Consider the following 57513-nt stretch of genomic DNA (forward strand, 5'->3'; position numbering starts at 1 on the left):
GCTGCGGGATCCACGGCAAGGCCTCGGTGGGCACCTCGCCCGACAGCACCGCGGGCCCCTGGAACGCCGTGAAGACGAAGGCGGCGAAGGGCACGACGGACGCCCAGAGGAAGAGCGAGCGGCCGAGTCGCCCGCCGACGCAGGCCACGACGACGGCCGCCACGGCGAACGTTGTCAGGACTACGATCACGGGGACCTCCGTCGGCTGGCGACCTCGTCGAACCGGCTCGGCTGAGCGGCGGCGGGGAGTCGCGGCGGGGGGTCCAGACTACCTTGCAGTCGGCTGGGAATGCTCAGACCCGGGCATCACACCCGTGCAAGTCATGCGGCGTCAAGCATGCCCCAGGTGCTCGCGCAGACCGGCCAGTTCGACGAGCAGGTCGGCCATCGCGGCGGGATCGGCGACACGGTGCATCGCCCCGGTCTCGCCCGGGCCGACCTTGACCGACAGGTCGCCCTCGCCGAGCGCCCGGAAGCCGTCCTCGTCCGTCACGTCGTCCCCCGCGTAGAGGACGCCCGTGGCCTCGACGGCTTCACGGAGTCGGTCGATGCCGTCGTTCTTGCCCGTCGCCCGGACGGCGAACTCGAGGACGTTCTTGCCGACCCGCTCGTGCATGCCGCCGAGGGCGCCGACGGCCTCGCGGGCCGCCGTGTGGACGGCCTCGGTCGTTGCGACGTCCGCGAGCCGTGTGTGCAGGGCGAGGCCTGCGGGCTTCTCTTCCACGAAGACGCCCTCACGCCCCTCGGCCGCACCGTGGACGGCGTCGGACAGGCGCGCGCGGGCAGCCTGCTCGTCGTCGGTCAGCGAGGTCTCGTGGCCGTCGACCCGCACCTCGATGCCGTGCGAGCCGACCAGCAGCACCTCGTCGGGGGTCTGGCTGACCTCGACCAACGACGCGAGGTCGCGTCCGGACACCAGGGCCACCGTGGTCTGGTCGAGGGCCGAGAGGCGCCTGATCGCGTCCAGGGCCGCCGGCAGCGCCCGGGCCTGCAGGGGCGCGTCGACCTCGGGGGCCAGGGTGCCGTCGAAGTCGAGGGCCACGAGGAGGCGCGGGGTCGTCGCGAGGCGACCGAGCGCGTCGCTGAGCGCGAGGGAGTCGGAACCGATCACGAGGCGTCGCCGCCCTTCGCGCCCGAGGCCGGTGCCGGCGTGATCTGCTGCCCCGGTCGCACGTTCTCGAGGGCCTGGAGGAAGGACGCCGACCACTTGGCCACGTCGTTCTCGAGCACGCGACGGCGGAGGGCGCGCATGCGCGTGGTGCGGTCCCGCTTGGGCATCTCGATGGCGCGCATGATCGTGTTCTTGAGGCCGCCGATGTCGTGCGGGTTGATCAGCAGGGCGCTCTTCAGCTCGTCGGCCGCACCGGCGAACTCGCTGAGCACGAGCACGCCGTCGTTGTCGCGACGCACCGCCACGTACTCTTTCGCGACCAGGTTCATGCCGTCGCGCAGTGCCGTGACCAGCATGATGTCGGCGGCGAGGTACAGCGCCACCATCTCTTCGCGGGGGTAGCCGTGGTGGTGGTAGCTGATGGCCGTGTGGCTCATGGTGCCGTAGTCGCCGTTCACGCGGCCGACGGTCAGCTCGATCTCGTCGCGCAGCTGCTTGTACGTCTCGACCCGCTCGCGGCTCGGGCTCGCGACCTGCACGAGCGTGGCGTCCTCGACGCTGAGCCGGCCGTCCGCGAGCAGCTCGCCGAACGCCTTCATGCGGTGCCGGATGCCCTTGGTGTAGTCGAGCCGGTCGACGCCGAGCATGATCGTCTTGGGGTTGCCGAGGCCCTCGCGGATCTCACGGGCCCTGGCCTGGACGTCGGGTCGGGCGGCGAGCTCTTCGTAGCTGGCGGCGTCGATCGAGATCGGGAAGTGCTTCGCCAGCACGCGGCGCACCTTCGTGCCGCGGCGCGACACCGGCGCGGACTCGTCGTCGACCGGGACCTCGATGTAGGGGCGCGTCGTCGAGTAGCCGAGCAGGTGGCGGACGGCGCGCGAGAAGTTCGACGCGTCGTCGGCCCGCTGGAAGCCGATGACGTCGGCGCCGAGCAGGCCCTCGACGATCTGCTGCCGCCAGGGCAGCTGCGAGAAGATGCCGAGCGGCGGGAACGGGATGTGGTTGAAGAACCCGATGGTGACGTCGGGTCGGGCCTCGCGCAGCATCTTCGGCACGAGCTGCAGCTGGTAGTCCTGCACCCAGATGGTGCCGCCCTCTTCGGTGATCTCGGCGGCCCGGTCGGCGAAGCGCTGGTTGACCTGCACGTAGGACTCCCACCAGACCCGGTGGTAGGTCGGGGCAGCGATGACGTCGTGGTAGAGCGGCCACAGCGTGTCGTTGCTGAAGCCCTCGTAGTAGCGCTGCACCTCGTCGGCGCTGAGCGGCACGGGGACGATCTCGATCCCGTCCGCCTCGAAGGGCTCGAACTCGAGGTCGGGTTGCCCCGCCCAGCCCACCCACGCACCGTCGTTGGCCTTCATGACGGGCTCGAGGGCGGTGACGAGACCGCCGGGCGAGTGCTGCCACGACGCCGAACCGTCGTCGGCGACGACCCGGTCGACGGGCAAGCGGTTGGAGACGACGACGAAGCCGTAACGTTCGGGGGTGTCAGGCATGGGGGTGGGTCAGCTCCTGTCGGATCGCCCGCACGGACGCGGGACGGCCAGATTATCAGCGACGCCCCCGCGCCCCCGGTCGACCGGCGGCGCCCCACCGCCCCACCGCGGCACCGGTCAGGCGAGGTGCAGGGTCGCCTCGGCGGCTCTCACAAGCGCCACGCCGTAGCCCGGCCCGTGACCGGCGGCGTGCACGGCGAGCGGATGCAGCTGGTGCAGCGGCACGCGGCCCTGCCACCCCTCCCCCAGCGGCGAGCGCGCCTCGTAGCCGGCCAGCACGTCCTCGAGGTGCGGGCAGCCGAACAACGCCAGCATCGCCAGGTCGGTCTCGGGGTGCCCGCCGTGGGCGGCCGGGTCGATGAGCACGACCCCGCCGCCGTCGAAGAGCACGTTGCCGGCCCACAGGTCGCCGTGGAGGCGAGCCGGCGGAACGTCGTCGTCGAAGGCGCCGTCCGCGACGACGCGGCACGCACGCTCGACGACCTCGAGGCCCGCCCGGTCGAGGTTGCCCGCCTCGACGGCGACGCGGGCGTACGGCAGGACCCGCTGCTCGGCGTAGAAGACGCCCCAGGTCGCCTTCGGTCGCACGGTCATCGACCGGCTGCCGATGAAGCACGGGCCCGTCCACCCCCGAGGAGGCGCACCGAACGCGTCCGCGCCGCTCGCGTGGGTCACCGCGAGCGCCTCACCGAAGGCCCGGGCGGCCTCGGCCGTGGGGCGGACCTCGTGCACGGGATCGAGGTCGATGCGCCCCGGGGACGCGGCCTGCACGCCCACGGTGCGCGCGCCTCCTCGGGGCGTGGCCTCGGCGAGCCAGGCGAGCCCGACCGCCTCGGCCTCGAAGAACCCTGCGGGGGCGTCGGCACGCTGCTTCGTGTACGAGGTCACGGGAATAGCATGCGCCTCATGACCGACACCCGTCCCCCGCGCACCGAGGGGCCCCACGGCACCGCCGACGAGGGCCACGAGTCCGACACGACCATCGTCACGCGCGCCTACCGCGGGGGCGAGCTGATCGCCCACGACTTCCCGCTGCACGAGGTGAGCGACCACCTCGAGACCGACGGCTGCCACGTGTGGATCGATCTCACCGACCCGACCGCCGACGACCTCGCCGCGCTCGAGGACGAGCTCGGCCTGCACGAGCTCGCCGTCGAGGACGCCCTGCAGGACGGGCAGCGGCCCAAGATCGACCGCTACGACAACCATCTGTTCACGGCGCTCTACGACGTGCGCTTCGACCGTGCCAGCGGCGTGCTCGACACGAGCGAGGTGAAGGCGTTCATCACCGAGCGCGCCCTCGTGACGATCCACCATCCCGAGTTCGACGTCGCCCGACTGCAGGCGACCTTCGACCAGAACCGCGACCTGGCGTCGCACGGCGTCTCGTACTTCCTCTGGGGGCTGCTCGACTGCGTCGTGGACCGGCACTTCGACGCCACGGACGCGCTCGACGACGAGATCGAGGGCATCGCCGACGACCTCTTCGACCCGACGCCCCGCACCATCGACGTGCAGAAGCGCTCGTTCGCCCTGCGCAAGAGCCTCGTCCAGCTGCGGCGGGTGGCGTCGCCGATGCGCGAGGTGCTGAACACCCTGCTGCGCCGCGACCTGAAAGAGGTCGACGCCGACATGCAGCCGTACTTCCAGGACGTCTACGACCACGTCCTGCGCGTGGCCGAGCAGAACGACTCGCTGCGCGACCTCGTCTCGACCATCCTCGACACGAACCTCAACCTGCAGTCCAACCGCATGAACCTCATCATGAAGAAGGTGACGAGCTGGGCGGCCATCATCGCCGTCCCCACGGCGATCACGGGGTTCTACGGGCAGAACGTGCCGTACCCGGGGTTCCAGTCCCCCGGGGGCTTCGTCACGTCGTGCGTGCTGATCGTGGCGATCGGCGGCCTGCTCTGGTGGCAGTTCAAACGTCGCGACTGGCTGTAGTCCGCCGTTCCCGCACTGTTCACCGCGGGGTCGACGCCGCCCTGCCGCACCGGTCGTAGCCTGGCCACGTGATCACGGTCGGAATGAGCACGTCCTGCGTCTTCCCGCTGTCGACCGACGAGGCCTTCCGGCTCGCTCGGCTCACCGGCTTCGACGGGGTCGAGGTGATGGTGACGGGGGACCGGACGACCCGAAGCGCCGAACTCCTCCGCGCGACGACCGCGCGCTGGGGCCTGCCCGTGCTCTCGGTGCACGCCCCCGTGCTGCCCGTCGCCCATTTCGCCTTCGGCCGGGACCAGGTCGAGAAGCTCCGCCGGTCGGCCGAGCTGGCCCGCGAGCTGGGTGCCTCGACCGTCGTCGTGCACCCGCCGTTCGTCTGGCAGAGGTCGTTCGCGGCCCGCTTCGTCGACGTCGTCCGGGAGATCGCCGCGGAGACGGGCGTCACCCTGGCGGTCGAGAACATGTTCCCCCTCCGGTTCGGGCCGGTGGGGTTCGACGCCTACCGCCCCGGGCCCGACCCCGTGGCGACCGACGTCGACGCGGCCACCCTCGACTTCTCGCACGCCGCCGTCGCCGGTCGCGACGCCCTCGACCTCGCCCTGGCGCTCGGGCCCCGGTTGCGCCACGTCCACCTGACCGACGGCGTCGTCTCGTCCCGGCCGGGAGGGCTGCACGACCAGCACCTCGTGCCGGGCGACGGCACGCAGCCGGTCGCCGAGGTCCTGACCCATCTGGCCCGGTCGGGCTGGACCGGCGTCGCCGCCGCCGAGGTGCACACCGCCGGGGACGAGGAGGCGCGGCTCGGCCAGCTGAGGCGGACGCTCGCCTTCGCGCGTCGTCACCTCGCGACCGCCCCCGCGTCGGGCACCGTCGCCCGGCCCCCTCAGACGACCAGGACCGTCGCGACGACCGCGAGCGGCACGGCGACCGCCGCCACCCCGAGCCCGGCGAGCATGAACCGTCCCCACGCGACCTCGACGCCCATCGACGACAACCGGGAGTGCCAGAGCAGCGTCGCGAGCGAGGCCCAGGGCGTGACGAGGCAGCCGATGTTCACCCCGACGAGCACGGCGACGAGCCGCAACGGTGATCCGGCCACCGGTTCGAGGGCGAGGTAGGCCGGCAGGTTGTTCGCGACGTTCGCGGCGACGGCGCTGCCGCCCGCGAGCCGCAGCAGGTCGGGCAGCTGGTCACCCGTGCCCACCACGGCGCCGAGCAGGTCGGCGAGGCCGAGCGAGTGGGCGGCCTCGACGACGAGGAAGAGCCCGCCGGCGAAGAGCAGGGTGCCCCACGGCACCAGTCCGAGCCGCAGGACGCCCCGGCGCCGCACGGCCGTGGCCACGACGAGCACGAGCGCCGCGACGGCCGCGGGGATCCACACCTCGACGCCCGACACGAGGGCCGGCACGAGCAGTCCCGTCGCGACCGCGGCGACGCCGAAGAGCACGCGATCGGCCACGGGCTCGGACGACGGCGCCTCGAACCGGCCGACCAGCTGACGGCGGTAGCGCAGTCCGATCGCCACGACCGGGACGACGACGCCCACCACGGCGGCCGGCGCAACCAGGGCGGCGAACTGCACGGGAGCCGGCGACCCCAACTCGTGCAGGGCGAGCAGGTTGGTGAGGTTCGAGACGGGCAGCAGCATCGAGGCGCAGTTCGCGAGCCACACCGTGGTCAGGGCGAACGGCATCGGCGGCAGGCCCGCGTGTCGGGCCACGATCACGACCACCGGCGTGAGCAGCACGGCCGTCGTGTCGAGCGAGAGGAACACCGTGCACAGCACGGCGAGCGCCACGACCAGGAGCCACAACACGAGCACCCGTCCGCCGGCGAGGCGGGCCGAGGCGGACGCCAGCCAGGCGAAGAGCCCGGCCTCCGCCGCCAGCTCGGCGACGATCGTCAGGCCGACGACGAAGCCCAGCACGGGCGCGACCCGCTCGACGAGGGCGAGCAGTTCGTCACCGGTCAGGACTCCGGTGACCACGGCCACGAGGCCGAGCGCCACGAACACTCCTCCGAGCACGGCAGTGCGCACGGCATTCTCCTTCGACCGCGGGACGCACCGGCACGGGACGCCGGGCAGCTCAACCTACCCCCACCCGGACTCGCGCGACGTCACGCGGTACCGTGGTCGAAACGACCCCTGGGAGCCCCACCGTGCGCAAATTCCTCTTCAACGGCGCGATCATCAGCGCGATCTTCTCCGGCATCAGCCTCCTCAAGAGCCTGAGCGCCGGCCCGCGCGACTGGCGCCTCGCCCTCACGGCGATCAGCTGGGCCGCGTCCACCGCGATCGCCGTGGGCAACGTCATCGAGGCCGCGAACGACGACGACTGACGTCCGCCGAGACACCGAGGAGGCGCGTCCCGCTCTGGCGGGGCGCGCCTCCTCGTCCGTGCGGTCGCGTCAGCGACGCCCGCCGACGCCGGGCGTCGGCCCGGCCGGGTCACCGTCGGGACGGCCGACGGGCAGGCCCCCGGGTCGGCCCGCGACGTGCGGGTCGCGTTCCGCCTCCGCGCCGAGCGAGGCCTCGTAGTCGGCGATGTCGTGGATCGGGATGGCCGCCGTGAAGAGCGCGGTGCGCTCGGAGTCGGCGTTGTCGCCGCTGAACAGGCCCGAGGCGTCGGACGTCGAGCGGGGGGCCCGCCCGGTCGGCACCGGTTCGGCCTCGACCATCTGCACCCGGGTCCGCGGGATCGACTGCGGGCTCTTCGCGCGCAGCCAGGCGATGAGGTCCTCGCGGACGAGGCAGCGCAGGTCGAACAGGGTCGGGGCGTCCTTTGCCGTGACCAGGACGCGGACGCGCACGTAGCCGGCCTGGGCGTCGGTCACCTGCAGCACCTTGGTGCGCCCGTCCCAGAGGTCGGTGCCCGCGAGGATCACGTCGAGCTCCTTGCGCATGGCGCCCGGGTCGACGCGCCAGTCCAGGTCGAACTCGACCGCGCCGAGCAGCTCGCTGTTGCGCCGCGTCCAGTTCTCGAACGGCGTAGTCGTGAAGTAGGTCGACGGCAGCACGAGTCGACGGTCGTCCCAGATGTGCACGACCACGTACGAGAGCGTGATCTCTTCGATCAGGCCCCACTGCCCCTCGACCACGACGACGTCGTCGATGCGGATCGCGTCGCTGAAGGCCAGTTGGATGCCGGCGAAGACGTTGGCCAGCGTCGACTGCGCCGCGAGGCCGGCGACGACCGAGACCAGCCCCGCGCTGGCGAGGACGCTCGCGCCCACCGCCTCGACGCCCGGGAACCCGAGCAGCACGGTGCCCGCGGCGAGGATCACGATCAGGGCCACGGTCAGCCGTCGCAGGATGAGCACCTGCGTCCGGACACGACGGGCCACCCGGTTGTCGGGGGTGTCGACCCGGTAGCGCGACAGCCCGAGGTCCTCGAAGAAGATCGCGAGGGCGCCCACGAACCAGGCCACGACGACGATGATGGCGCACCGGAAGGACTGCGAGACCCAGCCCTCCCCCGGGTAGTCGGCGGGGAGCAGCGAGTCGAACGACGTGGTCAGGGCGATGACGAGCAGGACGACGAGCAGCGTCGCGCGGAACGGGCGGCGCATGCGCTTCACGAACGCCTGCGCCCACTCCTTGCGCTTCGCGACCACGCCGACGACCGCACCGACGACGGCCGAGACGACGAAGGTGAGGACGACGGCGGCGACGAGCGAGATGACGAGTTGTATCCAGGGCATCCCCCGAGCCTGACGCATGACGCACGGCTGCGTCCCGGCTCGACGCTGGGACGATGGAACGGTGAGACGATCCACAGCTTCCCGTCACGAGTCCGCCACGCCCTCGACGCCCCTGCGTCACCGCTCACGACGACGACGCGTGCTCAAGGGGGTGGCCCTCGGGTCGTTCGCCGTCGTGGTGCTCGCCGCCACGGGGTTCTTCGTGTGGGCCAAGACGCCGATGTCGGCGACGGCCGCCTCGCTCGCCTCGGTGTCCGACGACCAACGGGTCGAGGTGACGAGCAGGCCCGACACGGTCGTGATGCGACCGGCCGAGACGACCGCCACCGGCCAGGGTCTCGTCTTCGTCGCCGGTGCCCGGGTCGACCCGCAGGCCTACGAGCAGACCTTCGCGGGGCTCGTCGCCACGGGCGTCACCGTCGTCGTCGAACGACCCACTCTCGGGTTCGGCATCCTCGACCCCCGTCCGCTGTCGACCTTCACCGACCTCGCCCCCGAGGTCGACGAATGGGCCGTCGGCGGCCACTCGCTCGGCGGCGTGCGCGCCTGTCAGTACGCCGCCGACGACCGGACGGTGGACGCGCTGGTGCTTCTCGGCTCGTACTGCGCGACCACCGACCTCTCGGACGACGACGAGCTGGCGGTCCTCAGCCTCGGTGGTTCCGAGGACGGTCTGAGCACTCCGGCGAAGATCGCCAACTACCGCGACATGCTGCCGGACAGCGCCTCGGTGGTCGAGATCGACGGGTCGAACCACGCGCAGTTCGGCAGCTACGGCGAGCAGTCGGGCGACGGTTCGGCCACCATCTCGGACGAGGAGGCGCGCGACCGGATCACGCGCCAGCTCACGTCGTTCTTCGCCGGCGTCGGTGGCTAGGCTCCCGAGCGTTCGTCGGGCCTGACCGAGCGACCGCTCGAGGACGACCTGACGCGGCGGTGGATCAGATCGAGCGCTTGCGCTGCCGCAGGGCCTCGAGGGCCAGTCCCTCGGAGGGATACCGCCCGACGACCTCGCCCCAGCGGGGGTCGGCACCGCGCAGCGCGACGAACGTGCCCTGCTCGGCCCGGACGTGGCCGAGCACGCGGTCGGGGGTCGACACCTGGACGAGGTCGGACGAGACGGTGCGCGTGATGACGCGGGCCATTCTCCTCAGGACGTCGGTCGGTGCGGTGGTGCTCACGGGTGGTGCCTCTCGTGCTGCTGGTGCGGGCGGTGCGGGGGCGCCTCGGTGACGTCCGCCGACGACGCTACCCGCGCCTCCCGGGGTGTGACCTCGGGGTTGGCTGTGCGTCGGGTGTCGTCCGGCTGTGCTTTCACCCGGCTCCGCGTCACCCGGCCGGGCGCCCGGTACGACGTCGCCCCGGACGAGCGGGGCTCGGCCGGGGCGACGTCGTGCAGGGATCGGATCAGCTGGTGAGGCCGTCGACGTAGTCCTGGTTCTCGGAGATCCACTTCTCGACGACGGGGGCGTAGTCGTCGCCGTCGACCTCGTCACCGTTGAACATGGCGTTCTCGAGCGACGACAGGGTCTCGGTGTCCATGTCGAAGCCCTGCAGCCACTCGGTCAGCTGCGGGAAGTTCGCCGTGAAGCTCTTGCCACCGAAGGAGTGGATGCCCTCGGCATCGCCCAGGGTGCCCTCGGGGTCGGCGAGGTCCTTGATCGGGAAGGCGTCGTAGGCCCAGTGCGGGCTCCAGAGCGTGACCGCGATGTTCTCGCCCGCGTCGGTCGCGCTCTTCAACTCGGTGAGCATGGCGGCGGTCGACGAGGTCTGCAGCTGCATGTCGTCCAGGCCGTAGGTGGGGATCGTCTCGTCCTGGACCGCGGCGGTGAGACCGGCCCCCGGCTCGATGCCGACGATCTTGCCGCCGAACAGGTCGGCGTTGGCCGCCAGCTCGTCGAGGGAATCGATCGGGGCGTCCTCGTTCACGGCGACCGCGAGCTTGGCGCCGTCGTTCCAGGCGCCGAGGTCGGTCAGGTCGTCACCGTACTGCTCGATGTACGACGCGTGGGTCGTGGGCAGCCAGGTGTCGAGCACGACGTCGTAGTCGTCGGTGGTGAGGCCGCTGTAGACGGGAGCGACGTCGGCCGGCTTGAGGTTGACCGTGTAGCCCTTCTCCTCGAGGACGGTCTTCCACAGCCACGAGGCCGCGATGCCCTCGTCCCAGCCGTTGAACACGGCGAGGTCGACGACGGCCTGGTCGCCGTTGTCGAGCGTCTCGGCGTCGGCCGCCGAGCTGCTGCCGGGGGGCGAGCAGGCCGCGAGTCCGAGGACGGCGGTGGTGCCGAGGGCGATCGATGCGGCGATGGTGCGCTTCTTCATGTGGTCCTTTCGGGTGGTGCAGGAGGCGCGGGTCGGGTGGGCGGGTGCCGCTCCCGTCCCGCGGATGGTCGGGGTCTAGGCCGAGGCCGTCGCGGGTTCGCGTCGGTCGGCGGGGGGCAGGGGCTGCTCGGCCTCTGCACGGTCGGGCGCCGGGGTCGGCGGGACCGACCGGCGGTTCTGCGCCCGCGCCACCCGCCGGCCGCGACGGTCGGAGCCGAGCGCCGCGGTCATGCGGTCGAGCACGATCGCCAGGATGACGACCGAGATGCCGGCCTCGGCGCCCAACCCGACGTCGATGCGGTTGAGGCTCGCGACGATGTCGCCGCCCAACCCGCCTGCGCCGACCATGCCGGCGATGACGACCATCGACAGCGAGAGCATGATGACCTGGTTGACGCCGGCCATGATGCTGGGCTTCGCGAGCGGCAGCTGGATCTGTCGCAGGATGCGCCACGGCGACGAACCGAACGCCTGGCCGGCCTCGACCACCTCTTTGTCGACTCCGCGGATGCCGAGCTCGGTCAGGCGGACGCCGGGGGCCATGGCGAAGACGATGGTCGCGACGATGCCGGGCACGACGCCGACGCGGAACAGCAGCAGGGCCGGGATGAGGTAGACGAACGCGGGCGTCGTCTGCATGAAGTCGAGCACGGGCCGGATGATCTGCGACGCCACGGTCGACTTCGCGGCGAGCACGCCGAGCGGGATGCTCAGCGCGATCGCGAGCGTGCTGGCGACGAGCACGAGGGCGAGGCTCGCCATCGCGTTGTCCCACTGGTTGACCGTGCCGATGAACAGCAGGCCGACGGCCGTGCCGACCGAGAACTTCCAGCCCTTCGCGACGAAGGCGAGGGCGGCGATCACGAGGACGACCGCCCAGAACGGAGGCGTGCTCAGGAAGTACGCGACCCACTCGTAGAAGAACGTGAAGACCAGGCGGATGACGTCGAAGAAGCCGCCGAGGTTGGTGGTGATCCAGTCGACGACGCCCGAGACCCAGGAGCCGAAGGGGATGCGGAGGTACTCGTTCATCGGGTGGCTCCTTCGAGGGTGGCGTCGAGCTCGACGTCCGAGATGCGGGTGACGGGCTCGAGCACGGGGATGGGCGAGGTGGTCGTGTCGACGTTGCCGAGCGCGGCGAGCAGGGTCACGCGCGGGATGACGCCGAGCAGGCGGTCGGCGTCGTCGACGACGGCGATCGGCAGCGGGCTCTCGACGGCCAGCTCGAAGAGGTCGACGAGGGCCGCCTCGGGCCCGACCTTCGAGAACTCGGCGTTGACGATGGCCGCGAGGTCGGTGTCGTTCGCCTTGACCTGGCGCATGACGTGGCGGTCGCGCACCCAGCCGAGGAGCTTGCGGTCGCGGCCGGTGACGAACAGGGCGGCGGTCTGCAGGTCGCGCAGCGACCGCAGGGCGCCTCGGGGGCCGACCGTGAGCGGGACGACGGCCCGGGCGGGCTCCATGACGCTGGCCGCCGTGAGGACGCGCGCTCGGTCGACGTCCTGCACGAACTGGGCGACGTAGTCGTTGGCCGGGTCGGTGAGAATGTCCTCGGGCGTGCCGATCTGCACGATGCGGCCGTCGCGCATGACGGCGATGCGGTCCCCGAGGAACATCGCCTCGTTCAGGTCGTGGGTGATGAAGACGATCGTCTTGCCGAGCTTCGCCTGCAGTTCGACGAGCTGCTCCTGCATCTCGCGGCGGATCAGCGGATCGAGGGCCGAGAACGCCTCGTCCATCAGCAGGATGTCGGTCTCGGCGGCGAGGGCCCGCGCCAGGCCGACGCGCTGCTGCATGCCGCCCGAGAGCTGGCTCGGCAGTTTGTCCTCCCAGCCGGCGAGGCCGACGATCTCGGTGACCTCGCGGGCCTTGGCCAGACGGGCCGCCTTCGCGACCCCCTGCACCTCGAGGCCGTAGGCGACGTTGTCGATGACGGTGCGGTGCGGCAGCAGCGCGAAGTGCTGGAACACCATCGACACGTTCTGCCGACGCACCTCGCGGAGCCGCTTGGCCGGGACGTCCGAGATCGCGGACCCCGCGACCTCGACCGAGCCGGACGTGGGCTCGAGCAGGCCGTTCAGCATGCGGATGAGCGTCGACTTGCCCGAGCCGGACAGCCCCATCACGACGAAGATCTCGCCGGGCTGGACGTCGAACGAGGCGTCGATGACGGCGGCGGTGCCGAGGCCAGCGGCCTCGGTGCGTGAGGCGCCGGCCTCGAGTCGGGCGACGGCGTCCTTGGGTCGGCGGCCGAACACCTTGTACAGGTTCCGGGCACGCACGGCTGGCGTAGTGGTCACAGGTGTCTCCAGGCACGCCGAAGGGGCACCGGCCGCTCGGGCCGGCTCGCCGTCGGCGGCGATCGGGTCGGGCGGACGGGTCGACGACGCGTGCGGACCGTGTCGGCTCAAGCCCACCGTGATGTCACGGGGCGAACCTGACCTCCGCCGGGTCGGTCATGGGACCGGACCCTCGCGCCACCAGACCGTACGACGACCGGAACCCGAACTGGTCGGACCATCGGTCGGCGCGTCCTGATGATGACGGGCCCGGTCTCCCGGGCCTCCACGACCGTAGCCGACATCCGTCGTTCATCCGAATTGCGAACCCGCCCGGACGGGACCCCTGGTGTACCCCGTCCCGGCGTGTCGCCCATGCCTCCGGGCATGTCGATCGTCACCCATTCGTTATGCGGATGTGAATCGGCACCGCGCCTCCTGGGGGTTCGCCCGGCTCGCGGCGGTGATGCGGACGGAACCGATAAAGGCTACGGTCGAGCGATGACGAGTCCCACGAACGGGGGCGGCGACGCCTCCACCGAGACCCACCTCCCGCAAGACTTCTCGCACGAGCAAGAGGGCTTCCAGCACGGTCTGAAGCCCCGTCAGCTGCAGATGATCGCCATCGGCGGCGCGATCGGCACGGGGCTCTTCCTCGGTGCCGGCGGTCGGCTGGCGTCGGCCGGCCCGGCGCTCGCGATCGTGTTCGCGATCTGCGGCGTCTTCGCATTCTTCATCCTGCGTGCCCTCGGCGAGTTGGTGCTGCACCGCCCGTCGTCGGGCTCGTTCGTCTCGTACGCCCGCGAGTTCTTCGGCGAGAAGTTCGCCTACGCGGCCGGGTGGATGTACTTCTTGAACTGGGCGATGACGGCCATCGTCGACGTCACCGCGGTGGCTCTCTACCTGCACTACTGGTCGGCGTTCACGGCGGCACCCGACTGGCTGTTGGCCCTCGTCGCCCTCGCCGTGGTGCTCTCGGTCAACCTGTTGGCCGTGAAGGTCTTCGGCGAGATGGAGTTCTAGTTCGCCATCATCAAGGTCGCCGCTCTCGTGGTGTTCCTCGTGGTCGGCGTCGTGTGGCTCGCGGCGGCGTTCCCCGTCACGCACGACGGCGCAGCGGTCGACACCGGCTGGGGCCTGGTGGCGTCGTCGGGCATCTTGCCGAACGGCCTGCTGCCGGCCGTGATCGTGGTGCAGGGCGTCGTCTTCGCCTACGCGGCGATCGAGTTGGTGGGCACGGCGTCGGGTGAGACCCAGAACCCCGAGAAGGTCGTGCCGCGGGCGATCAACACGGTCATCATCCGCATCGCGGTGTTCTACGTCGGGTCGCTGGTGCTGCTGTCGCTGCTGCTGCCCTACACGGCGTACAAGGCGGGCGAGAGCCCGTTCGTCACGTTCTTCAGCAGCATCGGCAGCCCCGAGGTGGGCGACATCGCGGGGTCGATCATGAACTTCGTCGTCGTCACGGCGGCGCTGTCGAGCCTCAACGCCGGGCTCTACTCGACCGGTCGTGTGCTGCACTCGATGGGCATGAACGGGTCGGCCCCGAAGTTCACGACGAAGATGTCGAAGGGCGGGGTGCCGTTCGGCGGCATCTTGCTGACCGCGAGCATCACCCTGTTGGGCGTGGTGCTGAACGCGATCGTCGGGGCGAACACGGCGTTCGAGATCGTGCTGAACATCGCGTCGCTGGGCATCCTGACGGCGTGGGGCACGATCATCCTCTGCCAGATGCGGCTTCGTCAGTGGGCGAAGGAGGGCAAGGCGAAGGAGCCCTCGTTCAAGTTGCCGGGTGCGCCGGTGACGAGCTACCTGACGCTGGCGTTCCTGGCCGCGGTGGTCGTGCTGATGGCGATCGACTGGCCGATCGGGTCGTTCACGGTCATGTCGCTCGTCGTGATCATCCCCCTGCTGATGCTCGGTTGGCACCTGCAGCGCGACCGCATCCTGGCCGCCGCCCGCCTCCGCGAGGGCATGACGGGCCCGTATCCCGTGACCGGCCGCGACGCCGCCTCACAGATCCCCCGCGACGGCCAGTAGCCCCACCACCCCGGACGCAGGAGGCGCGGGCCACCTTTCGAGGTCGCCCGCGCCTCCCCCTTTCTCCCCCAGTGACGAGCGAAGCGACGTCACCCCCGCCCCCGCACCGGTGACGAGCGAAGCAACGTCACCCCCGTGTGCACCCGGTGACGAGCGAAGCGACGTCACCCCCGTGTGCACCCCGTGACGAGCGAAGCGACGTCACCCCCGTGAACCCGGTGACGAGCGAAGCGACGTCACCCCCCCGTGCAACGGCGACCTGGCGGGCCCGGCTCGCTCCCCGTGCGAGGTGGGCCGCGGTCCGCGGAGCGGACCAGACCCACACGAAGAAAGAATCCCCCGGTTCTGCGAAGCAGAACACGGGGGACCCAATTCTTTCGTGCACCCCCTCGGACTTGAACCGAGAACCCACTGATTAAGAGTCAGTTGCTCTGCCAATTGAGCTAGAGGTGCGTGCTGCGATCTCTCGCAACGACGGTCAACACTAGCATGAGTTCTGACCCCTTCAGAACCACCGGCGCCGTCGTGGCGCCCGCAGATCGGAGCACCATGTCCACGAAGCTCGAGAAGGGCGCTGCCGCGCCGACGTTCACCCTCGACGACGAGAACGGTTCGCCCGTCTCGCTCGCCGACTACTCGGGGCAGAAGGTCATCGTGTACTTCTACCCGGCGGCGTCGACGCCGGGCTGCACGACGGAGGCGTGTGACTTCCGCGACAACATCAACTCGTTGAAGTCGTCGGGTTACCAGGTGCTGGGTGTCTCGAAGGACGAGCCCTCCGCCCTGCAGAAGTTCAAGGAGGAGCAGGGGCTGAACTTCCCGCTGCTGAGCGACCCCGAGTTGACGGTGCACCAGGCGTACGGCGCCTACGGCGAGAAGAACAACTACGGGCGCATCGTGACGGGCACGATCCGGTCGACGTTCGTCGTCGACGAGCAGGGCGCGCTCGAGCTGCCGCTGTACAACGTCAAGGCGACGGGGCACGTGGCGTCGCTCCGCAAGAAGCTCGGCCTCGACTGACTCCGGTCGTCGACGCGAGCGCAGGAGGCGCGGTGCCGGTCCTCGGGACCGGCACCGCGCCTCCTGCGTTCGAGGGTCGTCAGTAGACGTGCGGCTCTTGGTCGCGGGCCGACGTGGCGGCGACGACGGACGGCACGAGCAGCAGGACGACGACGGCGACGGCGGGTACGAGGAGCGCGAGGCCGATGGTCGGGTTCGCGAAGACCCCCTGCAGGCTGCCGATGCCGACCGCGAACTGCAGCACCTGCCAGACGATCGCCGCGCCACGGATCCAGGCACGACCACGCAGCGCCCCGACGACGATGGACCCGAGCCAGGCTGTCGCCAGCAGGGTCAGCACGAAGATCGCGACGGCCGAGGGATACGAGTCGGGGCGGGCCACGAGCAGCTCGACGAGCAGGAACACCGCCGTCGCGGCGACGAGCAGGAACTCCGCCGAGAGCAGGACGATCACGACCCAGAGCAGGGCAGGTCGACGGGTCTCGGCAGACCGACCGGTCTCGTCTCGGGGGCCGTCAGGGCCTGCTGTGGTCACGTGTGAGCCTCCGAAAAATCCTTGATTTGGCCGTACCAGTATGCGACCATATTCGAGGTCGAAGTGACGCGTACATTGCGGTGCGCGCCTCCCGCATTCTTCTCTTTCCCCATCCCGAACCAGGCGCTTCTTCGTGCCTGGTTCTGCACTTTTAAGGAGTACCCATCGATGGATTGGCGCGACAAAGCCGCTTGCCTGCAGGCTGACCCGGAGCTCTTCTTCCCCGTCGGAAACACGGGTCCCGCCGTCGACCAGATCGACAAGGCCAAGGCCGTGTGCGGGCGCTGCACCGTCACCGAGACCTGCCTGCAGTACGCGCTCGAGACATCGCAGGACTCCGGCGTCTGGGGCGGTCTGAGCGAGGACGAGCGTCGTGCGCTGAAGCGTCGCGCCGCCCGCGCCCGCCGCGCCAGCTGACCCCTCGTCGACCGCCCTCGGCGATCGACGTCCGGCCCTCGCGGCCGATGACGAAGCCCGGCACCTGATCACAGGTGCCGGGCTTCGTCGCGTCCGGGGCCGCGCGCGGGCTCAGGGCTGGGTGAGCCAGCGGAACGGGATCTCGATGGTGACCTCGGTGCCGTTGCCGACGAGGGTGTGCCAGTCGATGGTGCCGCCGAGCTCACCCTGGATCAGCGTGCGGACGATCTGGGTGCCGAGCCCCGAGCCGACCTTCCCCTCGGGCAGCCCGACGCCGTTGTCGCGCACCTTGACCGTGAGCTCTTCGGCCCGGCGGTCGGCGACGATCTCGACCTCGCCGTCACGGCCGTCGAGACCGTGCTCGACGGCGTTCGTCACGAGTTCGGTCAGCGCGAGGGCCAGGGGTGTCGCGTATTCGCTCGGCAGGGCGCCGAAGCTTCCCGTCATGGTGGGGCGGACCGTCGTGTTGTGGCTCGACGCCACCTCGGCGATGAGCATGAGCACCCGGTCGAAGACGGTGTCGAAGTCGACGTTCTGACTGAGCCCCTCGGACAGGGTGTCGTGCACGACCGCGATCGACTGCACGCGGCGCATGGCCTGGGTCAGCGCCTCGCGGGCGACGTCGGTGCGGGTGCGTCGCGCCTGGATGCGCAGCAGCGAGGCGACCGTCTGCAGGTTGTTCTTGACCCGGTGGTGGATCTCGCGGATCGTGGCGTCCTTGGTGATCAGCTCGCGCTCCTGGTGACGCAGCTCGGTGACGTCACGGCAGAGCACGATCGCCCCGACGCGCTCACCGCGATCACGCAGCGGGATCGCCCGCAACGACACCGTGACCCCCCGCGCCTCGATGTCGGTGCGCCAGGGCGCCCGACCCGTGACGACCAGCGGCAGGGACTCGTCGATCACGAGCTTGCCCGCGAGCAACCCGGTGGTGACCTCGGCCAGCGACTCGCCCTCGAGCTCGCCGGCGAACCCCATGCGGTTGAAGGCCGACAGGCCGTTGGGGCTCGCGAAGGTCACCATGCCGTCGACGTCGAGGCGGAGCAGCCCGTCGGAGGCGCGGGGTGCGCCTCGTCGCGGACCCGTCGGAGCCCCGAGGTCGGGGAAGTCTCCGGCGGCGATCATGGCGAAGAGGTCGTTGGAGCACTGGTTGAAGGTCAGCTCTTGGCGGCTCGGGGTGCGGGCCTCGCTGAGGTTCGTGTGCCGCGTGATGATCGCGATCGGTGCGTCGGTGACGTCGGGGCGGCTGGCCCCGAGGCGACGGAGCACGGGCACGGCCCGGACGCGCGTCGGCGTCTCTTCGTACCAGTCGGGTGCGGCCGAGTCGACGATGCGGGTCGTCGTGAACGCCTGCTCGATCTGCCCGCGCCACTCGGGGCGCACCTCTTGTCCGACGAAGTCTCGGTAGAACAGCGTGGCCGAGCTCGAGGGCCGCGCGTGGGCGACGGCGACGAAGCTGCCGGCCTGCGTGGGCACCCAGAGGACGATGTCGGCGAACGCGAGGTCGGCGAGCAGCTGCCAGTCCCCCACCAGCAGGTGCAGCCACTCGACGTCCACCTCGCTCGAGAGGCCCTGGGCGAGAACGAGATCACTGAGCGTCGACACCCGCTCAGTCTAGGTCGACGACCCGTCCGGAGACGTCGGTCGCCTCCGAGCAGGACCGCGCGCTCGCGAATTTTCCACAGACCGTCGAGTCGGTCTGGTTAAGCCATTCCACATGTCATATCTTCTAGTCATGCCCGGACGCACGTGAACAGGAAGACTGCCCATGCCCTCGAACACCCACGCCCTCGCCCTCGCCGAACCCCTCGGACCCTCGGCACCAGCTCGGCCGCACCTGAGACCCGTCCCGCCCCTCGGCGACCCGGGCCCGGCCGTGCCGGCCGCCCCGGCGACGGCCCCCACACCCGACGGTCGCCCGTCGGGCGCCAGGCCCCACGTCCGCCCCGTCCCACCGGTCGGCGCCCCGTCCGAGTCGCCCTTTCCGGACGATCCCGACCTGCTCGTCGAGAACCTGGTGCGCTGCGTCGTCGAGATCCTGGCCGGGGCACGCGAGCTCGACCAGGTCTCGCGGTGGGTCACCGAAGACGTCTACCGCACCCTGCACAAGCGCGTCGTCCTGGCGGCCCGGGCCCGGTCGGCCCACGGCACCCGTACGCAGCGTCCGGTGTTCACGATCGGCAGCATCCGGTCTAGCTCGCCCGCCGACGGGGTGATCGAATCGGTCGTCGTCCTGCACGGGCGCGGTCGCAGTCGCGCGGTCGCCGTCCGACTCGAGACCTACGACAGCCGGTGGCGAGCGGCCGCCGTACACGTGCTCTGACGGTCGACCGAGACGCCCACGACGGACGACGCGCCCCCGAGCCAGGCTCGGGGGCGCGTCGTCTGTCGATCGAACGAGGCGATCAGCGGGTCTTCTTGCCGGACGCCCGACGCTCGGCCCGGTTGACCGGAGCCTCGCCGCCACCGGTCTTCTGACCGAAGGCGCCGACCTTGCCGTCGTCCGCCTGGCGGGCCGACGGGCCACCGGCCGCCCGTGCCGCGGCGATCTCGGGCGACTCGGAGCGCTCGGCCTCGTCCTGCGCCTTCTGTGCCTTGGCGGTCGCACCCTTCTCGAGCTGACCGCGCTGGTTGCGCACCTCGACCTCGCCGTCGATGTTGGGCGCCGAATAGGCCAGCTGCGCCTGCGGCTGCTTCTCGGCCTCGAGGCCCTTGGCCGCGATGACCGGCGCCTCGGCGGCACCGACCTGGCCCTGGACCTCGACCTCGAGGTTGAAGAGGAAGCCGACGGTCTCTTCGCGGATCTGCCCCATCATGCTCTGGAACAACGCGTACCCCTCACGCTGGTACTCGACGAGCGGATCGCGCTGGGCCATGGCCCGGAGACCGATGCCGTCCTTCAGGTAGTCCATCTCGTAGAGGTGGTCGCGCCACCGACGGTCGATCACCGACAGGACGACCCGACGCTCGAGCTCGCGCATGGCGGGCTCGCCGAGGGTCTCGGTGCGCGCCTCGTAGGCGACCTTGGCGTCGGACAAGATCTCTTGCCCGAGGAACGCCCGGGTCGCCTTGCCCTTCGAGCCGGCCTCGGTGATGACCTCGTCGATGGTGATCGAGATCGGGTACAAGGTGCCGAGTTCGGTCCAGAGGGCGTCGAGGTCCCAGTCGTCGGGGCTGCCGTCACCCGTGTGCTGGTCGATGACCTCGTTGACGACGTCCTCGAGGAACTTCTGGCTGCGGTCCTTGAGGTCGTCGCCCTCGAGGATGTGACGGCGGTCACCGTAGATGGCCTCGCGCTGACGGTTGAGGACGTCGTCGTACTTGAGGACGTTCTTGCGGATCTCGGCGTTGCGCGACTCGACCTGCGACTGCGCGGAACGGATGGCCCGACCGACGATCTTGTTCTCGATCGCGAGGTCGTCCGGCACGTTGCCGCGACCCATGAGCGACTCGGCGGCGCCCGAGTTGAACAGGCGCATCAGGTCGTCGGTCAACGACAGGTAGAAACGGCTCTCACCGGGGTCGCCCTGACGACCCGAGCGACCGCGCAGCTGGTTGTCGATGCGGCGGGACTCGTGACGCTCGGTGCCGAGGACGTACAGCCCGCCCGCCTCGATCACCTTCTCGGCCTCTTCTTGCACGGCGGCCTTCTGGGCGGCGAAGACGTCGTCCCACGCGGCCTCGTACTCGTCGGGGGTGTCCACCGGGCTGAGCCCCTTGGCGTTCATCTCGGCGACGGCGAGGAACTCGGCGTTGCCGCCGAGCATGATGTCGGTCCCGCGACCGGCCATGTTGGTGGCGACGGTCACGGCGCCGGCCCGGCCGGCCTGGGCCACGATGGCAGCCTCTCGGGCGTGGTTCTTGGCGTTCAGTACCTCGTGCTTGACGCCCTTCTTGGCGAGCAGGCGGGAGAGGTACTCGCTCTTCTCGACGCTGGTCGTGCCGACCAGAACGGGCTGGCCCTTCTCGTGCCGCTCGACGATGTCTTCCACGACCTGGTCGAACTTGCTCGTCTCGTTCTTGTAGACGAGGTCGGTCTGGTCGATGCGCTGCATCGGCCGGTTGGTCGGGATGGGCACGACGCCGAGCTTGTAGGTGCTCATGAACTCGGCGGCCTCGGTCTCGGCCGTACCGGTCATGCCGGAGAGCTTCTTGTAGAGGCGGAAGTAGTTCTGCAGCGTGACCGTCGCGAGGGTCTGGTTCTCGGCCTTGACCGACACGCCCTCTTTCGCCTCGATGGCCTGGTGGATGCCCTCGTTGTACCGGCGCCCGCTGAGGATTCGACCGGTGTGCTCGTCGACGATCAGCACCTCGCCGTTGATGACGACGTAGTCCTTATCGCGCTTGAACAACGCGTCGGCCTTGATCGCGTTGTTGAGGAACGAGATGAGCGGGGTGTTCGCCGACTCGTAGAGGTTGTCGATGCCGAGGTAGTCCTCGACTTTCTCGATGCCGGGCTCGAGGACACCCACGGTGCGCTTCTTCTCGTCGACCTCGTAGTCGGTGCCCGCGACGAGTCGCCGGGCGATGGTGGCGAACTCGGTGAACCATCGGTTGGCCTCGCCCGACGACGGGCCCGAGATGATGAGCGGCGTCCGGGCCTCGTCGATGAGGATCGAGTCGACCTCGTCGACGATCGCGAAGAAGTGGCCCCGCTGCACCATGTCCTGCGCCTGCCAGGCCATGTTGTCGCGGAGGTAGTCGAAGCCGAACTCGTTGTTGGTGCCGTAGGTGATGTCGGCGGCGTACATCTCGCGACGCTCGGCCGGGGTCTGGCCGGAGAGGATGCAGCCGGTCGTCATGCCGAGCGCCCGGAACACGCGCCCCATCAGCTCGGACTGATAGCTCGCGAGGAAGTCGTTGACCGTGATGACGTGCACGCCGCGCGAGGCGATGGCGTTCAGGTACGCCGCCGTGGTGGCGACGAGGGTCTTGCCCTCACCGGTCTTCATCTCGGCGATGTTGCCGAGGTGCAACGCCGCGCCGCCCATGAGCTGCACGTCGAAGTGGCGCAGCCCCAAGGTGCGCTTCGACGCCTCGCGGACGGCGGCGAAGGCCTCGGGCAGCAGGTCGTCGAGCGATTCACCCGACGCGTAGCGCTCGCGCAGCTCGACGGTCTCGTTGCGCAGCTCGTCGTCGGTGAGGGTCGTGAAGTCGTCCTCGAGCTCGTTGACCGCCTTGGCGTAGGCCTTCAGCTTGCGCAGCGTGCGGCCCTCGCCGACGCGGAGGACCTTCTCGAGGACGTTGGCCACTGGTGTGCTCCCATGTGTTCGGTCGAACCCGCGGAACGCTCCGCGGTCTCGCTGAGGTGATCCGCATCGGAGCACCGAGGTGTCGACGGTCCGTCCTGGACCGGCCCACGATCTTAGCAAGCGTAGTGGCCGACCCCCTGGGAGGCGGCAGGGACGTGCCCGCGCCTCCCGGGGTGTCGGCCACCCGGCGGGATCAGGAGGTCAGCTCACCAGGCCCGCCCGCAGCGCCGTGGCGGTCTCTTGCAGGTCGGGCGAGTCCTGGTCGAGGCCGATCACGCCGTAGTCCCAGCCCTTGCGCCGGTAGACGACGCTCGGACGCTCGGTCTCGGCGTCGATGAAGAGGTAGAAGTCGTGACCGACGAGCTCCATGTAGTAGAGCGCGTCGTCGACGGACATGGGCGTCGACGCGAAGACCTTCTCGCGGATGACCACGGGGCAGTAGTCCTCTTCGACCTCGTCGGCGGGGGCCTCGTCGCCCACCACCGTCACGGCGCCGGTACGGACCTGGTCGAGCGTCTCGGCCGCGGCGGGCGTGACGCCGACACCGCTGAAGTCGGCCGTGGCCGCCTCGCGCAGCGACGTCGGTCGGTGTTGCCCGCGATGGATCTTCTGCCGGTCCTTCGCCCGGCGCACCCGCTCGAGGAGGCGACCGATCGCGAGATCGAACGCCGCGTACTTGTCGGCGGCCGTGGACTCGGCCCGCACGAGGGGGCCGGGGCCGATCAGGGTGATCTCGACCCGGTCGTCGCCCGCCTGCCCGCCGGACTTCTCGTGGTGCCGCGACACCTTGACCTCGAGGGCCAGGGCCTTCGTGGCCAGCGCGGCGACCTTGTCTGCCTTCTCGGTGGCGTACTCGCGGAAACGATCGGTGATGCCGACGTTTCGACCCGTGACGGAAATTTCCATGACGACCTCCTGTGGCTATCGACGTGCCGCCTGTCAGCCAGGCGAATGTCCTTTCACGCCTTTCGCCCCACCGTAGCGACCCGGACACCCCCGTGTCACGCACCGTTCACCGTTCGCTCAGGGGCGGCCGGCACCCGACCGCAACGGGGTGGCGGCGAGACAGGCCGCACCGACCACGACCGCTCCCCGGGCGGTCAGCGCACGCCGCGCCTCCTGCAGGGTGCCGCCGGTCGTCACGACGTCGTCGACCAAAACGATCCGCGACCCCCGGAGGTCACGGGTGGCGCGCAGGCTGCCCTCGCGTCCCCGCAGGCGCTGCTGCCGGTCGCGGCCCTTCTGGCCGGTACCGGCCCGCGCCGTCGGCACGAGCACGCGCGTGCCGACCACGAGACCGAGCCGGCGCAGCACCACGTCGACCGGGTCGTAGCCCCGCCGACGCCGCCCCCGTCGCGACGACGGCACCGGGACGACGAGCAGCGACCGATCGCCCGTGCCCCCGTCCACGGCGGACGCCCCCTCGTGCGACCCGTGACGGGCGCAGGACTCGAGGGCGGCGGCGAGGGCCGGGGCCAGCACCTCGGCCAGGCGCACCCGGCCGCCGTTCTTGAAGGCGAGCACGACACCCCGCGCCTCGAATGCGTAGACGAGTCCGGCGAAGACCGGGAGCCCGTCGGGCAGGTCGACCCGGACGACCTCAGGGACGAGCCGACGCCGGCAGTCGTCGCACAGGCCGACGTCGGGCCCGTGGCATCCCGCGCACGAGACGGGTGACACGACGGACAGCGCCTCGCGGACGGCCCTCGCGAGCACGTCCCGTCCGAGGACGACCGAACGGGGACGAGAGGGCCGGGACATCCCGACAGCGTGGACTGCCCCGGACACGCGCGCCGCGCCTCCGTCGTCCGAGGGGGACGGTCGGGCCACCTTCCGCCCTGGGGAGGAGGCGACCCCGGGGCGTCAACGCTGGGTCGCCACCAGATCCGCCGTCAACCCCGTGGCCTGCCAACTGCTGCCCCGGGGTTCGAGCACGTCGCCGTCGGCACCCAACAGCAGCAGGCGGTCGAAGCCGTTGCCGCCGACGATCGCGACCGCCTCGCCCGACGGACGGCCGGCGCTCGACGAGTCCCCGCCGACCTCGGACATCGTCACCCGCGACGACTCGCCCACGGAGGTCAGGACGGCGACGGTCAGTTGATCGGCCCAGGTCGCGTCGACGGGTGCACCGTCCGGAGCCGACAGCTCGAGGGGCTGACCCAGCCGGAGGGGGACCCCGTCGGCGTCCCGCACGACGGCGGCCACGAGGAGGCGCGACTCGCCTTGGTCGTCGAGCAACAGCAACGCGCGGGTGCCGTCGCGCGAGATGCGGAACGTCGTGACGCTCGGACCCGCCGGCAGCGACGTCGCCACCGTGTGGGGCGTGCCGTCGAGCGCGTACGCCGTGAGGCTCGACGGGTCGTCGGCGACGACCGACCAGACGAAGCCCGCATCGTCGAGCGACGGGGCGACGAGTCCGGTCCGGGCGTCGACCAGGCGGGCTCCGCCCGAGGCCGTGACGGCGTACGTGCCCGACGAGGTGCCGACGGCGGCACTCGTCTGGTCTGCCGACAACTCGACCGACCGGGGCCGGAGGGTCTCGACAGCGTCCGAGAGCCCCGGGAGCTGGCTCGTCGCGCTCGTGGTGGCGAAACCGAGCACGCCGTCGGTCAGCACGAGGGGCCGGGCGTCGACCGCGGGGTCACGCACGGGCGCGGGCTGCTGCATGGCCGGCACGGACAGAGGGGCACCTTCGACGCTGAGCTCGACGGCGGTCACGGTCGCGAGGGTCGAGAAGCTCGCCAGCAGCTGTGCCTGCATCCGGGCCCGGGCGTCGGGCGTCGCCTCGAGGGCGTCGGCGGTGAGGTCGACGCGGGCCGTCCCGTCGTCCACGGTGATGGCCGTCAGCGACAGCTGGGTCCCCTCGGGGAAGGCCGAGACGACGGCGCCCTGCAGCCAGTCCGACGGCCCGTCGAGCAGCGCCGTCGCGAGGCGCGTGCTCGTCGACGACCGCGCGAGGAACCAGCGTTCGTCCGGCACGAGATAGGTGAACGTGGGGTCGTAGAAGTACGCGGCGTGCGACCGGAAGACCGAGTCGAAGGTGGCCGGCGAGAGGATGATGCCGTCGGGGGCGTCGCTGATGCGCCACTCGCCGCCCTCACGGACGAACGAGAACGCCAGGGACGTCGTCGTGGACGACGTGGCCGGGGTGTAGTGCCCCGCCGAGTCGACCGTCGCCGAGCCCACGAAGGCGTAGTCGAGCGTCGACCCGCCGACCCTCGAGGTCGAGCCGACCCCGGGGCGGATGGTGACGCTGGCCCGTGGCTCCCACTCGTCGGCGAAGCCGGCACTGAGGAACTGACGCGCCACCCCGTAGTTGTCCTGGGACCCGGTGCCCGCCGAGAGGAAGTCCCGCAGCAGCCTTTCTTGCGAGCTGCCGGCGACCGGACCGTTGGGCCGGAACACGAAGTCGCTCACCACGTCGTCGCTCACGGTGTCGCCCCGCTGCACCTGACCGCCGTCGGGGATGCCCACGCACCCGGTCAGGGCGATCGCGGCGACCACGAGGGTCGCCAGGACCGCCGTGCGACGGCCCCACGGGCGGTTCCGTCGCCGTTCAGTCATCGTCGGTCCCTCTCTCCGACGACGGGGTCCACGGGGTCGACGCGCCCGGCGCCTCGACGGCCGGGACCGAACCCGACCACGGTTCGCCGGTCACCGGGACGGTCGTCTCGCCCCGACGGTCCGGCGGCACGACCGGCAGGGGCGATCCCTCGATGCGACCGCCGGCCACCCGGGGCAGCGTGACGACGAACCGGCTGCCCGAGCCCGGCTCGGACCAGACCTCGAGTCGACCGCCGTGCAGGGCCGCGTCCTCGAGGCTGATCGCCAGGCCCAGCCCGGTGCCCCCGATGGTGCGTTTGCGGGAGGGGTCGGCCCGCCAGAACCGGTCGAACACCCGCGCGGCGTCGGCAGGACTCATGCCCACGCCGTTGTCGCGCACGGCCACCGCGACGGCCGTCGCGTCACTGTCGACCTCGACCTCGATCGGCCGCCCCTCGCCGTGCTCGATGGCGTTGCCCAGCAGGTTGCGAAGGATGCGGCGCAGCCGTCGCGGGTCGATCTCGGCCTCGAAGTACCCGCCCCGGGCGACGACCGACACGACGCTGCCGGATTCGGCGGCCAGGGGACCGAACTCGTCCACGCCGTCCTCGACGAGACGCACGACCGTGACGGGCTCGGTCTCGAGCTCGACGGCACCCGCGTCGAACCGCGAGATCTCGAGCAGGTCGGCGAGCAACAACTCGAACCGGTCGACCTGGGTGTGCAGCAGCTCGGCCGTCCGGGCGGCCGAGGGCGTGAACGACGTGCGCTGGTCGTAGAGCACGTCACCGGCCAGCCGGATCGTGGTCAGCGGCGTGCGCAGCTCGTGCGAGACGTCGCTCACGAAGCGTTGTTGGACGCGCGAGAGCTCGGCCAGTTGCGAGATCTGGCGCTGCATGGCGTCGGCCATCCCGTTGAACGAGCGCCCGAGCGTGGCGACGACGTCCTGCCCCTTCTCGGGGATGCGCTCTTCGAGGTGGCCGGCCGCGATCTTCTGGCTGGTCTCGGCCGCCGTACGGATGGGCCCCACGACCAGACGGACGACGAGGTAGGTGATCGCGCCGATCAAGAGCACGAGCGCGAGCGAGCCGATGCCGAGCGTCCGCTGCATCAGGTCGAGCGTCGCCTGCGCGTCGCTGAGGTCGTAGACGAGGTAGAGCTCGTACTGGCCCGCGGTGGGCACCTGCAGGGTCGAACCGACCGCGATGCCGGGCGAGCCGCCGCCCAGCGACGTCGGGGGCAGCGACACCGACTGCGTCGAGAGGCGTCCGTCGTCCGCGGCCACCGCCTCGCGGAGGGCCGGCGAGATCACGGAGTCCGGGAAGTCGGGGCTGGCGATGTTCTGGATGGTCTGCGGACTGTTCTGCCCCGGCGTCCGGAGGATCGCGATGCTCGTCCCGCCCGGGCTCGAGGTCGACCCCAGGATGGCGGTCTGCGCCTCGTTCTGCAGCGCGTCGAGCTCGACCTGGTTGGCGTCCTCGGTGGCGGTGGCCGAGTCGAAGATGTTCTGTGCCAGCAGCGTCGCCCGCACGCTCTCGGCCTCGACCTGCTCACGGCGTTGGTCGTAGAGGCTCGTGCCGATGGTGACCGAGATGAGCGTGCCGATCACGGTCACGGCGACGGTCGACAGCACCACCGTGAGCGCGACGGTGCGGAACGACAGCGACGATCGCCAGAAACCGACCACCCGGGTGGGCCACATGCGCCACGCCGGTGCCCGCCACGACCACGGACCGCCCGAACGGACGGGCCCGCCCTGGTCGGGCCCCGCGACCGTCGACACGAGCGCCACCCGACCGGGCTACGAACCCGCGCCGGCGCGGTACCCGACGCCGCGGACGGTCGTGACGATGCGGGGCGCGTCGGGATCGTGCTCCACCTTCGCGCGCAACCGCTGCACGTGGACGTTCACCAGACGGGTGTCGGCTTTGTAGTGGTAGCCCCACACCTGCTCGAGCAGCATCTCGCGGGTGAAGACCTGCTGCGGCTTCGAGGCGAGCGCGAGCAGCAGCTCGAACTCGAGCGGGGTCAGGGCGATCGGCGTGTCACCGCGTCGCACCTCGTGCGCCGCGACGTCGAGGCGCAGGTCGCCCACCGTGAGCACGTCGTTGGTCGGCTCGGTGGCCGGTCGCAGCCGCGTGCGGATGCGCGCGACGAGCTCTTTCGGGTTGAACGGCTTGACCACGTAGTCGTCGGCCCCGCTCTCGAGACCGCGGACCACGTCGGCCGTGTCACCCTTCGCGGTCAGCATGATGATCGGCACGCCGCTCTCGGCACGGATGAGGCGGCAGACCTCGATGCCGTCGAGGCCGGGAAGCATCAGGTCGAGCAGGACGAGGTCGGGTGAGGCCTCGTGGAACGCCTCGAGGGCGCCCGCGCCGTCGCCGCAGAAGTGGGGGTCGAACTCGTCGGCGCGAAGGACGATGCCGATCATCTCGGCGAGCGCCGGGTCGTCGTCGACCACAAGGATGCGCGGGTTCATGTTCTCCGTCTGGGCTGGGCCGCTCGGGAGGCGGCACGTCAGGACAGATTAGTGCAGGAGGCGCGCATCGGCTGGCAGCGCCCGGTCCGGTGTGGAAACATGAACACACTCGTGAGGACGACCTCACGGTCAGGACGACCAGGGGGACCATGACCGATCCGAACGCCTGGAGCACACCGGGAGGCGACACGTCCCCGCCGCGTTGGGGCGAGCGCGTCGACCCGTCGTCCGCCGGCCCCGTCCCCGCCGGGCCCTCACCCGTACCCGGGGCGTCCACGGGCGGGTCCACCCCGCCACCCGCCCCCGGCTGGGCCCCACCGCCGAAACCGGGCCTCGTGCCGCTGCGCCCCCTGACCTTCGGCGAGATCCTCGGTGCCTCGTTCCAGGTCTTCCGCCGCAACCCGCGCACCACGTTCGGCACGGCCCTGCTGTCGCAGGTCGTCCTGCTCGTGGTGACCGTGGCGATCACCGGCGGCAGCGCCTTCCTCGCCTTCGGACGGGTCGAACAGGCGCTCCCCCGCGACCGTGACGCGGTGCTGGCCGGCGCCGTCGCCATCGTGGCCGCGTCGGCCCTCGTGCCGATCGCCCTGCAGGTGATCGTCACGGCCCTGCTCCAGGGGCTCTTCGTGCTCGAGACCGCTCGTCAGACGCTCGGAGAGAAGCTGCGACTCGGCGGCCTCTGGGCGCTGGCCAAGGGCCGCCTCGGCACGCTCGTCGGCTGGTCCGCCCTGCTCACCGCCGCCTACGTCGTGGCTCTGGCACTCGTGGCCGGCGTCGTCGTCGTCGGCGTGGCCGTCGGTTCGGGCCCGAGCATCGCGGTCGGCATCGGGGTCGGGGTCCTGCTCGGGCTGGGTCTCCTCGTGCTCGGGGTGTGGCTGACCGTCAAGACCTGCCTCGTGCCGAGCGCGATCGTGCTCGAGCGGATGACCCTCGGCGCGGCGGTGAGGCGCTCGTGGTCACTGACCCGCGCCTCCTTCTGGCGGACCTTCGGCGTGATCGCGCTGGTGTTCCTCATGATCCAGGTCGCGTCGCAGGTCGTCGCGACACCCTTCTCGGTGCTGTTCAGCGTCCTGACCAGCACGCTCGCCCCCACGGGCGACGTGACCGACCCGACCTTCCTCGCCCTGACGGCGGGCACCTACGCCGTGACCCTGGGCATCACGGCGGTCATCGGCGCGATCGGCTCCGTGCTGCAGGCGGCGTCGGCCGGCCTCGTCTACGTCGACCGGCGCATCCGCACCGAGGGGCTCGACCTCGAACTCGTCCGCTACGTCGAGCGCGGGGGGCGGTCGGCCGAGGGGCAGCCCGACCCGTACCGCACGCCCGAGGTGCCTCTCGCCCCGACGACGCACCCGGGAGCACCCCGCTGGTGAGACCCCTGCCCTTCGCCGCCGGGCCCCCGCTGACCCCCGACGCCGACGACGCCCGGCGCGAGGTCCTGCGCGAGCTCACCGGGCCCGAGTACGTGGCGGCGCAGCCGTCGTGGCTCGACCGTGCGGCGCAGGCGTTCTGGGACTGGCTCGGTTCGATCCGGTTCGGGGGGACCGAGGGGGCGCCGGCGGTCGCGGCGATCGTGCTGCTCGCGGTCGTCGTGGTGGTGGTCGTGGTCGTGCTGCTCGTCTACGGCGTGCCGCGGCTGAACCGCCGGTCCGCCCGCGACCTCGTCCTCTTCGGCGACGACGACGTCCGCGACAGCGACGCCATGCGGGCCGCGGCCCGAGAGGCCGCTTCCCGCGGTGACCTGACGCTCGCCGTCGCCGAGGCCTTCCGGGCGGTCGCCCGCTCGCTGGCCGAGCGGGGCGACGTCGTGGTCTCCCCCGGCACCACGGCACGCGACGTGGCCCGCCGGGCGGGCGACGTCTTCCCCGACCTCCGCACCGGGTTCGCCGACGCCGCCACCGCCTTCGACGGCGTCCGCTACCTCGACCGCCCCGGCACCGACGAGGCCTACCGGGCCGTCGTCGAGCTCGACCGGCGTGTGACGTCGTCCCTGAGGGTGGACGCGTGACCGTCATCGCACCCTCCGCCGAGACCGGCACGGTCTCGACCCCCACCGTCACGGCGTCGCTCCGACGTGCCCGGTTCTGGGTCGTACTCGCCCTCGTCCTGGCGCTCGGTGTCGCGGCGACACTCCTCGTCGGCTCGGGCTCGGGCGAGGGGCGCGCCCTCGGCCCCGCGAACGCCGCCCCCGGTGGAGCGAAGGCACTCGTCGAGGTGCTCGGCCGGCAGGGCGTCGACGTGACCGTGACGACCACCCTCGACGACACCCTCGACCGGCTCGGGCCCGGCGACGGCACTCTCCTCGTCGACGACGCCTCCGGGTTCCTGGTCGATGACCAGTGGCGGCGCCTCGCGACGGCGACCTCCCACCTCGTGCTCCTCTCCCCCGGGTCCGCCGCGCTCGACAGCGTGGCCCCGGGAGTCGCGACGGCCGCCCCGGTCGAAGACGGTACGGCCGCGCCCGCCTGCACGTCACCGGCCCTCGAACAGGCGTCCCGGGTCGACGTCACGGGGGTCGCCTACGCCGTCGACGCCCCGGGCGCCGTCCGCTGTCTGCCGACCGACGGCGGTTACGGACTCGTCGAGCTCGACGACGGTGACACGAGGGTGTCCGTCCTGGGTGCCACGGGCGCCTTGACCAACGGTGCGATCGCGACGGACGACGACGCGGCCTTCGCGCTCGCCCTGCTCGGCGGGTCCTCCGAGCTGACCTGGTACCTGCCCTCGGCCGGCGACCTGCCCGAGGGCCAGGGCACGCTCGCCACGCTCACGCCCCCGTGGGTGACGCCGTCGCTGGTGGTGCTCCTCCTGGCCGGAGTGGCCGCCATGGTGTGGCGGGGTCGACGCCTCGGTGCCCTCGTCGTCGAGCGACTGCCGGTGACCGTCAAGGCGTCCGAGACCACCGAGGGTCGGGCCCGGCTGTACGAACGGTCCGGGCAGCGCCGCCACGCCCTCGACCAGCTCCGCATCGGCACGTTCGGGCGACTCGCGCGAGCGACGGGCCTGTCGTCGACCGCCTCGGTCGACGAGGTCGTCGCCCGGGTGGCCGCGCTCACGTCGGCCGACCCCCGGGGCCTCCGGCACGTGCTCGTGGACGCCGACCCGGCCGACGACCGCGAACTCGTCTCGCTGAGCGACAGCCTGCTCGACCTCGAGCGCGCGGTGCGACGGGCGGTGGCTCCGTCGTGACCCAACCCGCGCCTCCTGCGCCTCGTCCGCTCGCCCCCGCACCGATCCCCACCCCGGAGGACACCACCAGATGAGCTCAGAACTGCAGCAGACCTTCGCCCGAGTCCGAACCGAGGTCGGCAAGGCCGTCGTGGCCCAGGACGGTGCCGTGACGGGCCTGATCGTCACCCTGCTGGCACAGGGGCACGCCCTGCTCGAGGGCGTCCCCGGCGTGGCCAAGACCCTGCTCGTTCGCGCCCTCAGCCACTCGCTGTCGCTCGACACCGCCCGGGTGCAGTTCACGCCCGACCTGATGCCCGGCGACATCACCGGGTCGCTCGTGTACGACGCGAAGTCGGGCGAGTTCGAGTTCCGGGCCGGCCCGGTGTTCACCAACGTCCTGCTCGCCGACGAGATCAACCGCACGCCGCCCAAGACCCAGTCCGCGCTGCTCGAGGCGATGGAGGAGCGCCAGGTCTCGGTCGACGGGGTCAGCCGCGCACTGCCGACGCCGTTCCTGGTCGCGGCGACCATGAACCCCGTCGAGTACGAGGGCACCTACACGCTGCCCGAGGCCCAACTCGACCGGTTCTTGATGAAGCTCACCCTCGACCTGCCGCCGCGCGATGCCGAGGTCGAGGTGCTGAGCCGCCACGCCGCGGGCTTCTCGCCCCGCGACCTGCGGGCCGCCGGCGTCACCCCGGTGCTCGGCCCCGACGACCTCGCCCGCGCCCAGGCCGAGGTGGCTCGCGTCGGCGCCTCCCCCGACGTGCTCGCCTACATCGTCGACCTCGCCCGGGCCACGCGCGAGAGCCCGTCCGTGAAGATCGGCGTGAGCCCCCGCGGGTCGACGGCCCTGCTCGCCGCCTCGAAGGCGTGGGCGTGGCTGACCGGCTTCGACCACGTCACGCCCGACCACGTCCAGGCCATGGCCCTACCCGTGCTGCGGCACCGCCTGCAGCTGCGACCCGAGGCCGAGCTCGAGGGCGTCGACGCCGACGGCATCGTCCGCTCGGTCCTGCAGCAGGTCCGGGTGCCGCTCTAGCCATGGCCGTCACCGGATGGTTCGTCGCGCTCGTCGCGCTCGGCGTCGTACCCGTCGTCGTCACCGGCAGCGGATGGGCGATCGTCGGCTGGCTCGGTGTCGTCACCGCGCTGACCGTGGTCGACGTGGCTCTCGCGGCATCGCCCCGGTCGCTCACGATCCGGCGCGAGCTGCCCGGGGCGATCCGTCTCGGTGAGAGCGCATCCGCCCGGCTGACCGTGGTGAACGACGGTCGACGCACCCTGCGCGGACTCCTGCGGGATGCCTGGCAGCCGTCGGCCGGCGCCACACCCACCCGGCGCCGTCTCTCCCTGCGGCCGGGACGGGCCACGACCCTCACCGTGACGCTGACCCCGTTCCGTCGGGGCGAGCGCCGCGCCGGGGGCGTCACCGTCCGGACCGTCGGCCCGCTGCGGCTTGCCGGTCGCCAGGCGACGCACGAGGTGCCCGGCGCGGTGCGCGTGCTGCCACGGTTCTCGTCGCGCAAGCACCTGCCCTCGCGTCTGGCCCGGCTGCGCGAGCTCGACGGTCGCACGAGCGTGATGATCCGCGGCCAGGGCACCGAGTTCGACAGCCTGCGCGAGTACGTGCGCGGGGACGACGTCCGCTCCATCGACTGGCGGGCGACCGCGCGCCGCGACGACCTCGTCGTGCGCACCTGGCGACCCGAGCGCGACCGTCGGGTGGTCGTCGTGGTCGACACGGGGCGCACGTCGGCGGCTCGCATCGACGACGAACCCCGCCTCGACACGGCTTTCGAGTCGGCCCTGCTGCTCGGGGCGTTGGCCTCGCGGGCGGGCGACCGGGTCGACGTCGTCCTCTTCGACCGTCGGGTCCGAGGCCGCGTGCAGGGCGCGACCGGGCCCGCCCTGCTGTCGTCGATGGTCGAGACCATGGCTCCGGTCGAGCCCGAACTCGTCGAGACCGACTGGTCCGCCGTGCCGGCCCTCGTCCGCTCGGTCACGTCCCGTCGGGCTCTGGTCGTCCTGGCGACCACGGTCGACAGCCCCGGCGCCTCCCGGTCGCTGCTCGCTGCGATCCCCCAGCTGACCCGCCAGCACCTCGTCGTCGTGGCGTCGGTCACCGATCCGGCCCTCGACGAGACGGTCCTGCGACGCGGCACCCGCGACGAGGTCTACCGGGCGGCCTCGGCCGAGCGTGCCCGGCTCGACCAGGGTCGGGTCGCCGCCGCCCTGCGTCAGGTCGGCGCCGACGTCGTGACCGGCGCACCGGCCGACCTGCCCCCCGCCCTGGCCGACCGCTACCTCGCACTCAAGGCGGCCGGCCGCCTCTGACGGAGGCGCGGGGCGGGGCGGCGACGCGGGATCAGTCGGCGACGAGCTGCGTCGCCCCGGCCTCGAACTCGTCGAGGTCGCCGGTCTGCCCGGCCCGGTGGGCCCGCCCGCCGAGCAGCCACTGGTAGGTCAGGAAGCCGAGCAGGGCCACGGTGCCGATGCCGATCTTGATCGGCCACGGCCAGGCCTGCCGGGTGACGAACCCCTCGATGACGCCCGAGACCAGCAACGAGAGCGTCAGCCCGACGGCGATGGTCACGAGTGCGCGGCCGTCCTGTGCCAACGCCTGCCCCCGGGTGCGGGCACCGGGCGCCACCCAGGACCAGAAGATCATGAGACCGGCCGCCCCGGCGACGAAGATGCTGTAGAGCTCGAGCTGGCCGTGCGGGGCGATGTACAGGAAGAACTGGTCCAGCCGCCCCTGGTCGGCCATGAGCCCCGCCGAGATGCCGACGTTCATGGCGTTGCTGAGGATCGCGTAGGGCACCCAGACCCCGGTGATCCCGAAGGCCACGCACTGGGCCGCGATGTACGCGTTGTTCGTCCACACCTGGCCGGTGAACGAGGTCGAGGCGCTCTCGGAGTAGTAGTTCACGAAGTCCTGCTCGGCGAACTGCCGACGGAACTCCTCACTGCCGAACGAGGCCAACAGTGCCGGCGTGTTCGCCGCCCAGATCGCGAACACCGCCGCGACGACGACCGTCACGAGCGTGAGCACGAGCGACAGCCAGCGCACCCGGTAGAGGGCGGCCGGCAGCTGCGCGACGAAGAAGGTGGGCAGCTGGCTGAACAGGTTGCGGCCGGCACCCGTGAAGCGCAGGCGTGCTCGCGACAGGGACATCGAGAGCCGGTCGGCCACCACCGAGTCGCCGGTCGCCGTCTTGAGCGCGGACAGCTGCCCGGCCCCGGACTGGTACAGGCGCACGAGCTCGTCGGCTTCGGGCCCGCTCGGTCGGCTGCGTCGGGCGAGGCGGTCGAGCTCGGCCCAGTCGTGGCCGTGGGCGGCGGCGTAGGCGTCGATGTCCATTCTGCTTAGATACTAGGCATGTCCCGCACGAAGGCACGAGGCGCCTCCCCGGTGGTGCTGCGCCCCGACCAGGTCGAGGCCTTCACGGCGGGTGGGGACGAGCTCGTCACGGGCGAGGCGGTGGCGCTCGACCTCCGGCCGACGAGCTTCGTGCTGCGGGCCGCCGGTGTGCTCATCGACTACTTGGCCTACGCCCTGTTGCTCGTCGGCGCGTTGCTGCTCGTCTCGCTGCTCAACGAGGGCGGGGTGCTGGACGACGCCCTGTCGCAGGCCTTCCTCGTCGCGTCGATCGCGGTCTGCTTCATCGTCGTGCCGACGGTGGTCGAGACCGCGAGCCACGGTCGGTCCCTGGGCAAGCTCGCCGTGGGTGCGCGGATCGTCCGCACCGACGGAGGGGCGATCGGCCTGCGCCACGCCCTCACCCGGGCACTGGTGGGGCTGCTCGAGATCGTCTTGACCAGTGGGGGCCTGGCCGTCGTCGTCGCCCTGCTGAACGGCTCGTCCCGCCGCCTGGGCGACCTGATGGCCGGTACCTACAGTCGCAACGAACGCGTGTCCAAGGCCGCCCACGTGGTCTACGGCGTGCCGTCTCACCTGCAGGGGTGGGCCGAGATCGCGGACGTCGGGCGCCTGCCCGACGGCCTGGCCCGTCGCATCGCGTCGTTCCTGCAGCAGGCACCGCAGCTCTCCCCCGCCAGTCGGCGACGCGTCGCCGACGAGCTGGCGGCCGAGACGACCCCTTACGTCTCGCCCCTGCCGTCGGGCGATCCCGAGTTCTTCCTGGCCGGGGTCTCGGCGCTCCGTCGGCAGCGCGAATCCGCGGCCCTGGCTCGCGAGTCCGCACTGCTCGACCGCCTCACCCCGGCCCTGACCGAGACCGTCCCGGGCTTCCCCCGGCGCTGACGGTCGTCGTCGCGGCAGACCGCGGCGCGCCGGTTCACGACCGGACGAGCCTCGCGATCGCCGCCGACGCCTCGCGCACCTTGGCGTCCGCGACGTCGCCTCCCTCGCGGGCCGCCTGGGCGACGCAGTGGGCGAGGTGGTCCTCGAGCAACTGGAGCGCCACGGTCTCGAGGGCGCGAGTGGCCGCACTGACCTGGGTCAGCACGTCGATGCAGTACGTGTCGTCCTCGACCATGCGCTGGATGCCCCGCACCTGACCCTCGGCCCGGCGCAGACGCTTGACGATCTGCTCCTTGTCGCCGCTGTAGCCGACGTGCGTCGCCGTCGCGTGCTCACCCTGCTGCGCCACCCGCGCCTCCTGCCCGTGTCGTCCGGTGGCCAGGATACCCCCAGGGGGTAACGAGTCCGCCCCGCGGCCGCGGCTCGGCCGACCGTCAGCCGCGGATCAGCCCGAGGACGTCGTCACGGACACGCTCCATGCCGGCGGGCGTCGCCGCCTCGGCGTTGAGGCGCAGCAACGGCTCGGTGTTCGACGGCCGGACGTTGAACCACCAGAAGCCGTCGTCGGACGTCCCGCTGACCGTGAGCCCGTCGAGCTCGTCGAAGTCGCCGACCCCGGCATAGGCCTCGACGATGCGCGCGTACGCCGCCGGCACGTCGGTGACGGTCGAGTTGATCTCGCCGCTCGCCGCGTAGGGCGTGTAGCGGTCGGTCAGCGTCGAGAGCGGCTCCACCTGCGCCCCGAACTCGGCCAGGACGTGCATGGCGGCCAACATGCCGTTGTCGGCGCTCCAGAAGTCGCGGAAGTAGTAGTGCGCCGAGTGCTCGCCGCCGAAGATCGCGCCGGTCGCCCGCATCTCGTCCTTGATCAGCGAGTGGCCGACGCGGGTGCGCACCGGGGTCGCCCCGGCGGCCTCGATGGCCTCGGGCACCGCGCGCGACGTGATGAGGTTGTGGATCACCGAGATCTCGGCTTCGGGCTCGGCGGCACGGACGCGGGCGATCTCGCGGACGGCGACGATCGCGGCCACGGCCGACGGGGTCACGGCGTCGCCCTTCTCGTCGACGACGAAGCAGCGGTCGGCATCGCCGTCGAACGCCAGCCCCAGGTCGGCCCCGTGCTCGAGGACGGCCTTCTGCAGGTCGACGAGGTTCGCCGGGTCGAGGGGGTTGGCCTCGTGGTTCGGGAAGGTTCCGTCGAGTTCGAAGTACAGCGGGATGATCTCGATCGGCAGCTTCGGCAGACCCGCGGCCTCGCCCAGCACCGCCGGGACCGTCAGCCCGCCCATGCCGTTGCCCGCGTCGACGACGACCTTGATCGGCCGGATGCCGGAGAGGTCGACCAGTCCGCGCAGGTAGGCGGCGTAGTCGGGCAGCGCGTCGTGCTCTCGGATCGTGCCGGGCTCGGCGACGGCTTCGATGCCGTCGGCCAGGAACGAGGAGGCGCGGTCACGGATCGAGGACAGCCCCGTGTCGAGGCTGATGCCCTGGGCACCGGCCCGGCTCATCTTGATGCCGTTGTAGGTGGCCGGGTTGTGGCTCGCGGTGAACATGGCCGCCGGGGCGTCGAGCGAGCCGGAGGCGAAGTACGACTCGTCGGTCGAGCACAGGCCCAGGGCGACGACGTTCGCACCCCGGGCGCGGGCGCCCCGGGCGAAGGCGTCGGCGAAGCCCGGCGAGGAGTCGCGCATGTCGTGGCCGACGACCAGGTCGCGGCCGGCACCGTCGATCTCGTCGGAGAAAGCCGCACCGAAGGCCTCGATCACAGTCTCGGTCAACTGGCTGCCTACGAGCCCGCGGACGTCGTAGGTCTTGACGAAGGCGGTCAGGTCGACGGGGTCGTTCTCAGTTGTCATGACCCAAAACTACCCGGCGGAGCACCTGCCAGCCCTGAGGCACCGACAGCGAGGCAGCGTGTCGGCCACAGATGTCATAGCCGTGGGGCTCGACGCGGTCGCTCAGGGGCCCGACGACGACCATCGAGTCGGCGTACACGTACGTCAGCGTCGCGACAGCCTCGTCGCGGCACGTCACCTTGCTGCAGGGTCGACCGTTCATCTGGCGGACAGACTATCGCGAGGTCCCCCGGGGGCCGACCCGCGCCTCCTCGGCGGGCCTACGATGGGCGGATGAGCAAGGCCCGCCGCGCACGCGTCACCGACCGGTCCCGTCGGCGCGACCGCCACGGGCGGGGGTTGCGGTCGTCCGCCGCAGGGCCCCACCTGCCCTTCCTGCGCACGCGGGTCGACCTCTTCGACGACATCGTGGCCGCCACCGCCGACTACCTGCGCGAGGCGTGGCCCGACGAACTCGCCGACACGTCGTTCGAGGTCGCCGGCCTCCCCGCGGAACCCGACCGCACCCGCGTCGAACGCTGGTCGGTCGATCGAGCCGCCGGCCGGGTGGTGCTGTACCGCCTGCCGATCGAGCGGCTCGCGCCGTCGCACGACCGACGGGGCGCCGCCGAGGACGAGTGGAACCACCGCGTGCTCGTCGAGGGCTACGTGTTCCGCGCCGTGGCCGACCTGCTCGGCAAGGACCCGTGGGAGCTCGCGCCCGACCGCTGGCGCGACGGCTGAACCGAGCCGGTGCGTCGTCGGGGCCACCCGGGACGTCGGGGCCACCCCGGACGTCCGCGGACCCGTGCCGGCGCCGTCAGGGGTAGACGGTCACGGGCGTCGACGCCGGGAACGGCGAGGTCACCGGCCAGGCGGCGATGGCCGCGGGGGCCGAGAAGCTGACGCCCGCCCGCAGGCCGTCGGCGTCATCGAGCCGGACGGCGTCGCCCGAGGCCACGTCAACGCCGACCGTCGACCCACCGGGCACCTCGACGTCCCGCTCGTCGCCGTCACCCACTGTGACCTTGGCCGTCACGGCGTCCTGACCGGGGTTCGCGAGCCAGAGGCGTCCGCCCTCACCGTCGGGCACGACGGCCTCGGTGTCACCCGAGAGGCGCGGCGACGAGGCGGCCCAGCTCAGGTCCACGCCTCCCGCGTCGGCGGCGACGGTGGAGGTCCTAGCGGCCACGGCTACGGCCGTGGACGATCGCACGGTGGCGGTGTAGACGCCGTCCTCGAGCCCGTCGATCGGCACGTCGGTCACGCGCCCCCCCTCGACCCGGGTCTCGAAGGTGGTGCCGGTGCCGTCGTCGGTGGCCAACGAGACGCTCAGCTGCGCGGAATCCTGTCCCGGGACGAGAACGCGCAGCACGGACTGGAGGTCGGAGGACGACGGGTCGGCCAGCGCACCCTCGAGGTTCGCCGAGTCGCGGACGACGATCCCCGTGACGACCGACTCGCGCGAGGGTGCGGCGGACCCGGTCACGATGTCCACGCCGCCGGGTTCGAGGGTCCGGACGACGCTCTGCTGGAGGGTGGCGACGATCTGCCCACCGCGACTCGACACGTGGACGGCCGGCGAGACGAGTCCGGTGGCGAAGCCCGAGAGCGGCACCACCTTCTGGCTGCGGGGCGCGACGACGATGCCGTCGATGCCGGGGCCCTGCACCTCGCCGGTCTCGGACCGGATGTCGAGGTCGACGGTGGCGTTCACGTCGCTGGGGTTCACGAGGCTGATCAGCGAGACGCGCCCCGTCTCGGTCGAGCCGCCGATCAGCCACGTCGAGCTGGTGGGCTCGGTGCACGGCGCCGACGCGAAGCCGCGCAGGTCGCCCTCGTCGACCGACTGGCTCTGGGCCGCCGCGACGAGGGGCACGTCGGTGCCCTCGACGGGGGCGGTGACCACGGACGGCTGCGAGTCGCTGCCGTCGGCACCGGCGAGTTCGTCGACGTCGACGTCGCCCTCGCTCGACTGCCGCGCGACGGCGGCCCGACCGACCGAACTCGCGGTCGTGGCCTGCTGCCCCTCGGCGTCCGAGAGCTGCAGCAGCGCACCGGTGCAGACCCGCTGCTGGTCGACGGGCACCGGGGTCACGAGCTGACCCGCCGGCACCGTCTCGAACGAGGGCAGGCGCACGACCGCGGCACCCCCGACGACCGCCGCGGCGACGGCGAGGCCGACGACGCCGACCGCCACTCGTCCCGTCGTGGAGAAGACCGATCGCTTATTCATCTCGCTCCTCGTCGAAGGTCGTGGCGGGCTGCTCTGCCTCGGGCGTCCCGGCGCGGGATCGACGTCGCCGCGGCGACGTCGGGATGGCGAGCAGCAGGGCGGAACCGAAGACGAGCCCCCAGCTGATCAGGACGATCGGGCGCAAGGGTCCGGCAGCCGGACGCGCCTCGCGCTCGTCCTGCGCCTCCACGTACCGCCAGAGCAGGCCGTTGGACGTGTCGCCGACGGGCAGGAAGTCGGCGTCGGCGTCGAGGGCCTCGCCCGCGCGCTGGCCGAGCCGGTCGGCGTCGCCGTCGTCGTCGGTGGCCGTCAGCAGCACGAACCCGACACCGAGTCGACGCAGGTCGTCGGTCGGGTCGAAACCGCTGCGGCTGACGAGGTTCCCGGCCAGGACCGTGAGGTCCTCGTTGACCGAGGTGAGGCGTTGGGCGGTCGAGTCGAGCGTCGACTGGTCGTCGAGCGTCGCTCCCTGCCCGTGCTCGAGCGACACGGCGAGCGAACCGTCCGGCTGAGGCGTCAGGACGAGCGTCCCGACGTCCGGCGTCGCCTCGGCTTCCGCCGTGACGTAGGCCGACAGGATGCGGCCCGAGCTCGGACGGACGTCGGCCACGGGACCGAACGACGCGATGACGGTGGGGGCCGCGGCCGCCACCGCGAGCACGGCGACCAGGGCACCGGCCGGCGGGGCGACCCTCGGCAACCGGTCGAGGGTCACGGCCGCGGCGCCGACGAGTCCCAGCAGGTACAGGCTCAGCCCACTGCCGGCCCAGATCGTGGTCGTGTCGCTGCCGACGCCCGTGACGGACACGTGGGTCGCGGCGACGGCCGTGAGGTAGCCGAGCAGGGCGAGCGCGAGGGCGGGGACCGCGCGGCGCTGCGAGCCGACGAACGGCGAGGCCACGGCGAGCAGCGCCAGCGGGGCGATCGCGACGGCGACCAACACGGCGAGCGTGGCAGACGAGAAGCCTGTGGCGGCGATCAGGGCCGTCCAGCCGTTGAGACCCGTCTCGGGCGACGTGAGCAGCAGCTGCAGCGGCGACGCGGGGTCCGACCTCGTCGGGACCCCGGGGTCGGCGAACACGGCCCACCAGGTGCCCCGCTGCAGCTGGGCGACGACGAGCGGGGCGAAGAGGGCCAGCGCGGGCAGGGGCACCGCGACGAGGCGATGGGTGCCGCGCGGGCGGCTGACGATCGACCCGAGCCAGCCGACGAGCAGCGCCGGGACGAGCGACGGAGCAGCAGCGGCGACGACGGCGAACAGCAAGGAGGCGGTGGCCCCGGCCGTCCAGGACCTCGCGGCGCCGATCATCGCCCAGACCAGGAACGGGAGCGCCACGTGCGCGAGGACGGCGCCCAGGTGTCCGGACTGCAACCCCGAGAGCAGCGGCGACGAGAGGGCGTAGAGCGCGGCGGCGACGGCGGGCACCCAGGTGCGGCGGGTCACGCGGCGGGTGGCGAACCAGGCCCCCAGCGCCGAGAGCGGCAGGGCCACGACGTAGACGCCGACGACCGCGGTGGACGGCGACCAGGGCGTCAGGCTGCCCAGGACGGCGACGAGTGCGGCGAACGGGTCGGAGGGACCGAGGAACCCGGTGCCGATCTCGCGCCAGCCGTAGCCGACCGACGACCACAGCTGACCCACCGAGGTGCTGAGCGGCAGGAGTCCCCCACCCGTCACGGCCGGGTTGCCGAGCAGCGGCAGGAACGCGACCACGCCGACGACGGCTGCGACCAGGACGACCCAGAGACCGCCCGAGTGGACGAAGCTGGCCCGCGGATCGGGTGCGTCCTCGACGACGGCGACCTGGGCATCGCGTTCGGTGACGCGACGTTCACGCAGCAACGCGCGTGACGCCCGCAGGGGCTCGACCGAACTCCAGCCGACGCTCTTGGTCCGGGCGAGGGCCCGGCGGGCGGACCGCACGTGCGAGCCGCCGAAGGCAGCCCGGAAGGCGGTGGCGAACTCGCCCACCACGGCTCCGGGGTTCTTGGTGAGGAGGTGCCAGACGCTGCGCACGACCGCCAACGGCACGAGGCTCAGCCAGTGCAGCGGCAACAGGACGGCCGCCGAGTAGACGAGGCGTCGATGCAGTTGTGCCGCACGGTGGAGGCGCGCTCGACGGGCGTGACCGACGGGTCCGTGGCCGAACTCTTCCGGCGGTCCGGCGCTGTCGACCTTCGCATCGGGCACGAGCACCACACGGTGGCCGGCGAGACGGGCGCGGATCGAGAAGTCGAGCGCCGCGTCCACGTGCGGCAGCGCGGGATCGAAGCCGCCCAGCGCGGTCCAGACGGTGCGACGGACGAGCATGCCGCCGGCCGCGACGCCGAGCACGTCGTCGGTGACGTCGTGCTGGCCCTGGTCGAGCTCGTTCTCGACGCGGGCGAGCGAGGCGCCGTACCGGGTGACGGTCTCGCCGAACTCGGCGATGACGCCGGGCTGGCCCCACCGCATCAGCTTGGGCCCCGCGACCGCGACGGACGGCGACACCTCGACGGTCGTCATGAGGTGCTCGAGCGCCTCGGGCGCGGGCGCGTTGTCGTGGCCGAGCAGCCAGACCCATTCGTCGGGGTCGCCGTCGCCCGGGTCGGAGAGCCGCACGCCGTGCGCGGCGGCGGCACCGAAGGTCTTCGCGTCGGGCAGGGAGGCCAGCTGGGCGGCACCGCTGAGCGACAGTCGGCCCGCGGCCGAGTCCTTGCCGCCGGTGTCGACCACCACCAACGCCTCGGGGGGCCGCGTCTGACGCGACAGCCCGTCGAGGGTTCGGTCGAGGTAGGTCGCTCCACCAGGGGCGACGAGGATCGCTGTGACTCTCGGCTGCATGACTCGTGCAGCCTAGGTCGCACCGACGCGGGCACCGGCTCGGCGCGCCGACGCGACGAGCGAGACGTGGCGACCCGCGCCTCCTGGTCCCTCGACCTCGGCCCGGGACGACGGAACGGCACCGACCCGGAGGGGTCGATGCCGTCGGAAGCCGAGGAGGCGCGGGTCAGGCCTGCTTGCGGAGCTTGCGACGCTCGCGCTCGGACAGTCCGCCCCAGATGCCGAAGCGCTCGTCGTTCTGCAGGGCGTACTCGAGGCACTGGGCCCGGACGTCGCAGGAGGCACAGATCTTCTTGGCGTCCCGCGTGGAGCCGCCCTTCTCGGGGAAGAAGGCCTCGGGGTCGGTCTGGGCGCAGAGCGAATCCGCCTGCCAGGCCAGCTGGTTCTCGTCGTCGGCGACGGTGATGCGCGACGCCGACGACCCGACGCCGGGGACGCCCAGCTGGATCGGGTCGACGTGCCAGTCGTCCGGGACGCCGGCGCGGTTCTCGTGGATGCCCACAGCGCATCTCCCCTCGTGTCGATCGCCCGTGAATGTACGCGACAAGGTAATTACACCGGTGTCATTACCCATCCGTCAAGTCGAGGGCCAATAAACCCTTCACCCCCCGATCAGGGGCAAGGGAGCCCCGGCGTGTCGGGGGACGTTTCGACGGGAACGGGTGACGTCGGGCGCGGAGTCGTCCGTCAGCCGCGAGGCGCGGCCTGCCAGGCGCTCGTGACCATCTCGAGGAGCGTGTGCCGCATCTCCCAGTCGAGGTCGCGCGCCGCCAGGCTGCCGTCCGCGACGATGCGGTCGGGGTCGCCGGGGCGGCGCGGAGCGATCTCGGGCGTGAAGTCGACGCCGGTTCCCTCGCGCATCGCGGCCATGATCTCGGCCACCGAGACACCCCCGCCCGAACCGAGGTTGTAGGCGGGCTCGACCGACTCGCCCGCGTCCAGTCGGCGGGCCGCGGCGACGTGAGAGACCGCCAGGTCGGCGACGTGGACGTAGTCGCGGACGCAGGTGCCGTCGGGGGTGTCGTAGTCGTCGCCGTTGATGCGAGGGACGCGTCCCTCGACGAGAGCCGCGAAGACGAGGGGGAAGAGGTTGTGCGGGCTGGCGTCCCAGAGGTCGGGTCGTCCCGAGCCCACGACGTTGAAGTAGCGCAGGCTCGTGTGTCGCAGCCCCTCGGCCACGGCCTGGTCACGCAGCAGCCACTCGCCGATCAGCTTGCTCTCGCCGTATGGTGACGCGGGCGCCTTGGGGGTGTCCTCGGTGACGAGCTCGGTGGGCGGGGTGCCGTAGACGGCCGCGCTCGACGAGAACACGATCCGGTCGACGCCGCGGCTCGACATGGCCTCGAGGAGGCGGGCGGTCCCCGTGACGTTCTGGTCGTAGGTGTGCAGCGGACGCTGGACCGAGACCCCGGCGTACTTGTAGCCCGCGACGTGGACGACGCCCGTGACACCGTGACGGTCGATGGTCTGCTCGATCAGCTCGCGGTCGAGGATGGAGCCTCGGACGAACGGCACGTCGGCGGGCACGAAGCCCTCGAGGCCGGACGAGAGGTCGTCGAGCACCACCGCGTCGATGCCCGCCCCCGTGAACTCGCGGACGACGTGAGAACCGATGTACCCGGCACCGCCGGTGACCAACCATGACATGGGGCCAACCTACCGGGTGCCCGGCGGGTGGTGGCGGGCCCGGCTCAGGCCGGCGTGGCCACGTACGCGGTGCCGTCGCCGGTCATCGCGAGCCGGACCTCGTCGGGCGTCACGAACGCGGACTCACCACGACCGAGCCGGATGGTGCCGTCCTGCCCCTTGACGTGGACCTCGCCGTCGGTGACCAGGACGATGCTCGGCCCGCCGATCTCGACGACGGCCCCCGGTCCCGAGGCGTCGACCCTGAGCATGGCGAACCCCGTGCCGTGCGGCGCGAAGCGCTCGACTCCCCGGGCGACCGTGGTCGGCTCGAGTCGGGGCACGGGCAGCGGTTCGAAGTCGAGGACCTTGAGCAGTTCGGGGACGTCGACGTGCTTGGGTGTCAGCCCACCGCGCAGCACGTTGTCGGACGGGGCCATGAGTTCGACGCCGAAGCCGCCGAGGTACGCGTGCACGTTGCCGGCGGGAAGGAACAGCGCCTCGCCGGCGCGGAGCGTCACCCGGTTGAGCAGCAGCGAGAGGACGACGCCGGGGTCGCCCGGGTAGCGCTCGGCCAGGTCGACGACCGTCGCGACGCTCGCGCCGTCGGCCCGGTGGGCGGCGGCGAGCTCGCTGACCGCGGCGATGGTCGCGGCCGAGTCGTCGTCGGCCTGGAAGAGGAAGGCGAGGGTCGACCGGAGGGACTCGCCCAGGTGCCGACGGAGCGTGTCGAGGCGCCCCGAGCCGTCGTCGAGGAGGTCGATGTCGGCCAGGGTCTCGGTCGGCTCGCGGAACCCGCAGAGGGCGTCGAAGGTGTCGCTCAGCGCCACGATGATCTCGGGCTTGGCGGACGAGTCCTTGTAGTTGCGCTCGGGGGCGTCGAGCGGGATGCCGGCGGCGTCCTCACGAGCGAATCCCTCGCGGGCCTGCTCGGGGGTCGGGTGCGCCTGGATCGACAGCGGGCCGTCGGCCGCGAGCAGCTTGAGAAGGAACGGCAGGTGGTCCCGATCGCGGCCGAGGGCCCGGGCCGGCTCGGCGGCGAACCAGTCGGCGAGGGTGTCGGCACCGCCCACCACCGCCGGAGCGACGACGACGCTCGGCGAGCCCGGGTGTGCGCCGAGCCAGAGCTCGGCCTCGGGGCGGCCGCTCGGTCGACGACCGAGCAGGTCCGCGATGGCCGTCGTCGAACCCCAGGCGTAGTCGCGGGGCGTGTTGGTGATGGGGAGGAACATGGCTTTACCTGCTTGTCGAGGTCGTGCTTGGTCGCCCCCTACAAAGCCGTACGGTCGACGGCGCCGGGGCGTTGACCAAAGCTACCAATCCCTTGGTCACGGCCGAAGCGCTGCCTAGGCTCCTGTCGTCCCGACACGAAGCAATGGAGCCCGGATGTCATCAGCGACCCTCACCTCGTTCACCTCTCTCGTCAGCGACTTCTACGGCTACGAAGACTTGCTCTCCGACCGCGAGAAGGGTGTGCTGGCCGATCTGCGCCGCTACCTCGAGACCGAGGTCAAGCCCGGCGTGAACCGCCACTGGGCGGACGCGACCTTCCCGCACGAGATCGTCAAGGGCCTCGCCGGCCTCGGCCTGTTCGGCATGCCGTGGGAGGAGACGCGCCCCTTCGAGAACTCCGCCGTCTTCCGCGGCTGGGTCGCACTCGAGCTCGCCCGCGTCGACGCGTCCGTCGCGACCTTCGTCGGCGTGCAGAACGGCCTGGCGATGGGGTCGATCGGCGTCGGTGGTTCGCCCGAGCAGCGCGCAGAGTGGCTGCCCCGCATGGCGAGCGGCGACCTGGTGGGCGCCTTCGGCCTGACCGAGCCGTTGTCGGGGTCCGACTCGGCCCAGGGACTCCGCACGATCGCGACCCGTGACGGCGACGACTGGGTGCTGAACGGCTCCAAGCGGTGGATCGGCAACGCCACGTTCAGCGACATCACGATCATCTGGGCCAAGAGCGCCGAGGACGGCCAGGTCAAGGGTTTCATCGTCCCGACCGACACCGCGGGCTACACGGCGACCAAGATCGAGGACAAGCAGAGCCTCCGCATCGTCCAGAACGCCGACATCACCCTCGAGGACGTCCGCGTGCCCGAACGCAACCGGCTGCAGCAGGCGGATTCGTTCCGCAGCACGGCGGCCGTGCTCCGCCTGACCCGGGCCGAGGTCGCCTGGGCGGCCGTGGGCAACTCGATCGGCGCGTACGAGGCCGCCCTGGCGTACGCCAACGAGCGCGTGCAGTTCGGCAAGCCCATCGCCAAGCACCAACTGATCCAGGACCTGCTGGTCAAGTGCATCGGCAACATCACGGCGTCGATCGGCATGGTGGTGCGGTGCTCCCAGATGCTCGACGAGGGCACCCAGCGCGACGAGCACGCCTCCCTCGCCAAGGCGTTCACGACGGCCCGCATGCGAGAGACGGTCGGATACGCCCGTGAGGTCATGGGCGGCAACGGCATCGTCCTCGACTACGACGTCGCCCGGTTCTTCGCCGATGCCGAAGCGCTGTACAGCTACGAGGGAACCCGCGAGATGAACACCCTCATCGTGGGCCGCAGCATCACGGGCCAGGCGGCCTTCGTCTGATCCGACGGGCGGGGTGACCCCTGGTCGCCCCGCCGCGCCTCCCCCGTCGTCTAGCCTGGTGCCCATGACCTCGACGCTGCCCGCGCGGCCCGCCCGAGTGGCGCCCGCGCGCGGAGCCACGACGTTCGCGACGCTCGCGTTCCTCGTGCTCTTCGGCGGCGACGTCCTGCGCAACGGAACCGGCTGGTGGGGCTGGGGGGCGGCCTGCGTCGCGATGGTCGTCACGGCGGTCGTCCTCGTCGTGCGGCACCCGCCCCGGGTGCGGACCCTCCCGCGCCTCCTCGTCCTGTTCCTTGTCTTCGCCGTCGCCTCGATCGCGTGGTCCCAGTACCCGGCCGGGTCGGCGATCGGCATCGTCCTCACGCTGATGACGAGCGTGGGCGCCTTGGCGATCACCGTCGTCGCCCCGTGGCCGGCCATCGTGACCGCTCTCGGCCGAGCGCTGCGCCTCCACGTGGTGGCCTCCCTGCTGTTCGAGGTCGTCGTCGGGCTGTTCGTCCGACAGCCGGTCTGCCCGGTCTACCTGGACTGCACGGGGCGGCCGGCGGCGTGGTTCTGGTCGCGCGACGTGTTGTTCGAGGGCGGACGCATCCAGGGGCTGCAGGGCAACAGCAACATCCTGGCGATCATCGCCTTGCTCGCCCTGATCGTCACGGCCGTCCAGGCGGCGGACCGGTCGATCACCCGCGGTTCGACGGTCGTCGGGCTCGCCGCGGCGCTGCTGGCCCTCGCGCTGACCCGGTCGGCGACGGTCGCCGTGGTCGCGGTCGCCGTCGGCCTCGTCCTGCTGCTGGTGCTTGCGACCCGCCGTCGCGAGCCCGGTCGCCGGGCCCCCGTCTTCGGCGTGGCGGCCTTCGTCGTCGTCGCGGGCCTCGCCGTCGCCGTGCTTGCCCGCGGCCCCCTGCTGGCCGTGCTCGGCAAGAGCGGCGACCTGACGGGCCGCACCGACATCTGGTCGGCCGTCTACGATCTCGGCGTCCAGCACCCCGTCGTGGGCTGGGGCTGGGTCAGCTACTGGTTCCCGTTCGTCGAACCGTTCACCGACCTCGCCGAGCGCAACGGCGTCGTGTACCTGCAGGCGCACGACGCGTACCTCGACGTCTGGTTCCAGCTGGGGTGGATCGGCCTCATCCTCTTCGCCCTGACCATCGTCGGGGTCGTGCTGCGGTCCTGGTGGTGGGCCGTCGACCGTCGGATGCTGGCCCGCGACGTCGCGGCCCCCTGGTCGGCCCTCGACCTGCTGCCGCTGATGCTCGTGACGGCCCTGCTCGTCCACGGGTTGACGGAATCCCGCTTGATCGTCGAGTGGGGCTGGGCCACGTTCGTGATCGTCGTGCTCGTCACCCGACGCGACCCCTTCGGCTGGACGGGCCACGACCGGTGACCTCCGGCCACGACCACGGGTTCGACCGCAACCGGGACCCCCTGCGCCGGTACCTCTCGGCCTGGATCGGCTTCTCGGCCGGCGGGCACTTCTCGCAGGCGCTGTCGGTCGCGATCGTCCTCTACGCGTTCTCGACGCAGTCCGTGCGCGCCCTGATGGGGTGGCCCGGGTCGCTCGCCGTCCTGGGCACGCTCGTGGTGCTGGCGGCGCTCTCGCTCGTCGGCGGTCGGCACCACATCGAATGGCACGGCATCCTGCCCGTGTCCCTCATCGCCCTCTTCGGGTTCATGGGCCTCAGCGTCTTCTGGAGCGAGTACACCTGGGTGACGATCGGCGGGGTGGCCTACGCCGTCGGGTTCGGTGCTCTCGGGCTCTACCTGGCGCTCGGACGCGACCTCGTGCAGGTCGTGAGGGCGTTCGGCGACGCCCTGCGCATCCTGCTCGTGATCTCGTTGTCGCTCGAGGTGCTGAGCGGTCTGCTGATCGACCAGCCGATCGCGTTCCTGGGCATCCAGGGCAACCTCGCCGCGGGCGGGCCCATCCAGGGCATCTCGGGCACCCGTAACTACCTGGGGTTCCTGGCGACGCTCGCCGTCATCACCTTCGCCGTCGAGTTCCTCACCCGGTCCGTTCCCCGACGACAGGCCGTGGCCTCGGGCGTGCTCGCCCTCACGGCGCTCGGCTTCGCCCGCTCCCCCGCGACGGCGATCGCGGTCATCGTCCTGATCGTGGCGGGCGTGGCGCTCGACGCGCTGAGGCGGGCCCCCGAGTCGAGACGGTCGCTGATGCAGTCGGTCTTCGCGGTGATCGTGGTGCTGGGGGGCGCGCTGGCCTACGCGGGCCGCTCGCGCCTCCTCGATGCCGTCGACGCCACGAACGACCTCTCGGTCCGGTCGCTGCTCTGGGCTCGCATCCGCGAACTGGCCGCGGTGCACGACATCGTCGGCTGGGGCTTCGTCGGGCAGTGGCCGACCGAGATCTTCCCCTACTCGACGATCATCGCCCCGAACGGCCGACCGCACGAGACGGGCCTGAACGCGTTCTTCGACATCTGGTTGCAGCTGGGCCTCGTCGGGGGCCTCCTGCTCGTCGTGGCCGGCACCCTCGCGTTCGTGCGCAGCTGGATCACGGCCTCGGGCCACCCGATCGTGGCCTACGTCTGGCCGGCGCTCGTGCTGGTCCTGATCGGGGTGACGGCCGTCGCCGAGAGCTTCGTCCTCTTCGAGGGGACCCTGATGACCTTCGTCACCATCGCGACGATCGCGGCCCGCAAGCGGTCATGGCGGTCACGCCTGCCGCAGGCGGCCGGCCGCTAGGAGGCGCGGGCCGGCCCGGTCACCCGTGGCCGATCCCGAGCCAGGCCCGGCACCCTCGGCTCGTCGTCAGTCCTCGACGACCCAGCGGGGTCCGGGTCGCTTGCCCAGCAGGGTCTGCAGACGTCGCTGGACGCCCCACTTCGTCACCCGGAGCATGGCCTCGACGACGATGGCCTGGCTCATCTTGGACTCGCCGAGCTCGCGTTCGCGGAACTCGATCGGCACCTCGACGACCCGACCGCCCCCGTCCAGGACGCGGAGGGTCATGTCGACCTGGAAGCAGTAGCCCTTCGAGTCGATGCCCGTGAGGTCCATCGCTTCGAGGGCCTCGCGGGTGTAAGCGCGGAACCCGGCCGTGACGTCCTTGAGTTGGAGGCCGAGGGCGAGACGGGCGTAGAGGTTTCCGCCGCGGCTGAGGACCTGGCGGGAGACCGGCCAGTTGACGACCGAGCCACCGGGGACCCACCGAGAGCCGATCGCGAGGCTCGGGGCGGACGCACCGGCCGCGCTGACGAGCGAGATCATCTCGGGCAGTTTCTCGGGCGGGTGCGAGCCGTCGGCGTCCATCTCAACGACGACGTCGTAATCACGCTCGAGGCCCCAGCCGAATCCCATGACGTAGGCGGAACCGAGCCCGAGCTTGCCGGTGCGGTGCGCCACGTGGATGCGGTCGTCCTCGGCGGCCATCGTCTCGGCGAGCTGACCGGTGCCGTCGGGGCTGCCGTCGTCGACCACGAGGACGTGGACCTCGGGCACCGCGTCGAAGAGTCGCCCCAGGATGATCGGGAGGTTCTCGACCTCGTCGTAGGTGGGGAGGACGACGAGGGAACGGGGCCGGTGGTCTGTTGGTCGCACCGCTGGAGTTTAGTGCACCGGGTCGGCGCCCGTGGTGAGGTCGGCGGACGCCCGCGGGGCCGCGTTGCGGCGGATCGACCAGACCAGACCGGCCACGGCCGTCACGAAGGCGGTCGCCGTCCCCGCGAGCATGGCCGCGCCGATGGCGATGCCGAGGTCGGACCATGGCAGCGCGAACACCGCGAGCAGGACGACCAGACCCACCGGCCAGGCCACGATGGATGTGCGGTCGCGGTGCAGGGCCAGGAGCCCTTGAACCGTGACCATCGTCGCGATCTGGAACACGCAGGAGGCGGCGAGCAGGACGAGCTGCAGGGTGGCCAGTTCGTAGCCCGGCCCGAAGAGCGAGAGCGCGGTCGCACCCGTGATGTTCACGAGGACCACCCACGCGACGCCGAGCAACACGACGACGGCGTTCCAGACGCCGACCGACCGGGCGAGCGAACGGAACCGACCGGCCTGGGCGTCCACGGAGAAACGCGTCAGCAGGAACGACTGCACGGCGTTGAAGAGGAAGAGCGGAATGCGCGCGATGGCCAGCCCGGCGACCAGGCTCGCGGTGAAGGCGGTCGCCTGGCCGCCTACCGACAACTGCGTGAGCAGCACACCAGCGTTGACGAAGAGCTGCAGGAGCAGCGACCCCGTCGTGAGGGCGGCGAACGACCGCAAGCCGACGCCCTCGTGAGGGGCGGTGGCAGCGGCGTCGGCGGCAGCCGCGTCGGCGACGCCTCCCGGCGTCAACGCGTTCTGCACCGGTGCTCGGGCGCCTGAGCGGCGGCCCGCACCCGTGACGAGGACGGCGACCGCGGACGCGGCCAGCGGCGCGACCACGAGCGGGACCGCCAGAAACATCGGATCACGCAGGCCGACACCGGCGAGGACGGCGACGGCCCCTATTTTGAGCAACCCCTCGAAGGCCATCTCGACGGCGTACGAGCCGAAACGTCCCTGACCGGCCAGCCAACCGCGGACGAAGAACAGCACGGTCGACGAGACGAGGCCAGCGGCCAGCAGGAGCGTGAAGGCCGAACGACCGGAGAAGAGCAGTCTCGACGCGGGTTCGAAGGCAACGGCGAGGACGACAAGTGAAGCCAGGAGCAGGCTGCAGGCGAGCAGGGCAACCCGGCGCAGCGACGGCCGCACGTCGAGCCCTCTCGCCCGACGACGGGCGAGAGCCCGCGACAGAACTTGTTCGACGGGCTGGAAGAGTCCGACGGCGAGCCCCGCCATCATCGTCCAGAGGACCGAGACAGGAGCACTCTCGACGCCTCCGACGACGTTGCCGACGAGGGCCAGGTAGACGTAGTTGCTCGCCCCGAGGACAATCGTGCCGGCCGCGAGGCCGACGACCGGGTTCCGCGGGACCGGAGCGCCCTCACCGGGGCTCGCGCTCGCGGTCACCCGAACTCGGCGCGCAGGGCGGCGACACCGTCGACGGCGCCCCCGTCGAAGATGACCTTGCCGTGCGCCAGGACGATGGCACGGTCGCAGAGCGACTCGACGGTGCCGAGGTCGTGGGTGACGATGACGATGGTGCGGCCCTGTCGCTGGAACTCCTCGATCTTGTCGAGGCACTTGCGCTGGAACGGTTCGTCACCGACGGCGAGGACCTCGTCGACCAGCAGGACGTCGGGATCGACGTGGATGGCGATCGCGAAGGCGAGTCGCACGTACATGCCCGACGAGTAGAACTTCACCTGGGTGTCGATGAACTCGCCGATCTCGCTGAACTCGACGATCGAGTCGAAGAAGCCTGCGATCTGCTGTTGGGACAGGCCGAGGATCGCCCCGTTCAGGAAGACGTTCTCGCGACCCGTGAGGTCGGGGTGGAAGCCCGCCCCGAGCTCGAGGAGCGCGGCGAGTTGCCCTCGACGCTTCACCTCGCCCGTCGACGGCTGCAAGATGCCGCCGATGACTTTCAGCAGCGTGCTCTTGCCCGAGCCGTTCGCGCCGATGAGGCCGACGGTGGTGCCCGCCTCGATGTCGAGCGTGATGCCACGGAGGGCCCAGAAGTCGTCCTTGTGCTTGTTCGAGCGCGCCAGGTTCACGATGCGCTCTTTCAGAGACTTCTCTTTGCGGATGACGAAGCGCTTGGAGACGTCGGCCATCGTGACGACGGGAACGGTAGCTGGGCTCACGGGTCAGATCTCCTGTGCGAAGTTGCCCTGCAGGCGGGCGAAGATGCGCTGGGCGACGACGAGCAGGGCGAGCCCCACGACGCCGATGACCAGCAGGCGGAAGTCGAGGTCGACGGGGTAGGGCTGCGGGCCGACGACCGTGCCGTCGGCGAGGGTCGTCGTCTCGGTGCCCGCCCGCCAGATGCCCTTCTGGAAGGCCAGGATGATGTCGGTCATCGGGTTGAGCTGGTACAGGTTGACGATCCATTCCTGCCCGCGTGCTGCGGCCCGGTCGACGACCATGCCGAACGAGTACACGATGGGCGACGCCCAGAAGAGGATCAGCAGCGCCACCTCGACCAGGTACTGGATGTCCCTGAGGTAGACGTTCAGCGCCGAGAGCAACAGCGCGAGGGCGAGGCCGTAGATGACGGTCAGCACGAGGGCGACGGGCAGGTAGAGGAGGTTCCACGAGACCGGGAACTGCCCGAGCAGGACGACCGCCGCCATCAGCACCAGGAACTGCACGCCGAAGTTGAACAACGCCGACCCCAGCGAAGCGAGGGGGAAGAGCTCGCGCGGGACGTAGACCTTCTTGATGAGCCCGGCGTTGGCCAGGATCGAGGTCGTTCCGCTGGCGATGATCTCGTTGTACAAGCCCCAGAGGGTGAGACCGGCGAAGACGTAGATGGCGAACTGAGGCACGGAGCGGGCCGCTCCGAGGACCTGCCCCACGGCGAAGTAGTAGATGGCCAGCATGGTCAGCGGGCGGATGAAGCTCCAGACGAAGCCCAGGGCGCTGTCTTTGTAGCGCGCCTTGAGCTCACGGCGGATGAGGAGGTCGAGGAGGCTCCGGTGCGCCCAGATGTCGCGGACCGCCGGCGAGATGCCGCTCACGAGGCCGCCGGCGGGGGCTCCTGCCTTCTCGAAGGGCAGCGTCGCGATGCGTTCGATGCGCGTCTGCGATTCAGTACTCACGACTCTCCAAGACTCTCGACGCCACGACGTCCACGACCCGCCGGACCGGCGGTGCCGAGGTCATGGCGACGAATCATTATCACAGGCCGTCACCGACAGCCCGGGGCAGCTTACCCGTCCCACCCCAGGGCATCGGTAGACTCTGCCTCTGGTCAAGCCAGAGAGTTGCGTGAATGTCACCCCGTCTATCCGTCGTCGTGCCCGCCTACAACAACGCCGAGTTCGTCGACGAGACGGTGCGGTCGATCCTCGACCAGTCGTTCGACGACTTCGAGTTGATCATCGCCGACCATGCGTCGACCGACGACACCTGGCAGGTGCTGCAGCGCTACGCGCACGACGAGCGCGTCACGTTGCTGCGCACCCCTGCGGGCGGCGGTGCGCTGGCGAACTGGAGCCGCGTCACCGAGGCCGCGACGGGCGAGTACCTGCGCCTCGTGCCGGGAGACGATGTTCTCTTCCCCCACACCCTCGCCCAGCATGTGGCGGCTCTCGACACCCACCCCTCCGCGACGATCGCCTCGTCCCCCCGCTCGCTGGTCGACGCGTCGACGAAGACGATCATCGGTCGCCGGGGCCCGCGCTGGCGATCCCGCCTGGTGCCCGGCACGGAGGCCGTCCGGGCGACGGTCCGGGCGGGCACGAACCTGTTCGGCGAGCCCTTCTGCGTCACGTTCCGCCGTGAGCCCTTCGTCGGCGCCGGCGGGTGGGATTCGTCGTTCCCTTACCTCATCGACCAGGCAAGCTATTGCCGCGCGCTGATGCTGGGCGATCTCGCCGCCGTCCCCGAGCTCGCCGGCGGGTTCCGGTTGAGCTCGACACAGTGGAGCGTCGCCCTGGCGACGGAGCAGTCGCGCCAGGCCCGCGGCTTGCATGCCGAACTGCGCCGCACGCACCCCGAGGTCATCAGCGAGGCCGACCGGCGTCTCGGCGACCTGCGTGCACGCCTCGTCGCCCAGACGCGCCGCCTCGCCTACGTCGTCCTGAGACGGCGCATGGCCTCGGGGGCAGGCCGACACGAGGAGGAGACCCGATGACGACTGCCCGACCCGACGACGAGAGCCGCCTGCGCCGCGTCGTCCACTCCGCCGGCCTCTCTTACCTCGTCACGGCACTCGTCACCCTCGCGGCGACGACCTGGGTGCTGAAGCTCTGGCGCGCGGACTGGAGCGTCCCGTTCTACTACGCGGGTGATGCCCTGGCCGTCTCGGCCCACTTCAAGACGCTGCTCGAGACGGGGTGGTACGAGTCGCAGCCCTTGCTCGGAGCCCCGATCGGCCAGACCTACCATGACTTCCCGACGGCGGACAACCTGAACTTCGCCGCTGGCCGGGTGCTGGGCGTGCTGTTCGGCGACTGGGCCGTCGCCATGAACGTCTACTACGTCGCCGGTTTCGTCCTCTGCGCGATGGGGGGGCTGTTCTTCCTTTCCCGAGTGGGCGTGTCGCGTCTCCTGGCCATGGCCCTCTCGGTGCTCTTCGCCCTGGCGCCCTACCACTTCGTCCGCAACGAGAACCACCTCTGGCTCGCGTCGTACTTCCTGCTGCCGATCGCCCTCTGGGTGGTCTGGCTGGTCGGAACGGGGCAGCCGCTCTGGCTGCGTCGAGCGGGTGTCTCGAACCGCGTGGTCGGCGCGTTCACCGGACGGGGTGCCGGCGTCTTCGTCGGCCTCGCCCTCGCCGCCGCGAGTTCGACGTACTACGCGTTCTTCTCGATCGTCCTGCTGGCCGTCGCCGGCGTGGCCGCGTTCTGGCGGCACCGCTCGTGGCGACGGTTCGTCGGGGCGATCGCCGCCGGTGCCGTTCTCGCCGCCAGCGCAGTGGCCAACATGCTGCCCGACACGATCTATGCCTGGCAGAACGGCGAGTCCAACGGCGGCCTGACCAGGTCTCCGGTCGAGACCGAGTTCTACGCCTTCAAATTGACCCAGTTGCTGCTGCCGATCCCGAACCACCGCATCGCCGCACTGGGCGACCTGCGCCACTTCTACGATGCCTATTACCCCTTCCCGTCCGAGACCCCCGTCCTCGGGGCCGTCGCCGCCGCCGGGTTCGTGGCCCTGCTCGTGCTGGCACTCGTGACGCTGTTCGGCCGCCGCCGGACCGCCGCGTCGACGACTCCGCTCGATTCCGAGCGCTTCCGCACGCTGCGTGTGCTCTCCGCCCTGGCCGTCCTCGCGTTCCTCTTCGGCACCCTCGGCGGCGTCTCGAGCCTCCTGTCGTTCCTGACGAGCGACCTCCGCGGGTGGAACCGCCTCTCGATCGTCATCGGCCTGCTGTCGTTGGCCGCCGTGGGGCTCATCGTCGACGTGGTCCTCACGCGACTGGCCCGCTGGCGTCCTCGCTGGCGGCGGGCGCCCATGGTGGTCAGCGGTCTGGTGGCGCTCGTGCTCCTCGGCGGGGGTGTCTACGACCAGACGAACTCGGGTGCCGTTCCCACCTACGCCGCGAACGACACGGCCTTCGCGTCCGACCAGGCCTTCTTCTCCGCCGTGCAGGACGAGGTCGGGCGGGGCTCGGACGTGCTGCAACTGCCCTACGTCGATTTCCCCGAGGCCAGCACCCCGAACGGTCTCAGCTACACCGAGTTCCTCAAGCCGTACCTGCACACGCAGGACGTCCACTGGTCCGCGGGCGGCATCAAGGGTCGCGCGACGAGCGAGTGGGTCCAGTCGTTGCAGGAGTACCCGGGTGCATCCATCGCCGACCAGCTCGCCGTCGTCGGCTTCGCGGCAGTCCTCGTCGACCGTCAGGGCTACGCCGACTCCGGCGACGAGGTCGAGGCGTCCCTCGAGCCGTCCTTCGGCGCCCCGACCCTCGAGTCCCCCGGCGGGCGTTGGGCGTTGTACTCGATCCCCGCTGATCTCGCCGAGGCGGCCGCCTCGCTTCCCGCCGGTGAACGCCGGCAGCTCACCGAAGAGATCACCGATCCCCCGGTGGCGCGGCCCGGCAGCACCGATGTCGCCAGCGGCGGCGACGACACCGTGAACAGCGTCGTCGTGCAGAACGACCGCGAGACCGCCGTGCCGGCGACGCTCGAGATCGACCTCACCACCTTGCCCAGCGTCACCAGCGTGGTCGTCACGACCTCAGGGACGACGCGCGTCGTCCCGGTCAACGAGAGCTCGGCCACCGTCACGCTCGACCTCGAGCTCGCGCCCGGGGTCACGACGGTGACGATCGAAGGATCAACCGACGGGGGCGAGACGACCCTCGGTCAGTCCGCGGCCGTCGGCTTCACCTCCATCGCCGTCTTGCAACCCTCGGTCGAGGCCCTCGACCTGACCCCGTGAGGCGCTGCGGGCCGACGATGCCACACCCGACCCGACGAGAGGCCCTGTGATAAAGTCACGACCCGTGCCGACCCTGCCCGACGACGAGACGCCGGTCCACCGATTGTCGGTGGTCGTTCCGGTCTATCAAGGCGAGAAGACGCTTCCGAGCCTGATCGACGAGATCGTCGCCTTGGCATCGGTCCGCGAGACACCCGACGGCCACCGCCGCGAAGTCACCGAGATCCTGCTGGTGCACGACAACGGGCCCGACGGCTCCGACCGCGTCATCCGCGAGCTCGAGCAGGCCCACCACCTCGTCCGAGGCGTGTGGCTCAGCCGCAACTTCGGCCAGCACGCGGCCACCCTCGCCGGCATGGCCTCGACCGGTGGCGACTGGATCGCCACCATCGACGAGGACGGCCAGCACGACCCGGCCTATCTCGACTCGATGCTCGACACGGCCATGCGCGAGCAGGCTGCGCTGGTCTACGCGCGTCCGACGAACGCCGCCCCCCACGGCCACCTCCGGAACGCAGCGTCCAAGGGGGCCAAGGCCGTGCTGCGCGCCGTCTTCGGTGACGGCGATGCGTCGCTGTTCCAGTCCTACCGGCTGATCCTCGGCGACGTGGGCCGGAGCGTCTCCGCGTACGCCGGGTCGGGCGTCTACCTCGACGTCGCGATCAGCTGGGTCACTCGCCGGGTCACCACCAGCCCGGTCCTGCTGCGCGACGAGGGAGACCGCACGAGCGGCTACTCCCTGCGCAAGCTGCTGTCGCACTTCTGGCGCATGGTCTTGACCTCGGGCACCCGCGGTCTGCGCATCGTCAGCGTCCTCGGGGTCGTCCTGGCCGTGTTGGGCCTGCTCTTCGCGCTCTACGTCATCATCTCGACCCTGGTCGGT

The 57513-nt window shown here is 71.3% G+C and carries 49 protein-coding genes, 1 tRNA gene and 3 pseudogenes (2 of these 53 cut by a window edge); 21 read left to right on the top strand and 32 right to left on the bottom strand.

Annotation, left to right across the window (positions count from 1 at the left end; translation table 11 throughout):
- The 4 genes from SJY14_RS12050 to SJY14_RS12065 all read right to left on the bottom strand — a co-directional run.
- Positions 1 to 190: the 5' portion of a Na+/H+ antiporter subunit A gene (locus SJY14_RS12050; protein ID WP_071254281.1), read on the bottom strand. It extends 2813 nt beyond the left edge of the window; 190 of the gene's 3003 nt are visible here — the first part of the coding sequence; it begins with the start codon at positions 188 to 190; its stop codon lies off the left edge, out of view.
- A 141-nt stretch (positions 191 to 331) separates the two neighbouring features.
- Positions 332 to 1111: a trehalose-phosphatase gene (gene otsB, locus SJY14_RS12055; RefSeq protein ID WP_218141812.1), complete on the bottom strand. Its 780-nt coding sequence runs from the start codon at positions 1109 to 1111 to the stop codon at positions 332 to 334.
- On the bottom strand, positions 1108 to 2607 hold the full coding sequence (gene otsA / locus SJY14_RS12060; protein ID WP_071254284.1) for an alpha,alpha-trehalose-phosphate synthase (UDP-forming): 1500 nt from the start codon (positions 2605 to 2607) through the stop codon (positions 1108 to 1110). The genes otsB and otsA overlap by 4 nt, the downstream gene beginning before the upstream one ends.
- Before the next feature lie 117 nt (positions 2608 to 2724).
- On the bottom strand, positions 2725 to 3495 hold the full coding sequence (locus tag SJY14_RS12065) for a fructosamine kinase family protein (protein WP_071254286.1): 771 nt from the start codon (positions 3493 to 3495) through the stop codon (positions 2725 to 2727).
- Positions 3496 to 3513: 18 nt separating this feature from the next.
- Here SJY14_RS12065 and SJY14_RS12070 point away from each other — a divergent pair, with 18 nt between their 5' ends.
- Complete coding sequence (locus SJY14_RS12070) at positions 3514 to 4554, top strand: magnesium transporter CorA family protein (RefSeq protein WP_083396160.1); 1041 nt, start codon at positions 3514 to 3516, stop codon at positions 4552 to 4554.
- 83 nt (positions 4555 to 4637) lie between these two features.
- Positions 4638 to 5360, top strand: a pseudogene (locus SJY14_RS12075) (sugar phosphate isomerase/epimerase family protein); the annotation flags it as partial.
- Between the two features lie 77 nt (positions 5361 to 5437).
- Here SJY14_RS12075 and SJY14_RS12080 read toward each other — a convergent pair.
- Positions 5438 to 6592, bottom strand: coding sequence for an SLC13 family permease (locus tag SJY14_RS12080; RefSeq protein ID WP_071254287.1), 1155 nt, complete (start codon positions 6590 to 6592; stop codon positions 5438 to 5440).
- 122 nt (positions 6593 to 6714) lie between these two features.
- Between SJY14_RS12080 and SJY14_RS12085 the strand changes: the two genes are divergently transcribed.
- Positions 6715 to 6894, top strand: coding sequence for a hypothetical protein (locus tag SJY14_RS12085; RefSeq protein ID WP_055971764.1), 180 nt, complete (start codon positions 6715 to 6717; stop codon positions 6892 to 6894).
- Between the two features lie 69 nt (positions 6895 to 6963).
- On the opposite strand, the gene SJY14_RS12090 is transcribed toward SJY14_RS12085, so the two are convergent.
- A complete protein-coding gene (locus SJY14_RS12090) occupies positions 6964 to 8256 on the bottom strand; it encodes a mechanosensitive ion channel family protein (protein WP_083396161.1) in 1293 nt (430 codons plus the stop codon).
- Positions 8257 to 8317: 61 nt separating this feature from the next.
- Here SJY14_RS12090 and SJY14_RS12095 point away from each other — a divergent pair, with 61 nt between their 5' ends.
- Positions 8318 to 9133 carry an alpha/beta hydrolase gene (locus tag SJY14_RS12095; protein ID WP_255364134.1) on the top strand — a complete coding sequence of 272 codons (816 nt, stop codon included), beginning with the start codon at positions 8318 to 8320 and terminating at the stop codon, positions 9131 to 9133.
- A gap of 64 nt (positions 9134 to 9197) precedes the next feature.
- Here the strand turns inward: SJY14_RS12095 and SJY14_RS12100 are convergent, their stop codons facing one another.
- The 4 genes from SJY14_RS12100 to SJY14_RS12115 form a co-directional block, all read right to left on the bottom strand.
- Complete coding sequence (locus SJY14_RS12100; protein WP_143048533.1) at positions 9198 to 9437, bottom strand: hypothetical protein; 240 nt, start codon at positions 9435 to 9437, stop codon at positions 9198 to 9200.
- Positions 9438 to 9663: 226 nt separating this feature from the next.
- Complete coding sequence (locus SJY14_RS12105; RefSeq protein WP_071254289.1) at positions 9664 to 10578, bottom strand: glycine betaine ABC transporter substrate-binding protein; 915 nt, start codon at positions 10576 to 10578, stop codon at positions 9664 to 9666.
- A gap of 75 nt (positions 10579 to 10653) precedes the next feature.
- Positions 10654 to 11610, bottom strand: coding sequence for a proline/glycine betaine ABC transporter permease (locus SJY14_RS12110; RefSeq protein WP_071254291.1), 957 nt, complete (start codon positions 11608 to 11610; stop codon positions 10654 to 10656).
- A complete protein-coding gene (locus tag SJY14_RS12115) occupies positions 11607 to 12878 on the bottom strand; it encodes a glycine betaine/L-proline ABC transporter ATP-binding protein (RefSeq protein WP_218141813.1) in 1272 nt (423 codons plus the stop codon). The genes SJY14_RS12110 and SJY14_RS12115 overlap by 4 nt, the downstream gene beginning before the upstream one ends.
- 480 nt (positions 12879 to 13358) lie before the next feature.
- On the opposite strand from SJY14_RS12115, the pseudogene SJY14_RS12120 reads away from it, so the two are divergent.
- Positions 13359 to 14897 (top strand): annotated as a pseudogene (locus tag SJY14_RS12120) (amino acid permease).
- 380 nt (positions 14898 to 15277) lie between these two features.
- Here the strand turns inward: SJY14_RS12120 and SJY14_RS12125 are convergent.
- Positions 15278 to 15350: transfer RNA gene (locus tag SJY14_RS12125), tRNA-Lys, on the bottom strand.
- Between the two features lie 96 nt (positions 15351 to 15446).
- Here SJY14_RS12125 and bcp point away from each other — a divergent pair.
- Positions 15447 to 15917: a thioredoxin-dependent thiol peroxidase gene (gene bcp, locus SJY14_RS12130; RefSeq protein WP_071254301.1), complete on the top strand. Its 471-nt coding sequence runs from the start codon at positions 15447 to 15449 to the stop codon at positions 15915 to 15917.
- A 79-nt stretch (positions 15918 to 15996) separates the two neighbouring features.
- Here bcp and SJY14_RS12135 read toward each other — a convergent pair whose 3' ends face one another.
- Entirely contained in the window at positions 15997 to 16452 is a 456-nt protein-coding gene (locus SJY14_RS12135; RefSeq protein WP_071254302.1) for a hypothetical protein, read from the bottom strand.
- Between the two features lie 168 nt (positions 16453 to 16620).
- Here SJY14_RS12135 and SJY14_RS12140 point away from each other — a divergent pair, with 168 nt between their 5' ends.
- The gene (locus tag SJY14_RS12140) at positions 16621 to 16869 is read left to right on the top strand and encodes a WhiB family transcriptional regulator (RefSeq protein WP_043594001.1); all 249 of its coding nucleotides are present in this window, start codon (positions 16621 to 16623) and stop codon (positions 16867 to 16869) included.
- A 111-nt stretch (positions 16870 to 16980) separates the two neighbouring features.
- Here the strand turns inward: SJY14_RS12140 and SJY14_RS12145 are convergent, their stop codons facing one another.
- Positions 16981 to 18474 (bottom strand): sensor histidine kinase, encoded by a 1494-nt coding sequence (locus SJY14_RS12145; RefSeq protein WP_055971745.1) that lies wholly within the window; start codon positions 18472 to 18474, stop codon positions 16981 to 16983.
- 163 nt (positions 18475 to 18637) lie between these two features.
- Here SJY14_RS12145 and SJY14_RS12150 point away from each other — a divergent pair, with 163 nt between their 5' ends.
- A complete protein-coding gene (locus SJY14_RS12150) occupies positions 18638 to 19192 on the top strand; it encodes an Rv3235 family protein (RefSeq protein ID WP_255364135.1) in 555 nt (184 codons plus the stop codon).
- An 82-nt stretch (positions 19193 to 19274) separates the two neighbouring features.
- On the opposite strand, the gene secA is transcribed toward SJY14_RS12150, so the two are convergent.
- From secA to mtrA, 6 genes are all read right to left on the bottom strand, one after another.
- The gene (gene secA / locus SJY14_RS12155) at positions 19275 to 22121 is read right to left on the bottom strand and encodes a preprotein translocase subunit SecA (protein ID WP_071254304.1); all 2847 of its coding nucleotides are present in this window, start codon (positions 22119 to 22121) and stop codon (positions 19275 to 19277) included.
- Between the two features lie 201 nt (positions 22122 to 22322).
- The gene (gene hpf, locus SJY14_RS12160; RefSeq protein WP_055971739.1) at positions 22323 to 23027 is read right to left on the bottom strand and encodes a ribosome hibernation-promoting factor, HPF/YfiA family; all 705 of its coding nucleotides are present in this window, start codon (positions 23025 to 23027) and stop codon (positions 22323 to 22325) included.
- 117 nt (positions 23028 to 23144) lie between these two features.
- Positions 23145 to 23882 (bottom strand): ComF family protein, encoded by a 738-nt coding sequence (locus SJY14_RS12165; RefSeq protein ID WP_071254308.1) that lies wholly within the window; start codon positions 23880 to 23882, stop codon positions 23145 to 23147.
- Between the two features lie 102 nt (positions 23883 to 23984).
- Positions 23985 to 25685, bottom strand: a complete 1701-nt coding sequence (locus tag SJY14_RS12170; RefSeq protein ID WP_071254312.1) for an LpqB family beta-propeller domain-containing protein — start codon at positions 25683 to 25685, stop codon at positions 23985 to 23987.
- Positions 25678 to 27456, bottom strand: a complete 1779-nt coding sequence (gene mtrB, locus SJY14_RS12175; protein ID WP_396599029.1) for an MtrAB system histidine kinase MtrB — start codon at positions 27454 to 27456, stop codon at positions 25678 to 25680. Before mtrB ends, SJY14_RS12170 begins: the two co-directional genes overlap by 8 nt.
- Positions 27457 to 27465: 9 nt before the next feature.
- Positions 27466 to 28146 (bottom strand): MtrAB system response regulator MtrA, encoded by a 681-nt coding sequence (gene mtrA / locus SJY14_RS12180; protein WP_043594311.1) that lies wholly within the window; start codon positions 28144 to 28146, stop codon positions 27466 to 27468.
- A 149-nt stretch (positions 28147 to 28295) separates the two neighbouring features.
- Between mtrA and SJY14_RS12185 the strand changes: the two genes are divergently transcribed.
- The 5 genes from SJY14_RS12185 (at position 28296) to SJY14_RS12205 (ending at position 33654) form a co-directional block, all read left to right on the top strand.
- Positions 28296 to 29519 (top strand): hypothetical protein, encoded by a 1224-nt coding sequence (locus SJY14_RS12185; RefSeq protein WP_143048534.1) that lies wholly within the window; start codon positions 28296 to 28298, stop codon positions 29517 to 29519.
- Positions 29516 to 30154 (top strand): DUF4129 domain-containing protein, encoded by a 639-nt coding sequence (locus tag SJY14_RS12190; RefSeq protein WP_083396114.1) that lies wholly within the window; start codon positions 29516 to 29518, stop codon positions 30152 to 30154. The genes SJY14_RS12185 and SJY14_RS12190 overlap by 4 nt, the downstream gene beginning before the upstream one ends.
- Positions 30151 to 31335: a DUF4350 domain-containing protein gene (locus SJY14_RS12195; protein ID WP_396599030.1), complete on the top strand. Its 1185-nt coding sequence runs from the start codon at positions 30151 to 30153 to the stop codon at positions 31333 to 31335. Before SJY14_RS12190 ends, SJY14_RS12195 begins: the two co-directional genes overlap by 4 nt.
- Positions 31336 to 31405: 70 nt before the next feature.
- Complete coding sequence (locus tag SJY14_RS12200; RefSeq protein WP_071254322.1) at positions 31406 to 32359, top strand: MoxR family ATPase; 954 nt, start codon at positions 31406 to 31408, stop codon at positions 32357 to 32359.
- Between the two features lie 2 nt (positions 32360 to 32361).
- The gene (locus SJY14_RS12205) at positions 32362 to 33654 is read left to right on the top strand and encodes a DUF58 domain-containing protein (protein WP_396599031.1); all 1293 of its coding nucleotides are present in this window, start codon (positions 32362 to 32364) and stop codon (positions 33652 to 33654) included.
- A 31-nt stretch (positions 33655 to 33685) separates the two neighbouring features.
- Here SJY14_RS12205 and SJY14_RS12210 read toward each other — a convergent pair whose 3' ends face one another.
- The gene (locus SJY14_RS12210) at positions 33686 to 34681 is read right to left on the bottom strand and encodes a stage II sporulation protein M (RefSeq protein WP_396599032.1); all 996 of its coding nucleotides are present in this window, start codon (positions 34679 to 34681) and stop codon (positions 33686 to 33688) included.
- An 18-nt stretch (positions 34682 to 34699) separates the two neighbouring features.
- On the opposite strand from SJY14_RS12210, the gene SJY14_RS12215 reads away from it, so the two are divergent.
- A complete protein-coding gene (locus SJY14_RS12215) occupies positions 34700 to 35584 on the top strand; it encodes an RDD family protein (protein ID WP_396599033.1) in 885 nt (294 codons plus the stop codon).
- Between the two features lie 34 nt (positions 35585 to 35618).
- Here SJY14_RS12215 and SJY14_RS12220 read toward each other — a convergent pair whose 3' ends face one another.
- The 3 genes from SJY14_RS12220 to SJY14_RS12230 form a co-directional block, all read right to left on the bottom strand.
- On the bottom strand, positions 35619 to 35870 hold the full coding sequence (locus SJY14_RS12220) for a metal-sensitive transcriptional regulator (protein ID WP_233568399.1): 252 nt from the start codon (positions 35868 to 35870) through the stop codon (positions 35619 to 35621).
- Between the two features lie 148 nt (positions 35871 to 36018).
- Positions 36019 to 37440 (bottom strand): phosphomannomutase/phosphoglucomutase, encoded by a 1422-nt coding sequence (locus SJY14_RS12225; protein WP_396599034.1) that lies wholly within the window; start codon positions 37438 to 37440, stop codon positions 36019 to 36021.
- A complete protein-coding gene (locus tag SJY14_RS12230; RefSeq protein ID WP_071254330.1) occupies positions 37430 to 37642 on the bottom strand; it encodes a DUF3499 family protein in 213 nt (70 codons plus the stop codon). Before SJY14_RS12230 ends, SJY14_RS12225 begins: the two co-directional genes overlap by 11 nt.
- A gap of 71 nt (positions 37643 to 37713) precedes the next feature.
- Here SJY14_RS12230 and SJY14_RS12235 point away from each other — a divergent pair, with 71 nt between their 5' ends.
- On the top strand, positions 37714 to 38163 hold the full coding sequence (locus tag SJY14_RS12235; protein WP_043594324.1) for a metallopeptidase family protein: 450 nt from the start codon (positions 37714 to 37716) through the stop codon (positions 38161 to 38163).
- Between the two features lie 76 nt (positions 38164 to 38239).
- Here the strand turns inward: SJY14_RS12235 and SJY14_RS12240 are convergent, their stop codons facing one another.
- The 5 genes from SJY14_RS12240 to manA all read right to left on the bottom strand — a co-directional run bounded on the left by SJY14_RS12240 (position 38240) and on the right by manA (position 45337).
- A complete protein-coding gene (locus SJY14_RS12240) occupies positions 38240 to 39655 on the bottom strand; it encodes a DUF5719 family protein (protein ID WP_396599035.1) in 1416 nt (471 codons plus the stop codon).
- Positions 39648 to 42479: a glycosyltransferase gene (locus tag SJY14_RS12245; RefSeq protein ID WP_396599036.1), complete on the bottom strand. Its 2832-nt coding sequence runs from the start codon at positions 42477 to 42479 to the stop codon at positions 39648 to 39650. The genes SJY14_RS12240 and SJY14_RS12245 overlap by 8 nt, the downstream gene beginning before the upstream one ends.
- Positions 42480 to 42645: 166 nt before the next feature.
- Positions 42646 to 42981: a WhiB family transcriptional regulator gene (locus SJY14_RS12250; RefSeq protein ID WP_177174756.1), complete on the bottom strand. Its 336-nt coding sequence runs from the start codon at positions 42979 to 42981 to the stop codon at positions 42646 to 42648.
- Positions 42982 to 43166: 185 nt separating this feature from the next.
- The gene (galE, locus tag SJY14_RS12255; RefSeq protein ID WP_396599037.1) at positions 43167 to 44126 is read right to left on the bottom strand and encodes a UDP-glucose 4-epimerase GalE; all 960 of its coding nucleotides are present in this window, start codon (positions 44124 to 44126) and stop codon (positions 43167 to 43169) included.
- Positions 44127 to 44170: 44 nt separating this feature from the next.
- Entirely contained in the window at positions 44171 to 45337 is a 1167-nt protein-coding gene (gene manA, locus SJY14_RS12260; protein WP_396599038.1) for a mannose-6-phosphate isomerase, class I, read from the bottom strand.
- A gap of 154 nt (positions 45338 to 45491) precedes the next feature.
- On the opposite strand from manA, the gene SJY14_RS12265 reads away from it, so the two are divergent.
- From SJY14_RS12265 to SJY14_RS12275, 3 genes are all read left to right on the top strand, one after another.
- Positions 45492 to 46688 (top strand): acyl-CoA dehydrogenase family protein, encoded by a 1197-nt coding sequence (locus tag SJY14_RS12265; protein WP_137846616.1) that lies wholly within the window; start codon positions 45492 to 45494, stop codon positions 46686 to 46688.
- Positions 46689 to 46752: 64 nt separating this feature from the next.
- Complete coding sequence (locus SJY14_RS12270; RefSeq protein ID WP_396599039.1) at positions 46753 to 48072, top strand: O-antigen ligase family protein; 1320 nt, start codon at positions 46753 to 46755, stop codon at positions 48070 to 48072.
- The gene (locus SJY14_RS12275) at positions 48069 to 49388 is read left to right on the top strand and encodes an exopolysaccharide production protein (RefSeq protein WP_396599040.1); all 1320 of its coding nucleotides are present in this window, start codon (positions 48069 to 48071) and stop codon (positions 49386 to 49388) included. Before SJY14_RS12270 ends, SJY14_RS12275 begins: the two co-directional genes overlap by 4 nt.
- Before the next feature lie 66 nt (positions 49389 to 49454).
- Here SJY14_RS12275 and SJY14_RS12280 read toward each other — a convergent pair whose 3' ends face one another.
- The 4 genes and pseudogenes from SJY14_RS12280 to SJY14_RS12295 all read right to left on the bottom strand — a co-directional run bounded on the left by SJY14_RS12280 (position 49455) and on the right by SJY14_RS12295 (position 53338).
- Positions 49455 to 50243, bottom strand: a complete 789-nt coding sequence (locus SJY14_RS12280; RefSeq protein ID WP_396599041.1) for a polyprenol monophosphomannose synthase — start codon at positions 50241 to 50243, stop codon at positions 49455 to 49457.
- A 9-nt stretch (positions 50244 to 50252) separates the two neighbouring features.
- A complete protein-coding gene (locus SJY14_RS12285) occupies positions 50253 to 51644 on the bottom strand; it encodes a hypothetical protein (RefSeq protein ID WP_396599042.1) in 1392 nt (463 codons plus the stop codon).
- 11 nt (positions 51645 to 51655) lie between these two features.
- Positions 51656 to 52351, bottom strand: a pseudogene (locus tag SJY14_RS12290) (ABC transporter ATP-binding protein); the annotation flags it as partial.
- A 33-nt stretch (positions 52352 to 52384) separates the two neighbouring features.
- On the bottom strand, positions 52385 to 53338 hold the full coding sequence (locus SJY14_RS12295; RefSeq protein WP_071254349.1) for an ABC transporter permease: 954 nt from the start codon (positions 53336 to 53338) through the stop codon (positions 52385 to 52387).
- 173 nt (positions 53339 to 53511) lie between these two features.
- Here SJY14_RS12295 and SJY14_RS12300 point away from each other — a divergent pair, with 173 nt between their 5' ends.
- The 3 genes from SJY14_RS12300 to SJY14_RS12310 form a co-directional block, all read left to right on the top strand.
- Positions 53512 to 54375 (top strand): glycosyltransferase family 2 protein, encoded by an 864-nt coding sequence (locus SJY14_RS12300; RefSeq protein WP_071254351.1) that lies wholly within the window; start codon positions 53512 to 53514, stop codon positions 54373 to 54375.
- Positions 54372 to 56630, top strand: a complete 2259-nt coding sequence (locus SJY14_RS12305) for a hypothetical protein (RefSeq protein WP_071254353.1) — start codon at positions 54372 to 54374, stop codon at positions 56628 to 56630. The genes SJY14_RS12300 and SJY14_RS12305 overlap by 4 nt, the downstream gene beginning before the upstream one ends.
- 64 nt (positions 56631 to 56694) lie before the next feature.
- A protein-coding gene (locus SJY14_RS12310) for a glycosyltransferase (RefSeq protein WP_255364136.1) crosses the window boundary here: on the top strand, positions 56695 to 57513 show its 5' portion. It continues 225 nt past the right edge of the window; 819 of the gene's 1044 nt are visible here — the first part of the coding sequence; the start codon lies at positions 56695 to 56697; its stop codon lies beyond the right edge, outside the window.

The organism is Frigoribacterium sp. R86507 (genome assembly GCF_044597695.1).
In the GTDB taxonomy this organism is placed as follows: domain Bacteria; phylum Actinomycetota; class Actinomycetes; order Actinomycetales; family Microbacteriaceae; genus Frigoribacterium.

Excerpts from the sequence above, each read along its gene's own strand:
- otsA (WP_071254284.1), bottom strand. The coding sequence starts at position 2,607 with ATGCCTGACACCCCCGAACGTTACGGCTTCGTCGTCGTCTCCAACCGC.
- SJY14_RS12070 (WP_083396160.1), top strand. The coding sequence starts at position 3,514 with ATGACCGACACCCGTCCCCCGCGCACCGAGGGGCCCCACGGCACCGCC.
- SJY14_RS12090 (WP_083396161.1), bottom strand. The coding sequence starts at position 8,256 with ATGCCCTGGATACAACTCGTCATCTCGCTCGTCGCCGCCGTCGTCCTC.
- SJY14_RS12105 (WP_071254289.1), bottom strand. The coding sequence starts at position 10,578 with ATGAAGAAGCGCACCATCGCCGCATCGATCGCCCTCGGCACCACCGCC.
- SJY14_RS12110 (WP_071254291.1), bottom strand. The coding sequence starts at position 11,610 with ATGAACGAGTACCTCCGCATCCCCTTCGGCTCCTGGGTCTCGGGCGTC.
- bcp (WP_071254301.1), top strand. The coding sequence starts at position 15,447 with ATGTCCACGAAGCTCGAGAAGGGCGCTGCCGCGCCGACGTTCACCCTC.
- SJY14_RS12140 (WP_043594001.1), top strand. The coding sequence starts at position 16,621 with ATGGATTGGCGCGACAAAGCCGCTTGCCTGCAGGCTGACCCGGAGCTC.
- SJY14_RS12150 (WP_255364135.1), top strand. The coding sequence starts at position 18,638 with ATGCCCTCGAACACCCACGCCCTCGCCCTCGCCGAACCCCTCGGACCC.
- hpf (WP_055971739.1), bottom strand. The coding sequence starts at position 23,027 with ATGGAAATTTCCGTCACGGGTCGAAACGTCGGCATCACCGATCGTTTC.
- SJY14_RS12165 (WP_071254308.1), bottom strand. The coding sequence starts at position 23,882 with ATGTCCCGGCCCTCTCGTCCCCGTTCGGTCGTCCTCGGACGGGACGTG.
- SJY14_RS12170 (WP_071254312.1), bottom strand. The coding sequence starts at position 25,685 with ATGACTGAACGGCGACGGAACCGCCCGTGGGGCCGTCGCACGGCGGTC.
- mtrA (WP_043594311.1), bottom strand. The coding sequence starts at position 28,146 with ATGAACCCGCGCATCCTTGTGGTCGACGACGACCCGGCGCTCGCCGAG.
- SJY14_RS12185 (WP_143048534.1), top strand. The coding sequence starts at position 28,296 with ATGACCGATCCGAACGCCTGGAGCACACCGGGAGGCGACACGTCCCCG.
- SJY14_RS12200 (WP_071254322.1), top strand. The coding sequence starts at position 31,406 with ATGAGCTCAGAACTGCAGCAGACCTTCGCCCGAGTCCGAACCGAGGTC.
- SJY14_RS12205 (WP_396599031.1), top strand. The coding sequence starts at position 32,362 with ATGGCCGTCACCGGATGGTTCGTCGCGCTCGTCGCGCTCGGCGTCGTA.
- SJY14_RS12210 (WP_396599032.1), bottom strand. The coding sequence starts at position 34,681 with ATGGACATCGACGCCTACGCCGCCGCCCACGGCCACGACTGGGCCGAG.
- SJY14_RS12215 (WP_396599033.1), top strand. The coding sequence starts at position 34,700 with ATGTCCCGCACGAAGGCACGAGGCGCCTCCCCGGTGGTGCTGCGCCCC.
- SJY14_RS12225 (WP_396599034.1), bottom strand. The coding sequence starts at position 37,440 with ATGACAACTGAGAACGACCCCGTCGACCTGACCGCCTTCGTCAAGACC.
- SJY14_RS12230 (WP_071254330.1), bottom strand. The coding sequence starts at position 37,642 with ATGAACGGTCGACCCTGCAGCAAGGTGACGTGCCGCGACGAGGCTGTC.
- SJY14_RS12235 (WP_043594324.1), top strand. The coding sequence starts at position 37,714 with ATGAGCAAGGCCCGCCGCGCACGCGTCACCGACCGGTCCCGTCGGCGC.
- SJY14_RS12240 (WP_396599035.1), bottom strand. The coding sequence starts at position 39,655 with ATGAATAAGCGATCGGTCTTCTCCACGACGGGACGAGTGGCGGTCGGC.
- SJY14_RS12245 (WP_396599036.1), bottom strand. The coding sequence starts at position 42,479 with ATGCAGCCGAGAGTCACAGCGATCCTCGTCGCCCCTGGTGGAGCGACC.
- galE (WP_396599037.1), bottom strand. The coding sequence starts at position 44,126 with ATGTCATGGTTGGTCACCGGCGGTGCCGGGTACATCGGTTCTCACGTC.
- manA (WP_396599038.1), bottom strand. The coding sequence starts at position 45,337 with ATGTTCCTCCCCATCACCAACACGCCCCGCGACTACGCCTGGGGTTCG.
- SJY14_RS12265 (WP_137846616.1), top strand. The coding sequence starts at position 45,492 with ATGTCATCAGCGACCCTCACCTCGTTCACCTCTCTCGTCAGCGACTTC.
- SJY14_RS12270 (WP_396599039.1), top strand. The coding sequence starts at position 46,753 with ATGACCTCGACGCTGCCCGCGCGGCCCGCCCGAGTGGCGCCCGCGCGC.
- SJY14_RS12300 (WP_071254351.1), top strand. The coding sequence starts at position 53,512 with ATGTCACCCCGTCTATCCGTCGTCGTGCCCGCCTACAACAACGCCGAG.
- SJY14_RS12305 (WP_071254353.1), top strand. The coding sequence starts at position 54,372 with ATGACGACTGCCCGACCCGACGACGAGAGCCGCCTGCGCCGCGTCGTC.